Annotated in this window: 56 protein-coding genes and 1 riboswitch (2 of these 57 running past the window's edge); of the genes, 37 read left to right on the forward strand and 19 right to left on the reverse strand. The window is 74.1% G+C overall.

What is annotated here, in order from left to right:
• The 5 genes in view from GFH29_RS03265 to GFH29_RS03285 are tightly spaced (at most 32 nt apart) and all read right to left on the reverse strand, a layout consistent with a single transcriptional unit that may run on beyond the window.
• A protein-coding gene (locus GFH29_RS03265) for a dioxygenase (RefSeq protein WP_228387734.1) crosses the window boundary here: on the reverse strand, positions 1-4 show its 5' portion. Its footprint begins 812 nt before the window's first position; the window shows 4 of its 816 coding nt (coding positions 1-4); it begins with the start codon at positions 2-4; its stop codon lies beyond the left edge, outside the window.
• Positions 5-32: 28 nt separating this feature from the next.
• Positions 33-689, reverse strand: a complete 657-nt coding sequence (locus GFH29_RS03270) for a uracil-DNA glycosylase (RefSeq protein ID WP_153325606.1) — start codon at positions 687-689, stop codon at positions 33-35.
• A gap of 32 nt (positions 690-721) precedes the next feature.
• Entirely contained in the window at positions 722-2,161 is a 1,440-nt protein-coding gene (locus GFH29_RS03275) for a pyridoxal phosphate-dependent decarboxylase family protein (protein WP_153322029.1), read from the reverse strand.
• Positions 2,158-3,486 (reverse strand): MFS transporter, encoded by a 1,329-nt coding sequence (locus GFH29_RS03280; protein ID WP_228387735.1) that lies wholly within the window; start codon positions 3,484-3,486, stop codon positions 2,158-2,160. The genes GFH29_RS03275 and GFH29_RS03280 overlap by 4 nt, the downstream gene beginning before the upstream one ends.
• A 30-nt stretch (positions 3,487-3,516) precedes the next feature.
• Positions 3,517-4,695, reverse strand: coding sequence for an alpha/beta fold hydrolase (locus tag GFH29_RS03285; protein WP_153322030.1), 1,179 nt, complete (start codon positions 4,693-4,695; stop codon positions 3,517-3,519).
• Positions 4,696-4,733: 38 nt separating this feature from the next.
• On the opposite strand from GFH29_RS03285, the gene GFH29_RS03290 reads away from it, so the two are divergent.
• Positions 4,734-6,287 (forward strand): FMN-binding glutamate synthase family protein, encoded by a 1,554-nt coding sequence (locus GFH29_RS03290; protein WP_153322031.1) that lies wholly within the window; start codon positions 4,734-4,736, stop codon positions 6,285-6,287.
• 6 nt (positions 6,288-6,293) lie between these two features.
• Here the strand turns inward: GFH29_RS03290 and GFH29_RS03295 are convergent, their stop codons facing one another.
• Together GFH29_RS03295 and GFH29_RS03300 are read right to left on the reverse strand one after the other, a co-directional pair.
• A complete protein-coding gene (locus GFH29_RS03295; RefSeq protein ID WP_153322032.1) occupies positions 6,294-7,379 on the reverse strand; it encodes an SGNH/GDSL hydrolase family protein in 1,086 nt (361 codons plus the stop codon).
• Between the two features lie 15 nt (positions 7,380-7,394).
• Positions 7,395-8,822, reverse strand: coding sequence for an alpha,alpha-trehalose-phosphate synthase (UDP-forming) (locus GFH29_RS03300; protein ID WP_228387736.1), 1,428 nt, complete (start codon positions 8,820-8,822; stop codon positions 7,395-7,397).
• Between the two features lie 138 nt (positions 8,823-8,960).
• Between GFH29_RS03300 and GFH29_RS03305 the strand changes: the two genes are divergently transcribed.
• Together GFH29_RS03305 and GFH29_RS03310 are read left to right on the forward strand one after the other, a co-directional pair.
• Complete coding sequence (locus GFH29_RS03305) at positions 8,961-10,280, forward strand: sensor histidine kinase (protein ID WP_228387737.1); 1,320 nt, start codon at positions 8,961-8,963, stop codon at positions 10,278-10,280.
• Positions 10,277-10,924, forward strand: coding sequence for a response regulator (locus tag GFH29_RS03310; protein ID WP_153322034.1), 648 nt, complete (start codon positions 10,277-10,279; stop codon positions 10,922-10,924). Before GFH29_RS03305 ends, GFH29_RS03310 begins: the two co-directional genes overlap by 4 nt.
• Here GFH29_RS03310 and GFH29_RS03315 read toward each other — a convergent pair.
• Positions 10,903-11,931, reverse strand: a complete 1,029-nt coding sequence (locus tag GFH29_RS03315) for a Gfo/Idh/MocA family protein (protein WP_153322035.1) — start codon at positions 11,929-11,931, stop codon at positions 10,903-10,905. The genes GFH29_RS03310 and GFH29_RS03315 overlap by 22 nt on opposite strands.
• A gap of 154 nt (positions 11,932-12,085) precedes the next feature.
• Between GFH29_RS03315 and GFH29_RS03320 the strand changes: the two genes are divergently transcribed.
• The 22 genes from GFH29_RS03320 to GFH29_RS03425 all read left to right on the forward strand — a co-directional run bounded on the left by GFH29_RS03320 (position 12,086) and on the right by GFH29_RS03425 (position 33,303).
• Positions 12,086-12,382, forward strand: a complete 297-nt coding sequence (locus GFH29_RS03320) for a DUF3263 domain-containing protein (protein WP_153322036.1) — start codon at positions 12,086-12,088, stop codon at positions 12,380-12,382.
• 3 nt (positions 12,383-12,385) lie between these two features.
• The gene (locus GFH29_RS03325; protein ID WP_228387738.1) at positions 12,386-12,889 is read left to right on the forward strand and encodes a LytR C-terminal domain-containing protein; all 504 of its coding nucleotides are present in this window, start codon (positions 12,386-12,388) and stop codon (positions 12,887-12,889) included.
• Between the two features lie 72 nt (positions 12,890-12,961).
• Positions 12,962-13,819 (forward strand): trehalose-phosphatase, encoded by an 858-nt coding sequence (gene otsB / locus GFH29_RS03330; protein ID WP_153322037.1) that lies wholly within the window; start codon positions 12,962-12,964, stop codon positions 13,817-13,819.
• Positions 13,820-13,937: 118 nt separating this feature from the next.
• On the forward strand, positions 13,938-15,242 hold the full coding sequence (locus tag GFH29_RS03335; protein ID WP_153322038.1) for an HNH endonuclease signature motif containing protein: 1,305 nt from the start codon (positions 13,938-13,940) through the stop codon (positions 15,240-15,242).
• Between the two features lie 194 nt (positions 15,243-15,436).
• Positions 15,437-15,577: riboswitch (SAM riboswitch) on the forward strand.
• An 11-nt stretch (positions 15,578-15,588) separates the two neighbouring features.
• Positions 15,589-16,875: a threonine synthase gene (gene thrC, locus GFH29_RS03340; protein WP_153322039.1), complete on the forward strand. Its 1,287-nt coding sequence runs from the start codon at positions 15,589-15,591 to the stop codon at positions 16,873-16,875.
• 34 nt (positions 16,876-16,909) lie between these two features.
• Positions 16,910-17,188, forward strand: a complete 279-nt coding sequence (locus GFH29_RS03345; RefSeq protein ID WP_153322040.1) for a MoaD/ThiS family protein — start codon at positions 16,910-16,912, stop codon at positions 17,186-17,188.
• A 34-nt stretch (positions 17,189-17,222) separates the two neighbouring features.
• Entirely contained in the window at positions 17,223-17,684 is a 462-nt protein-coding gene (locus tag GFH29_RS03350) for an OsmC family protein (protein ID WP_228387739.1), read from the forward strand.
• Entirely contained in the window at positions 17,681-18,541 is an 861-nt protein-coding gene (locus GFH29_RS03355) for an ATP-grasp domain-containing protein (RefSeq protein WP_153322042.1), read from the forward strand. The genes GFH29_RS03350 and GFH29_RS03355 overlap by 4 nt, the downstream gene beginning before the upstream one ends.
• A gap of 215 nt (positions 18,542-18,756) precedes the next feature.
• Positions 18,757-20,382 carry a chaperonin GroEL gene (gene groL, locus GFH29_RS03360; protein ID WP_153322043.1) on the forward strand — a complete coding sequence of 542 codons (1,626 nt, stop codon included), beginning with the start codon at positions 18,757-18,759 and terminating at the stop codon, positions 20,380-20,382.
• A gap of 185 nt (positions 20,383-20,567) precedes the next feature.
• Positions 20,568-21,113, forward strand: a complete 546-nt coding sequence (locus tag GFH29_RS03365) for an RNA polymerase sigma factor (protein WP_194289575.1) — start codon at positions 20,568-20,570, stop codon at positions 21,111-21,113.
• Complete coding sequence (locus GFH29_RS03370; RefSeq protein WP_153322045.1) at positions 21,110-21,754, forward strand: hypothetical protein; 645 nt, start codon at positions 21,110-21,112, stop codon at positions 21,752-21,754. The genes GFH29_RS03365 and GFH29_RS03370 overlap by 4 nt, the downstream gene beginning before the upstream one ends.
• Positions 21,755-21,764: 10 nt before the next feature.
• Positions 21,765-22,331, forward strand: coding sequence for a nucleotidyltransferase family protein (locus GFH29_RS03375; protein WP_153322046.1), 567 nt, complete (start codon positions 21,765-21,767; stop codon positions 22,329-22,331).
• An 84-nt stretch (positions 22,332-22,415) separates the two neighbouring features.
• A complete protein-coding gene (locus GFH29_RS03380) occupies positions 22,416-23,291 on the forward strand; it encodes an AAA family ATPase (protein WP_153322047.1) in 876 nt (291 codons plus the stop codon).
• Positions 23,288-24,433, forward strand: a complete 1,146-nt coding sequence (locus tag GFH29_RS03385; RefSeq protein WP_228387740.1) for a vWA domain-containing protein — start codon at positions 23,288-23,290, stop codon at positions 24,431-24,433. Before GFH29_RS03380 ends, GFH29_RS03385 begins: the two co-directional genes overlap by 4 nt.
• A complete protein-coding gene (locus tag GFH29_RS03390; RefSeq protein ID WP_153322048.1) occupies positions 24,426-25,562 on the forward strand; it encodes an XdhC family protein in 1,137 nt (378 codons plus the stop codon). The genes GFH29_RS03385 and GFH29_RS03390 overlap by 8 nt, the downstream gene beginning before the upstream one ends.
• Before the next feature lie 32 nt (positions 25,563-25,594).
• A complete protein-coding gene (locus GFH29_RS03395; RefSeq protein WP_153322049.1) occupies positions 25,595-26,011 on the forward strand; it encodes a LuxR family transcriptional regulator in 417 nt (138 codons plus the stop codon).
• A gap of 3 nt (positions 26,012-26,014) precedes the next feature.
• Positions 26,015-27,109 carry an alpha/beta hydrolase family protein gene (locus GFH29_RS03400; RefSeq protein WP_153322050.1) on the forward strand — a complete coding sequence of 365 codons (1,095 nt, stop codon included), beginning with the start codon at positions 26,015-26,017 and terminating at the stop codon, positions 27,107-27,109.
• 66 nt (positions 27,110-27,175) lie between these two features.
• On the forward strand, positions 27,176-28,399 hold the full coding sequence (locus tag GFH29_RS03405; RefSeq protein WP_153322051.1) for a helix-turn-helix domain-containing protein: 1,224 nt from the start codon (positions 27,176-27,178) through the stop codon (positions 28,397-28,399).
• 276 nt (positions 28,400-28,675) lie between these two features.
• Positions 28,676-29,200, forward strand: a complete 525-nt coding sequence (locus GFH29_RS03410; protein ID WP_153322052.1) for a (2Fe-2S)-binding protein — start codon at positions 28,676-28,678, stop codon at positions 29,198-29,200.
• Positions 29,197-31,695, forward strand: coding sequence for a xanthine dehydrogenase family protein molybdopterin-binding subunit (locus GFH29_RS03415; protein ID WP_153322053.1), 2,499 nt, complete (start codon positions 29,197-29,199; stop codon positions 31,693-31,695). The genes GFH29_RS03410 and GFH29_RS03415 overlap by 4 nt, the downstream gene beginning before the upstream one ends.
• Positions 31,692-32,546 (forward strand): FAD binding domain-containing protein, encoded by an 855-nt coding sequence (locus GFH29_RS03420; protein ID WP_153322054.1) that lies wholly within the window; start codon positions 31,692-31,694, stop codon positions 32,544-32,546. Before GFH29_RS03415 ends, GFH29_RS03420 begins: the two co-directional genes overlap by 4 nt.
• A 4-nt stretch (positions 32,547-32,550) precedes the next feature.
• On the forward strand, positions 32,551-33,303 hold the full coding sequence (locus GFH29_RS03425) for an SRPBCC family protein (RefSeq protein WP_153322055.1): 753 nt from the start codon (positions 32,551-32,553) through the stop codon (positions 33,301-33,303).
• A gap of 150 nt (positions 33,304-33,453) precedes the next feature.
• Here the strand turns inward: GFH29_RS03425 and GFH29_RS03430 are convergent, their stop codons facing one another.
• From GFH29_RS03430 to GFH29_RS03440, 3 genes are all read right to left on the reverse strand, one after another.
• On the reverse strand, positions 33,454-33,834 hold the full coding sequence (locus tag GFH29_RS03430) for a LapA family protein (protein ID WP_153322056.1): 381 nt from the start codon (positions 33,832-33,834) through the stop codon (positions 33,454-33,456).
• 48 nt (positions 33,835-33,882) lie between these two features.
• Entirely contained in the window at positions 33,883-34,758 is an 876-nt protein-coding gene (locus tag GFH29_RS03435) for an aldo/keto reductase (protein WP_153322057.1), read from the reverse strand.
• Positions 34,759-34,827: 69 nt separating this feature from the next.
• Positions 34,828-35,445, reverse strand: a complete 618-nt coding sequence (locus tag GFH29_RS03440; protein ID WP_153322058.1) for an alpha-ketoglutarate-dependent dioxygenase AlkB — start codon at positions 35,443-35,445, stop codon at positions 34,828-34,830.
• Positions 35,446-35,556: 111 nt separating this feature from the next.
• Between GFH29_RS03440 and GFH29_RS03445 the strand changes: the two genes are divergently transcribed.
• The 3 genes from GFH29_RS03445 (at position 35,557) to GFH29_RS03455 (ending at position 39,639) form a co-directional block, all read left to right on the forward strand.
• Positions 35,557-36,300, forward strand: coding sequence for an ABC transporter ATP-binding protein (locus tag GFH29_RS03445; RefSeq protein WP_153322059.1), 744 nt, complete (start codon positions 35,557-35,559; stop codon positions 36,298-36,300).
• Positions 36,297-38,852, forward strand: a complete 2,556-nt coding sequence (locus tag GFH29_RS03450) for an ABC transporter permease (protein ID WP_153322060.1) — start codon at positions 36,297-36,299, stop codon at positions 38,850-38,852. Before GFH29_RS03445 ends, GFH29_RS03450 begins: the two co-directional genes overlap by 4 nt.
• 67 nt (positions 38,853-38,919) lie before the next feature.
• Positions 38,920-39,639: a GntR family transcriptional regulator gene (locus GFH29_RS03455; protein WP_153322061.1), complete on the forward strand. Its 720-nt coding sequence runs from the start codon at positions 38,920-38,922 to the stop codon at positions 39,637-39,639.
• Between the two features lie 10 nt (positions 39,640-39,649).
• On the opposite strand, the gene GFH29_RS03460 is transcribed toward GFH29_RS03455, so the two are convergent.
• Positions 39,650-39,997, reverse strand: a complete 348-nt coding sequence (locus GFH29_RS03460; protein ID WP_153322062.1) for a hypothetical protein — start codon at positions 39,995-39,997, stop codon at positions 39,650-39,652.
• Positions 39,998-40,091: 94 nt separating this feature from the next.
• Here GFH29_RS03460 and GFH29_RS03465 point away from each other — a divergent pair, with 94 nt between their 5' ends.
• The 5 genes from GFH29_RS03465 to GFH29_RS03485 are packed head-to-tail and all read left to right on the forward strand — an operon-like array spanning position 40,092 to position 42,493.
• Positions 40,092-40,436, forward strand: coding sequence for a hypothetical protein (locus tag GFH29_RS03465; protein WP_153322063.1), 345 nt, complete (start codon positions 40,092-40,094; stop codon positions 40,434-40,436).
• Between the two features lies 1 nt (position 40,437).
• On the forward strand, positions 40,438-41,181 hold the full coding sequence (locus GFH29_RS03470) for a WXG100 family type VII secretion target (protein ID WP_153322064.1): 744 nt from the start codon (positions 40,438-40,440) through the stop codon (positions 41,179-41,181).
• A complete protein-coding gene (locus GFH29_RS03475; protein ID WP_153322065.1) occupies positions 41,178-41,498 on the forward strand; it encodes a hypothetical protein in 321 nt (106 codons plus the stop codon). Before GFH29_RS03470 ends, GFH29_RS03475 begins: the two co-directional genes overlap by 4 nt.
• Before the next feature lie 9 nt (positions 41,499-41,507).
• Positions 41,508-42,230: a copper homeostasis protein CutC gene (locus GFH29_RS03480; RefSeq protein ID WP_153322066.1), complete on the forward strand. Its 723-nt coding sequence runs from the start codon at positions 41,508-41,510 to the stop codon at positions 42,228-42,230.
• Positions 42,227-42,493, forward strand: coding sequence for a DUF4031 domain-containing protein (locus GFH29_RS03485; protein ID WP_153322067.1), 267 nt, complete (start codon positions 42,227-42,229; stop codon positions 42,491-42,493). The genes GFH29_RS03480 and GFH29_RS03485 overlap by 4 nt, the downstream gene beginning before the upstream one ends.
• A gap of 55 nt (positions 42,494-42,548) precedes the next feature.
• On the opposite strand, the gene GFH29_RS03490 is transcribed toward GFH29_RS03485, so the two are convergent.
• The gene (locus GFH29_RS03490; RefSeq protein WP_153322068.1) at positions 42,549-43,157 is read right to left on the reverse strand and encodes a hypothetical protein; all 609 of its coding nucleotides are present in this window, start codon (positions 43,155-43,157) and stop codon (positions 42,549-42,551) included.
• Between the two features lie 68 nt (positions 43,158-43,225).
• Between GFH29_RS03490 and GFH29_RS03495 the strand changes: the two genes are divergently transcribed.
• The gene (locus GFH29_RS03495; RefSeq protein ID WP_153322069.1) at positions 43,226-43,600 is read left to right on the forward strand and encodes a nuclear transport factor 2 family protein; all 375 of its coding nucleotides are present in this window, start codon (positions 43,226-43,228) and stop codon (positions 43,598-43,600) included.
• Here the strand turns inward: GFH29_RS03495 and GFH29_RS03500 are convergent.
• From GFH29_RS03500 to serA, 3 genes are all read right to left on the reverse strand, one after another.
• Positions 43,593-45,008, reverse strand: a complete 1,416-nt coding sequence (locus tag GFH29_RS03500) for an MSCRAMM family protein (protein WP_153322070.1) — start codon at positions 45,006-45,008, stop codon at positions 43,593-43,595. The genes GFH29_RS03495 and GFH29_RS03500 overlap by 8 nt on opposite strands.
• 36 nt (positions 45,009-45,044) lie before the next feature.
• Positions 45,045-45,926 (reverse strand): oxygenase MpaB family protein, encoded by an 882-nt coding sequence (locus GFH29_RS03505; protein ID WP_153322071.1) that lies wholly within the window; start codon positions 45,924-45,926, stop codon positions 45,045-45,047.
• A 91-nt stretch (positions 45,927-46,017) separates the two neighbouring features.
• Positions 46,018-47,220, reverse strand: coding sequence for a phosphoglycerate dehydrogenase (gene serA, locus GFH29_RS03510; RefSeq protein ID WP_153322072.1), 1,203 nt, complete (start codon positions 47,218-47,220; stop codon positions 46,018-46,020).
• A 232-nt stretch (positions 47,221-47,452) separates the two neighbouring features.
• Between serA and GFH29_RS03515 the strand changes: the two genes are divergently transcribed.
• Entirely contained in the window at positions 47,453-48,202 is a 750-nt protein-coding gene (locus GFH29_RS03515; protein WP_153322073.1) for a hypothetical protein, read from the forward strand.
• Positions 48,203-48,266: 64 nt separating this feature from the next.
• Here the strand turns inward: GFH29_RS03515 and GFH29_RS03520 are convergent, their stop codons facing one another.
• A complete protein-coding gene (locus GFH29_RS03520) occupies positions 48,267-49,907 on the reverse strand; it encodes a DNA repair helicase XPB (RefSeq protein WP_153322074.1) in 1,641 nt (546 codons plus the stop codon).
• 45 nt (positions 49,908-49,952) lie between these two features.
• Entirely contained in the window at positions 49,953-52,226 is a 2,274-nt protein-coding gene (locus GFH29_RS03525; RefSeq protein WP_153322075.1) for a helicase C-terminal domain-containing protein, read from the reverse strand.
• Positions 52,227-52,401: 175 nt separating this feature from the next.
• Here GFH29_RS03525 and GFH29_RS20420 point away from each other — a divergent pair, with 175 nt between their 5' ends.
• Together GFH29_RS20420 and GFH29_RS03535 are read left to right on the forward strand one after the other, a co-directional pair.
• Positions 52,402-53,625 (forward strand): FHA domain-containing protein, encoded by a 1,224-nt coding sequence (locus tag GFH29_RS20420; RefSeq protein WP_194288906.1) that lies wholly within the window; start codon positions 52,402-52,404, stop codon positions 53,623-53,625.
• 11 nt (positions 53,626-53,636) lie between these two features.
• Complete coding sequence (locus tag GFH29_RS03535) at positions 53,637-54,605, forward strand: RDD family protein (RefSeq protein WP_153322076.1); 969 nt, start codon at positions 53,637-53,639, stop codon at positions 54,603-54,605.
• A 119-nt stretch (positions 54,606-54,724) separates the two neighbouring features.
• Here the strand turns inward: GFH29_RS03535 and GFH29_RS03540 are convergent, their stop codons facing one another.
• A protein-coding gene (locus tag GFH29_RS03540) for a S8 family serine peptidase (RefSeq protein WP_194288907.1) crosses the window boundary here: on the reverse strand, positions 54,725-55,789 show its end. 1,125 nt of this gene lie beyond the right edge of the window; the window shows 1,065 of its 2,190 coding nt (coding positions 1,126-2,190); its start codon lies off the right edge, out of view; it ends in the stop codon at positions 54,725-54,727.

The following is a 55,789-nucleotide window of genomic DNA, read 5'->3' on the forward strand; positions in this document are numbered from 1 at the left end:
TCATGATCACTCCAAAGGTTGCAATTTCAACCTTATTCCTTCGGGAGCGTCCAGTCCACCGGGCTCCCGCCCTGCTCGACCAGCAGCGCGTCGACGCGGCTGAAGGGCCGCGAGCCGAAGAACCCGCGGCGAGCCGAGAGCGGGGAGGGGTGCGCCGACGCGACGATCGGCACCCCGCCGAGCAGCGGGGTCAGCGACTGCGCGTCGCGGCCCCACAGCACCGCGACCAGCGGGCCGCCGCGGGCGGCCAGCGCGCGGATCGCGCACTCGGTGACCTGCTCCCAGCCCTGTCGCCGGTGCGAGCCGGGCTCGCCGGGACGCACGGTCAGCACTCGGTTGAGCAGCATCACGCCACGGTCGGCCCAGGCGGTGAGGTCGCCGTGCTCGGGCATCGCGATCCCCAGGTCCGCCTCCGCCTCGCGGTAGATGTTGGCCAGGCTGCGCGGCAGCGGGCGTACGTCGGCGTCGACGGCGAAGCTCAGCCCGATCGGGTGGCCGGGCGTGGGATAGGGGTCCTGGCCCACCACCAGCACCCGCACGTCGGCCAGCGGCCGCTCGAAGGCACGGAAGACCCGCTCCCCGGTCGGGAGGTAGGGCCGTCCGGCGGCCAGCTCCGCGCGCAGGAAGCCGCCGAGCGCCGCGATCGTGTCGTCGACGGGGGCCAGCGCCCGCGCCCAGTCGGGCGCCATCAGGCCGCGGTCGACGAGCTCGGCGAGCGCGCTCACGGGCGCGCCAGCCGATCCAGGAAGGTGACCAGCAGCGCCTCGCGCATGACGGGACTGGCCAGGTCGAGCAGCGCGTTGACGTCGGCCATCCGCGCGGGCAGCACCAGCGCGCCGTCGTCGCCCTCGGCCGCGAGCCCGGAGGCGGCCAGCAGCCCCTCGAAGTCGGCGTCGCTGAGGTGCGCGGGGTCGAGCGCCTCGACGTACGCCGCGACGTCGGGGTCCACGCGCACCGGCCCGGCCGCGACGGCGGCGGCCACCGACTCGCGCAGCGCGACCAGCAGGTCCTCGACCCCCGCGAGGGTGGCGGCGCTGACCGAGAGGTGGATCGTGGCGGGGGCGCCCGCGAAGCGCATCTGCGGCTGGACGTACCAGCCGCGCGCGGCCATCTCGTCGCAGACGGTGAACGGGTCGCAGGTCGCGTCGGTGCCGAGCGCGAGGAGCGTGGAGTCCGGCTCGGCGACGAGGTGCAGCTCCGGCAGCGCGGCGACCCCCGCGACGATCCGGTCCACCGCGGCCAGCACGTCGGCGGTGAGCCGCTCGTAGCCCGCGTCGCCCAGCGTGGTCACGACCGCCCACGCGCCGGCCAGCGGGCCGCCGGACTTGGTGGACTGCATGGTGGCGTTGAGCATCGTGTAGCCCGGCCAGGCCGCGGAGGCGAAGAACTGCGGGCGCCGGTGCGCGGGGCTGCGGTGCAGCAGCAGCGAGCTGCCCTTGGGTGCGTAGGCGTACTTGTGCAGGTCGACCGAGATCGAGGTGACGCCGGGGACCGAGAAGGTCCAGGCCGGGACCGGGCGCCCCAGCCGGGCGGCGTACGGCAGCACCCAGCCGCCGATGCAGGCGTCGACGTGGCAGCGCACGCCGCGCGCCGCGGCCGCGATCGCGGTGACCGGGTCGACGACGCCGTGGGCGTAGGAGGGGGCGCTGGCCACGACGAGCACGGTGGTGTCGTCGATGGCCGCGGCCATGGCGGCGGCGTCGGCGCGGAAGTCCGGACCCACCGGCACCACCCGTGCCTCGACGCCGAAGTAGTGCGCGGCCTTGTGGAAGGCGGCGTGCGCGGTCGAGGGGATCACCATGGTGGGACGGGTGACGTCGGGGCGGCTGTCCCGCGCGCCCTGGACCGCCAGCAGCACCGACTCGGTGCCGCCGCTGGTGAGGGTGCCGACCGCCCCGTCCGGCCCGTCCAGCAGGCGGAGGGCGAACCCGACCAGCTCGTTCTCCATCTGCAGCAGGCTGGGGAATGCGGTCGGGTCCAGGCCGTTGGAGCCGGCGTACGCCGCCACCGCCTCGCGTCCGACCCGGTCGACCTCGGCGAGCCCGGAGTCGTAGACGTAGGCCAGGGTGCGCCCGCCGATCACCGGCAGGTCTCCCGCCTGGAGCTCGCGGAGCCGGTCGAGCACGGTGGCGGGGGTGGAGCCGGGAGCGGGTGGGTTCATGCGGCGTCGACCTCCGAGGCGTCGAGGGAGTAGCGGGCGAGCCACCACAGGCTGAGCAGGACCAGCGCCGCCGGCAGCAGCGAGAATCCCACCACGATCGCGGTGACGGCGGAGTCGGGCTGGACCACACCGCTGCCGGAACGGTAGCCACCGAGCTGCAGCACCAGCGCGAAGACCGCCGGGCCCAGCGCCAGGCCGAAGGTCTCCCCGGCGGTCCACACGCCGGTGTAGACCCCGACCCGGTTGGTGCCGGTGCGCCGGGTGTCGAGCGCGGCGGCGTCGGGCATCATCGCCATCGGGAACACCTGGCAGCCGGCGTACCCGACCCCGCTCACCGCCACCGCCGCGAACAGCACCCCCGTCGGCGCCGAGTCGGCGAGCACCGCGACCAGCGAGCCGGCCGCGAGCAGCAGCGAGGAGGCGACGTAGCCGGCCTTCTTGCCGACCCGCTGGCCCACCGCGGCCCACACCGGCGTCAGCAGCAACGCGGGGGCCACGAAGCAGGCGAACAGCGCCGTCACCGCGCCGGTGCTCTCGAGCACGTCCTCGGCGAGGTAGTCGACCCCGGCCAGCACGCAGCCGACCGCGAGCGCCTGCACCACGAAGGTGCTCAGCAGCAGTCGGAAGTCCCGCGCGCCGGCGACGATGCGCAGCTGGTCGCGCAGCGAGCCGGCCCCCGGCTGGACCGCGCCGACCGGCGCGTGGCGGGTGCCGAGGTACGCCGCGACGGCGCCGGCCAGGATCACCAGCGCCATCACGAGGCCCATCAGCCGGTAGCCGTCGCGCCCGCCCACCTCGTCGCGGATCAACGGCGCGCTCGCGCCGGCGAGCAGGATCGTCAGCGCCAGGATCGCCACCCGCCAGGTCATCAGCCGGGTGCGCTCGTCGTACGACGGGGTCATCTCGGCGGGCATCGAGACGTACGGCACCTGGAAGAACGCGTACGCCGAGGCACAGGCCAAGAACAGCACCAGCACCCAGGCGGTCTCCAGCGCGGTCGGCATCGCCGGGGCGGCGAAGATCAGCGCGAAGGTGACCGCGAGCACGACGCCGGCGCGCAGCAGCCAGGGGCGCCGCGGGCCGCGGGGGTCGGTGGTCCGGTCGCTGATGCGGCCCGCGACCGGGTTGAGCAGCACGTCCCAGGCCTTCGGCACGAACACCACCACGCCCGCCAGCCCGGCGGCGAGGCCGATCTCGTCGGTCAGGTAGGGCAGCAGCATCAGCCCGGGCACGGTGCCGAAGGCGCCGGTCGCGACCGACCCGGAGCCGTAGCCGATGCGGACCCGGCGGGGCAGGGACGTGTCCTGGATCACTGGCGCGCTCACGTGCCGCAGGCTAGCGGCGGGCGGGCCGGGTCAGTGGACCAGCGCGCGGGACCCGCCGGAGCCGTGGCGGCGCTCGGGGTTGGTGCCGATGCCGGTGCCGCCGCGCGGGGTCCGGCGGCGACCGCGGCGCCGGGGCGCGATGTCCGACCACTCGGTGAGCCACTCGTCGAGCGCCACCCAGGTGCTGTCCCGCGCGCCGCGGCCGGTGAGCATGCCGAGGTGGCCACCGGGGACCACCTCGAGGCGCGCGTCGGGGGAGCCGGTCAGGTGCGGCAGCACGGCCTCGACGGCGCGCACCGGGGCGATGGCGTCGTTGGCGCCGGCGACGACCAGCACCGGGACCGTGATGGCGGACAGGTCGATGGTGCGCTCGCCGAGCTCCATGCTGCCGGTGTGGAGCATGTTGGCCTTGAGGAAGCGGTGGTAGAGCTGCCCGAAGCTGCGACCGGGGTAGGCCACCATGTGGGCGGTGAACCGGTCGACCGCCTCGATCTGGGCGAGGAACTCGGTGTCGTCGAGGTTCACCGCGATGGCGAGAGGCTTGGTCACCAGCTTCTGGAAGGAGGAGAGCTGGAAGGCCCAGCGCACCAGCGGCTGCGGCGCCCCGCCCATCGCCCGGTAGGCCCGGGTCACCAGGCCGCGGCCCCCGGTGACGTCGAGCAGCGGGCGCAGCGGCGCGACCAGCGGCACCTGCGAGACGTCGGTGGGCGAGCCCAGCACGGTCAGGGAGGCGATCGGCAGGCCGGGGTCGTCGGCGGCGGTGAGCAGCGCGAAGATGCCGCCCAGGCTCCAGCCGATCACGTGCACCGGACGGCCGCCGGCGTGCGCCGAGACCGCCCGGATCGCCGCGGGGAGCACGTCGTCGACCCAGTGCTCCATGCCGAGGTGGCGCTCGCGGAAGGACACCGCGCCGTACTCCACGAGGTAGGTCGCCCGGCCCTGGCCGACCAGGTGCTCGACCAGGGAGCAGCCGCGGCGCAGGTCGAAGCAGATCGCGGGTGCGGCCAGCGGGGTGACGAGCAGGACCGGGTCGCCGGAGGCGCTCTCCACCTCCGGGTCCGGGTGGTAGTGGTGGACCTGGCGCAGGGTGCCCTCGTCGATCAGGGTGCGCGGCATCGGGCGCACGTCGGCGATCCCGCCGTAGAGCAGCTTGTGGGCGACGTTGCCTGCCGCCGAGACGACCTGCTCGGGCTTGGGGATCAGGTCCATCCGGGCACGCTACCTCCACGACGGGGTACACGGGGAGCATGAAGTGGACCCGAACCGCCGCCGCCGGCACTGCCGCGCTGGGTGCCGTGGCCGTGCACGACCTGGTGCAGCGCAAGCACGCGATCCTGCGCAACTTCCCCGTGATCGGGCATCTGCGCTTCCAGCTGGAGCGTTTCGGGCCCGAGCTGCGCCAGTACATCGTCACCTCCAACGACGAGGAGCGGCCCTTCAGCCGCGACCAGCGCCGCTGGGTCTACGCCTCGGCGAAGGGGGAGAACTCCTACTTCGGGTTCGGCACCGACAACGACATCGAGAACGTCTCGGGCCAGGTGGTCATCAAGCACCGGACCTTCGCCGGCTCCGGCGCCGGCACCGGACGGCACGCCGAGGAGGGCGTGCCGTTGCCGGCCGCCAAGGTGATCGGCGCGGCCCGCGCCCGCGCCCAGTCGTTCCGGCCCGCCTCGGTGGTGAACATCTCCGGGATGAGCTTCGGGTCGCTGTCGCGCCAGGCGATCGAGGCGCTCAACCGCGGCGCCGCCGCCACCGGTGCGCTGCAGAACACCGGCGAGGGCGGCCTCTCGCCGTACCACCGCAACGGCGGTGACCTCGTCTTCCAGATCGGTACGTCGTACTTCGGCTGCCGGGACGACCAGGGCCACTTCGACCTCGCCCGGCTCAAGGACCTGGTCGCCTCGGCGCCGGTGCGGGCCCTGGAGATCAAGCTGTCCCAGGGCGCCAAGCCCGGGCTCGGCGGCATGCTGCCGGGGGCGAAGGTGACCTCCGAGATCGCCGAGATCCGCGGCATCACCGCGGGCCGCGACTGCGCGTCCCCGAGCCGGCACGCGGTCTTCGACGACGTCGACTCGATGCTCGACTTCGTCGAGCTGCTGGCCGCGGAGACCGGGCTGCCGGTCGGGATCAAGTCAGCGGTCGGCGACCTGACCTTCTGGGACCACCTCGTCGAGCAGATGGCCGCCGGCGGACGCGGGGTCGACTTCGTCAACATCGATGGCGGCGAGGGCGGCACCGGCGCGGCGCCGCTGGTGTTCGCCGACTCGGTGGCCTACCCGTTCCGGATCGGGTTCGCCGAGGTCTACCGCCGCTTCGCCGCCGCGGGGCTCAGCGACGACGTCACGTTCATCGGCGCCGGCAAGCTGGGGCTGCCCGAGAACGCCGTGGTGGCCTTCGCCCTCGGCGCGGACATGGTCAACGTGGGGCGCGAGGCGATGCTCTCGATCGGCTGCATCCAGGCCCAGAAGTGCCACACCGACAAGTGCCCGACCGGCGTGGCCACCCAGGACCCGCGCCTGGCACGGGGCCTGGACCCCACCTTGAAGGCGGACCGAGCGGCGCACTACCTGCTCGCGCTGCGCCGCGACCTGCTCAAGGTCGCCGAGGCGGTCGGGGTCCCGCACCCGGCGCTGATCGGTCCCGACGACATCGACCTCGCCGAGGGCGTCCGCTCGGCCACCTCGCTGCGCGAGGTCTACGGCTACCAGCAGGGCTGGGGCGTGCCCGGCCCGCACCTGCGCGCCGAGATCGAGGAGCTGATGCGGGCCACCCCACGCCCTGTGGTCCCGCCGGCCGGGTGAGCCTGCTCAGCCGACCACGACCGGCGTCGCCGGGCCGGGGACGCCGGTCATGGTGCCGCGGCGCGCGACGACGCGCAGGGTGTAGCTCCCCGGCCCCGGCACGCGCACGGACACCCGCGCCGCAGCCGTCCACGCGCTGCTCGCGACGGTGCCGCCGGCCTCGTCGAGGGCCAGGACCTGCAGCTCGCGGGCGGAGACGGTGCGCCACGCGGGCACCGTCGCGGTGACGTCGACGCCGTCGACCGCGACGTCGGCGGGCACCAGCCCGGGGTCCCAGTCGCGGCGGGTGAACACCCGGCCCGCCGCCGGCGCGAGGCCGTGGCGCTGGAGGGCGCGCAGCACCCCGTGGGCGATGCTCGTCTCGCCGGTGGGGGTGGGATGCGTGCCGTCGTAGGTGTGCAGCTCCGGCACCCAGGCCCGGGGGCCGCGCGAGACGATGCGGGCCACCTGCACACGGTCGTCGCCGGCGGCCAGGCGCCGCAGGCCGCGGTCCACCTCGAGGCGCCGGGTGTTGGTGAACGCCTTGGTGACCGAGCTGGTGGTCACCTCGTTGAGCACGAAGCGGATCCGCGGGTCGATGCGCCAGGCCCGCCGCAGGTAGCGGCCGACGTCGGCGAGGATCTCCGCGGCCCCATGGGCCCGGGCGTCGTTGAAGCCGAGCCCGAGCACGATCACGTCCGGGCGGTGGGCGCGCACCCGCTTGCGCAGCAGCGGCAGGTGGTCGGCGTAGCCCGACCCGCCGGCGGCAGCGTGCGCCGTCTGGAAGCCGAGGTCGGTGCGCAGGTAGGTCTCGCCCCCGCGCAGGCCGGTGGTCGGCCCGACGAAGCGGACCGGGACCGACTGCTGGGCCAGCGCGCGCCACACCCAGTAGCGGTACGTCGTGTCGCCGCTGCGGCCCTGGGTGATCGAGTCGCCCACGAACATCACCCGCAGCGGCGTCGCCTGCCGCCCCGACGCGCCGGGCTCACCGCCGGCCGCAGCCGCGGCCGGGGGAGTCGCGAGCAGCGGGAGGAGGCCGGCGAGCAGGGCGAGTGCGGCCAGCACGACGACGGTCGCCGCGGGGGAGGAGCGAGCGGCCCGAGACGAGATCATGACGGGCCGAGTGTGTCAGGAAGCGGCCGGCGGGCGCATCGTCTTCCCGTGATCGATGCGGACGTCGGCGAGCTCGGTCATGAAGCTCTGCGCCCACCGGGCCACGTCGTGCTGGGTGACGGTGCGACGCATCGCCTTCATCCGCCGGGTCAGCTCCTTGGCATCGGCGCGGTAGGCGTCGAGCAGGGCCGCCTTCATCCCGTTGATGTCGTAGGGGTTGACCAGCCAGGCCTGGCGCAGCTCGTCGGCCGCCCCCGCGAACTCCGAGAGCACCAGCGCGCCGGTGGCGTCGGTGCGGCACGCGACGTACTCCTTGGCGACGAGGTTCATGCCGTCGCGGTACGGCGTGACGACCATGATGTCGGCGGCCCGGTAGAGCGCGGCCATCTCCTCGCGCGGGTAGGAGGAGTGCAGGTAGCTGATCGCCGGGCGCCCGATGCGGCCCAGGTCGCCGTTGATGCGCCCGACGAGGCGGTCGATGTCGTCGCGCAGGATCCGGTACTGCTCGACCTGCTCGCGCGAGGGCACCGCGACCTGCACGAACACCGCGTCCTCGACGTCGAAGTGGCCTTCTTGGATCAGCTCGGCGTACGCGCGCAGGCGGGCGTAGATGCCCTTGGTGTAGTCGAGGCGGTCGATGCCCAGGAAGATCTTGCGCGGGTTGCCCAGCGCCTCGCGGATCGCGCTGGCGCGCTCGATGACCGCCGGGGAGGTGGACAGCTCCTCGAAGCCCTGGGAGTCGATGGAGATCGGGAACGCGTGGGCGCGCACCGTGCGTCCGTCGGGCAGGTAGACCAGGTCGCGGTGGGTCTTGTGGCCGACGCGCTGGCGCACCAGGCGCACGAAGTTCTGCGCCGCGCCGGTGCCCTGGAACCCGACCAGGTCGGCACCGAGCAGCCCCTCGAGGATCTGGCGGCGCCACGGCAGCTGCTGGAACAGCTCCGCCGGCGGGAACGGGATGTGCAGGTAGAAGCCGATGCGCAGGTCCGGGCGCAGCTCGCGCAGCATCTGCGGCACCAGCTGGAGCTGGTAGTCGTGGACCCACACCGTGGCGCCCTCGGCGGCCAGCGAGGCGGCCTTGTCGGCGAAGCGGCGGTTGACCGCGACGTAGGAGTCCCACCACTCGCGGTGGAACTGCGGCTTGGCGACGAGGTCGTGGTAGAGCGGCCACAGGGTGGCGTTGCTCATCCCCTCGTAGAACCGCTCGACCTCGAGGCGGCTCATCGACATCGGGACCAGGTTCATGCCGTCGTGCTCGAACGGCTCGAGCTCCTCGTCGGTGCCGCCGGGCCAGCCCAGCCACACGCCGCCGTTGGCCCGCATCACGGGCTCGATGGCGGTCACCAGGCCGCCGGGGGACAGGCGCCAACCGGGGGTGCCGTCGGGTTGCTCGACCCGGTCGACGGGGAGCCGGTTGGCCACGATCACGAGGTTGTTCGGCACGCTCACACCCTAGGGGTCAGGGCCCAGCGCGCGGGCCGCGTGGTTCGACGGTCGGGACCGGTGGTCGGGCTGGCCCCACCACGGAGACGGGTGCTGGCAGGATCGTGCCGGAGTCCTGTGTTTTCTAGCGTCTGTGTCATGACACAGACGGTGTACCCAGCAGAGGCGATGAGCACCCCGACGAGCGTCGAGACCGCACCGGCGAAGCGCCCCTCGGGCGTGCGTCGGGTGCTGGCCGAGTCCGGCTACGCGCTCTCGGCGTTCGTGCTGGCGCTGCCGGCGTTCGTGCTCGTGGTGGTCGACCTGGCCCTCGGGGTCGGGCTCTCGGTCCTCGTCGGCGGGGTGCTGCTGATCGCGGTGGGCACCCAGGTGGCCCGCGGTTTCGCACGTCTGGAGCGCTACCGCCAGCGGGTCATGCTCGCCCGGACGGCCGCGACGCCGGCGTACCTGTGCGCCCCGCAGGGGGCGGGCATCTGGCGCCGGGGGATGACCGCGCTGCGCGACCCGCAGTCCTGGCTCGACGTGGTGTGGTGCGTGGTCGGCCTGGTCACCGCGACGCTGGCGTTCGCCGTGACGCTGCTGTGGTGGGCGGTGGCACTCGGCGGCCTGAGCTACTGGGCCTGGCAGGTCTTCCTGCCCGCGCAGGACAACGGCGGGCTCGCCGAGCTGCTCGGCCTCGGGGACGGGCGGCTCGCGGAGAGCCTGCTCAACCTCGCCATCGGCGCGGTCGCCGCGCTGACCCTGCCGTACGCCGTCCGGCTGGTCACCCTCCTGCACGCCGGCACCGCGCGGGTGCTGCTCTCCTCCCGCGCCGACCTGCAGGCGGAGGTGCGCCGGGCGGCGGACGGCCGGAGCGCCGCACGAGCGGCCGAGGCCGCCTCGCTGCGCCGCCTCGAGCGCGACATCCACGACGGGCCCCAGCAGCGGCTGGTGCGCCTGAGCATGGACCTGGGCCGGGCACGGCGCCAGCTCGAACGCGACCCGGAGGCCGTCGCCGGCACCATCGACGGCGCGCTCGAGCAGGCCCGCGAGACCGTCGAGGAGCTGCGCCGGCTCTCGCGCGGCATCGCCCCGCCGCTGCTGGTCGACCGCGGGCTGCAGGTCGCGCTGGAGGATCTCGCCGCGCGCAGCGCCGTACCGGTCGAGGCCACGGTCCAGGCTCCCGCGCAGCTGTCCCCGCACGTCGAGACGACGGCGTACTTCGTGGCCAGCGAGGCGCTCACGAACGTCGCCAAGCACAGCGCGGCGTCCGGCGCCCGCCTCGAGGTCCGCACGGAGGACGGTGCGCTGCTGGTGCGGGTCGCCGACGACGGCGCCGGTGGCGCCCACCCCGCGAAGGGTCTCGGCCTGGCCGGGCTCGCGCAGCGGGTCGCGGCGGCCGAGGGCCGCCTCGAGGTGGACTCGCCCGTCGGCGGGCCGACAGTGGTCACCGCCCGGATCCCGCTGGCGGCCGGATGAGGATCGTGGTCGCGGACGACTCCTTCCTGCTGCGCGAGGGGCTCCAGCTGCTGCTCGCGGAGGCCGGGCACGAGGTGGTTGCCGCAGTCGCCGATGGTCCGTCGTTCGTCGACGCGGTGCTCGAGCACCGCCCCGACCTCGGGATCGTGGACGTGCGGATGCCGCCCACCCACACCGACGAGGGGCTGCGCGCGGCCGTCGAGGTGCGCCGCGCCTGGCCGGGGGCCCGGGTCCTGGTCCTCTCGCAGTACGTCGAGGTCTCCTACGCCGACGAGCTGCTCGCGGCCGGTGAGGGCGGGGTGGGCTACCTGCTCAAGGACCGGGTGGGCGCCCTGGACTCGTTCCTGGCCGACCTCGACCAGGTGGCCGGTGGCGGCACCGCGCTGGACCCGCAGGTCGTGCGCCAGCTGATGGGCCGCCACCGCGACCCGGTCGCCGCCCTGACGCCACGCGAGCGCGAGGTGCTGGCGCTGATGGCGGAGGGCCGCTCCAACGCCGCGATCGCGGAGGCGATGGTGGTGACCGCGGGGGCGGTCGAGAAGCACACCCAACGGATCTTCGCCAAGCTCGGGCTGCGCCCCGACGACGACACCGCCCACCGCCGGGTGTCGGCCGTGGTGCGCTACCTGCGCTCGTCGGGGTAGACCACCCCGATCTGGGTGCGCAGGTCGTCGAGCTGGCCGAGGACGGCCAGGGTCTGGGCGTGCGGGACCAGCGGGCTCTCGCGCAGGCCCGCGCGCACGCAGCGGCCCACCTCGGCCGCCTCGTTGCCGTAGCCCCGCCCGATCACCGGCTCGGCGCCGGTGAGCTCCACGACCTCGCCGAGGGCGGAGTCGTCGTTGCTGCCCTCGGCGTACGGCACGAAGCGCGCGGCCGTCGGGTGGTGGAAGTCCTCCACGAGGATCCGGCCGCGGTCGGTCGCGAGCGCGGCGGTGCGCGAGGACCACGACGTCATCGAGGCGCTCATCGTGGCCAGCGCGCCGCCGGGGTAGCGGCCGGTGATCGCTACGTCGAGGTCGATGCCGGCGGGGGAGAGGGTCGCGACGCCGTGCAGCTCCTCGGCCTCGCCGAGCACGAGGTGGGCGAAGGTGAGCGGGTAGACGCCCATGTCGAGCAGCGCGCCGCCGCCCAGGTCGGGGTTGACCATCCGGTCCTCGGGCGGCACCTCGACGTGGAAGCCGAGCTCGGCGGTGAGCTGGTGGGGGGTGCCGAAGCGGCCGGCGCGGACGTCGCCGACGAGCTGCCGCACGACCGGGTGGGTAGCTGTCCACATCGCCTCCATGAGGAAGCGGTCGTGGTGGCGGGCCAGGCGCACCATCTCCTCGCCCTCGGCCCGCGAGAGCGTCAGCGGCTTCTCGCACAGCACGTGCTTGCCGGCCTCGAAGGCGAGACGCGCGTGCTCGAGGTGCAGGGCGTGCGGGCTGGCGACGTACACGACCTCGACGGCCGGGTCGGCGACCAGCTCGGCGTAGGAGCCGTACGCCGCCGGGACGTCGTACGCCGCGGCGAAGCGGCGCGCGGACTCCAGGCGCCTCGAGCCGACGGCGACCAGCTCCGCGCCGGGGACCAGGAGCAGGTCGCGAGCGAAGGAGTGGGCGATCTTGCCGGTGGCGAGGATGCCCCAGCGCACGGGTTCGGGGGTGGCCGTCATCCCGCGAACCTAGGCAAGCGACGCCCGCCACACCAGCCGGGGGCGTTGAATGACATCGGTGTGGTTCGCCGTCTACAGTGGGCCGCGGACACGCGCGAGAGACGCTCGCACCGCACCTCAGCCGCACCCCGGCCGCAACTCAGGGAGACATCGCATGGATGCCGCGAACGCACTCCACGACACCGCGGACGACACCCCGTCGGGTCTCAGCGACCGCGACACCCGGATCCTCGCCTTCGAGCGCCAGTGGTGGAAGTACGCCGGCGCCAAGGAGACAGCGGTCCGCGAGGAGTTCGACATGAGCTCCACGCGCTACTACCAGGTCCTCAACGCGCTGATCGACCGTCCCGAGGCCCTCGAGGCCGACCCGCTGCTGGTGCGCCGCCTGCGCCGTCTGCGTGCGGCCCGTCAGCGTCAGCGCTCCGCGCGCCGCCTCGGTTTCGAGGTCTGAGCCGTGGCTCGTCTCCAGCGCAGTGGCGTCTTCCCCTCCCCGGTGGTGCTGCTCAGCATCGTCGCGGTCGTGATGGCGGCGGTCGCCTTCGTCGCGACCCGCTCCGATGAGCCCGTGGAGCGTGACATCACGCCGGTCGCCCAGCCCGAGACCACCGCGACGCCGACCCCCGAGCCGTCCGCGACGGAGCCGGCTCGCGAGCCGCGGAAGAAGAAGCCCAAGCCCGCCGTCGAGCGCGCCAAGGTCTACGTCGAGGTCTACAACAACTCCGGCATCTCCGGTCTCGCCGGCGAGGTCTCCTCGCGCGCCAGCGACGTCGGCTGGCAGGTCGTCGGCGCCGACAACTGGTACGGCACCATCCCCGCGACCACCGTCTACCACCCGGCCCGCCTCGAGCGTGCCGCAGCGGTGCTGGCCAAGGACCTCGGCATCGAGCGGGTCCAGACCGCCGTCGCCCCGATGAAGTTCGACCGGCTGACGGTCATCCTCACCGGTCCGCTGAACTAGCTCCCGGGCCGATGGCCCGGGTGTGAGCATCACCGCACCGCATGACGCGGATGGGCGTGGGAGGCTGGAAGCATGGAGTTCACCTCGCCCGCGGGGGAGCAGAAGTACGCCGAGTTCGTGCGGGCCGCGCATCGTGCGGTCGTCGCCTGCGACTTCGACGGCACCCTGTCTCCCATCGTCGACGACCCGGAGCAGGCACACATCCACCCCGAGGCCGGCCAGGTGCTGGTCGACCTCGCTGCCGAGGTCGCCGCGATCGCCGTCGTCACCGGCCGCCCAGCCCGCCAGGCCCTCGACCTCGGCGGTCTCGAGGAGGTCGGCAACGCGATCGGCGAGACCGGCCGCGAGCTCTTCCTCTTCGGTCAGTACGGCAACGAGCGGTGGAGCTCCACGCGCCGGCGCATCGTCTCCCCGCGTCCGCCGCACGGCCTGGCGACGTTCCTGCGCGACCTGCCGCGCGCGCTGCGCGAGACCGGCACCCAGGACGCCTGGGTCGAGGACAAGGGACTCGCGCACGCCGTGCACACCCGCCGGCTCCCGGACGCCGAGGCGGCGTTCGACCGGCTGCTGCCGGTGCTGCGCGACCTCGCCGCCCGCAACGAGCTCAGCGTCGAGCCCGGCCGCCACGTCATCGAGGTGCGCGCCCCCGGCATGGACAAGGGCAAGGCCGTCGACACCCTCGTCAAGGAGGTCGACGCCGGTGCCTTCCTCTTCGCCGGCGACGACCTCGGCGACCTCGAGGCCTTCGACGCCGTGTGCGCGTTGGCCGACGCCGGGATGCCCACCCTGCTGGTCTGCTCGGCCTCCGAGGAGGAGAGCGCGCTGATGGCGCGCGCCGACATCGTCGTCCACGGCCCCGAGGGAGTCGTCGACCTGCTGCGCCAGCTCACCGCCGACATCCGCGCCACCCACGCGCACGTGGACGCCTGAGGGTCGGTCGAGCTCGTCGAGACCGGCTCCCGGACGGCGCCGCCGCGGCCCGGAAGTCTTTACCTTCGGGTTCCTCCCAAGCACTTTCCCTCGAACGTGCGTTCGAGTAGACTGAGGCATGGCCGACTCCGAGCTCCCCGACTGCGACACCCCAGCCGCCGTGCTGGCGTTCGCGCAGCGCCGTCGGGCTGCGGCCCAGCGGGCCGAGATCGACGTCTTAGAGGCCGCTCTGGTGTGGGCGGCGATGCACCCGGAAGAGTCCGTCGCCGACGCGGCGCCGACGACCGGGCTGGTCTTCGGCGAGCTGGCCGTCCCGCTCGCTGGGGAGGGGGCGCCGCTGGTGGCGGAGTTCGCGCCGATGGAGTTCGGTGCCGCGCTGGGCATGTCCACCGACTCCGCCCGGTCGCTGGTCGGTGATGCGCTGGAGCTGGCGCACCGCCTCAAGCGCACCTGGAAGCTGGTCCGCGTCGGCAAGGTGCCGCTGTGGAAGGCTCGCCGGCTCGCGCAGCTGACGACCACCCTGCCGTTGGACGGGGCGGAGTTCGTGGACCGTCAGCTGGTCGCCTTTGTCGGGAAGATCAGCTGGGCCGGGATCGAGCGACTCGTCGACCAGGCCCGCGTGATGTTCGACCCCGAGGGTGCGGAGAAGCAGCGCCGTGAGGCGGCCGACGGGCGCCGGTTCGACGTGCGCACCGACGGGGCCACCCACGACGGGACCGTGCACGTCGAGGGGGTCCTCGACCTCGCCGACGCGATCGACCTCGACACCGCGATCCGGCAGGGCGCGGAGGAGCTCGGGGCCCTTGGCTCCACCGAATCGTTGGACGTGCGCCGTTCGATGGCCGCCGGTGAGCTTGCCCGCCGGCAGCTGGCCTTCGACCTGCGCGCCGAGGCGGGTGGGGGCTGCGCCTCGGTGGTGAAGCCGCGGCAGGTGGTCATCCACGTGCACCTGTCCGCCGCCGCGATCTCCCGCGACGAGGCCGGGATCGCGAAGGTCGAGGAGACCCGGTCCATCGTGTCGACCGACCAGGTCCGTGACTGGTGCGCCAACCCCGAGACCCAGGTCGTGATCAAGCCGGTGATCGATCTCGAGGCTCATCACCACACCGACGCCTACGCCATCCCGGACCGGATCGTCGAGCAGACCCGTCTGGCCCAGCCGGTCTGTGCCTTCCCGTGGTGCGAACGCCCCGCCCGACGCTGCGACACCGACCACGTCACCGCCCACGGATCAGGCGGCCCGACCTGCGCGTGCAACCTGGCGCCGCTGTGCCGACGACACCATCGGGCCAAGACCCACACCGCGTGGACCTACGACAAGACCGACGCCGCGACCTACCTCTGGCGATCGCCCCACGGGCTCCACCTGGTCAAGGACGACGGCACCACCCGCCTCGTCACCGCGCACCCGCCGGACGAGTAGATCGACCGCCCCGGACCCCGCCAGCAGCCAGTCGGCGGGGCCGCACCGCTGCCTGGTTTCGACGAGCTCGACCAACGGGTCTCCGTTCGACCGGTGGCGCCGGCTCGGCCCCCGTGGCGCCCGCGACCAGCACCCTGGGTCCACATTCCGGGACCGGTGCCCAGGTGCTGAAACGGGGCCCGTAAGGTGAGCCCTGCTCATCAAGAGGGACAGAGGGATACGGCCCGAAGAAGTCCCGGCAACCGCCACGAGCCTCCGCCTCCCGCCAGGGATCGGATCGTGGAAACGGTGCCAATTCCGTCCGGCGCGATGGTCGCAGCCGGAGAAGATGAGAAGGAGGTCCTTCATGAGCGCCGTTGTTTCCGAGTCGACCCAGGTCGCCACCCCGGCCCACGAGCTGCGCGATGGCGCGTTCGGTCACGCCACCGGGCTGAGCTGTCGTGAGTGCGGCCACCAGGTCGCCCTCGGGCCCCACTACGCGTGTCCGGAGTGCTTCGGCCCCCTGGAGATCGCCTACGACTTCCCCGCCGTCACCCGCGAGCAGATCGAGGCCGGTCCGGCCAACATCTGGCGCTACAAGGCGCTCCTCCCGGTGCCGAGCGACATCGAGTCCAGCCCCAACATGGAGCCCGGCTTCACCCGGCTGCTCAAGGCCGACAACCTCGGTCGTGCCCTCGGCATCGACAACCTGTGGGTCAAGGACGACAGCACCAACCCCACCAACTCCTTCAAGGACCGCGTCGTCGCCTGCGCCCTGAGCGCGGCCCGCGAGTTCGGCAGCAAGGTCTTCGCCTGCCCCTCGACCGGCAACCTCGCCAACGCGGTGGCCGCGGCGGGTGCGCGCGCCGGGATCAAGACGGTCGTCTTCATCCCGAGCAACCTCGAGAAGCCCAAGCAGATCAACTCCGCGATCTACACCGACTCCCTCGTCGCCGTGAACGGCAACTACGACGACGTCAACAAGCTCGCCAGCGAGATCGCGGGCGAGGAGGACGGCTGGGCGTTCGTCAACGTCAACGTCCGTCCGTACTACGCCGAGGGCTCCAAGACCCTCGGGTACGAGATCGCCGAGCAGCTCGGCTGGCGCCTGCCCGACCAGATCGTCATCCCGGTGGCGTCCGGCTCGCAGCTGACCAAGGTGCACAAGGCCTTCCAGGAGCTGATCAAGCTCGGCCTGGTCGAGGACAAGCCCTACAAGGTGTACGGCGCCCAGGCCACCGGCTGCTCGCCGGTCTCGGTCGCCTACAAGGCCGGCGTCGACGCGATCCGTCCGGTCAAGCCGGACACCATCGCCAAGAGCCTCGCGATCGGCAACCCCGCCGACGGCATCTACGTCCTCGACGTGTGCCGCCAGACCGGGGGAGCGGTCGAGGACATCACCGACGACGAGGTGCGCGACGCGATCGTGCTGCTCGCCCGCACCGAGGGCGTCTTCACCGAGACCGCCGGCGGCACCACGGTCGGTGTGCTCAAGAAGCTCGTCGAGACCGGCCAGCTCGACACCAGCCTGGAGACGGTCGTCATCAACACCGGCCACGGCCTGAAGACCCTCGACGCGGTGGCCGACGTGGTCGGCGCGCGCGCGACGATCGAGCCGAACTACGCCGCGTTCCGCGACTCCGGCATCGTCTGAGCCACCCCCAGCACCCGCACTCCAGGAGCCTCCCGTGAGCATTTCCGTCCGGATCCCGACCATCCTGCGCACCTACACCGGCGGCGAGTCCGAGGTGAGCGCCACCGGCGCGACCCTGGCCGAGGTCCTCGACGACCTCGAGGCCAACTTCGCCGGCATCAAGGGCCGCATCCTCGACGACAACGGCGCGCTGCGCCGCTTCGTCAACGTCTACGTCGGCAACGAGGACGTCCGCTTCCTCGACGACCTGGCCACCCCGACGCCGGACGGCGCCCAGGTCTCGGTGATCCCGGCCGTCGCCGGCGGCTGCTGAGCCACCGGCGCCGCCCGGCCCTAGGCTGGGCGACGTGGAGCACCACTACCGCCTCGACCTGACCTGGCAGGGCAACCGCGGCTCCGGGACGAGCGGCTATCGCGACTACGGCCGCGACGTCCTGGTCCGCGCCGACGGCAAGCCGGACCTGGCCGGCTCCGCCGATGTCCCGTTCCGCGGCGACGGCTCGCGCTGGAACCCCGAGGAGCTGCTGCTCGCGGCGCTGAGCCAGTGCCACCTGCTGTCCTACCTGCACTCCGCGGTGCAGCACGGCATCGTGGTCACCGGCTACGCCGACGCGCCCGTCGGCACCATGGAGCAGGTCGGCCAGGGCGGCCGGTTCACCTCCGTGGTGCTGCGCCCCCAGGTCACGATCACCGATCCCGACCAGGTCGCGCTCGCCCGGGAGATCCACCGCGAGGCGTCGGCGAACTGCTTCATCGCCGCGTCGGTGAGCTTCCCCGTCACCCACGAGCCGGTGGTCCTCGCGAGATGACCGACGTGCTGCTCGCGACCTTCGCCCTGATGCCCGACGGCGAGCCCGGCGGCGACCTGCTGGTGAGCGCCCTCGCCGAGCGTGGCGTCGACGCGGCCTGGGCGTGCTGGGACGACCCGGACGTCGACTGGGCGGGCGCGCGGTTGGTGGCGGTGCGCTCCACCTGGGACTACCACCGGCGTGCCGAGGAGTTCCTGGCCTGGGCGCGGCGCACCTCGGTCTCGACGCCGCTTCTCAACGGCCCCGAGGCCTTCGCCTGGAACGCCGACAAGGCCTACCTGACCGAGCTCGCCGACCTGGTGCCCACGGTCCCGACCGGGCTGCTCGACGACGCCACGCTCGTCGCCGGGCTGGAGGCTGCCCTCGCGCGCTGGGGGAGCGTGGTGATCAAGCCGCGGACCGGGGCCGGCGGGGTCGGGGTGGTGGTCGCGGAGTCGCTGGCCGACGCGCGGCTCGAGGGCCTGACCTCGGCGCCCTGGGTGGTCCAGCCGCTCGTGGAGTCGGTACGCACCACCGGGGAGGTCTCGGTGTTCGTCCTCGGCGGCGGGGCCGTCAGCCAGGTGGACAAGTCGGTCGCCGGCGCCGACGGCGCCGAGATCCGCGTGCACGAGCTGTACGGCGGCACCTCGCGCGCCGTCGCGCTGGGCGAGGAGCAGGCGGTCCTCGCCGAGGACGCCGTCCGGGCCGCGGCCGGGCTGACCGGGGCGGACCTCACCTACGCCCGCGTCGACCTGATGCGGTGGGAGGGGCGCTGGGTGGTGAGCGAGCTGGAGCTGATCGAGCCCGGTCTCTACCTCGACGTCGAGCCCGCCACCGCCGGCCGGTTCGCCGACCTGGTGGCCCGGCACCTCGTCTGAGCGCGACGTACGGGAGCCCCGAACTTCTTGCACTCGCATGGGGCGAGTGCTAAACATGGGGCTGGCACTCTTATGATGAGAGTGACAACACCGGTTCGATGCCAGCTGAGGTCGACGCGCCGGCGAGAAGGGTTCGCCGAGCCGCGCAGGCCGTCCGTCGCGGGCAGCCCATCGACCGGCCCCCAGAACTCCAATCGTTAAGGATCCCAGGAGTTATGCCGAAGCTTATTGCCTTCAACGAGGAGGCCCGACGCGGCCTCGAGCGTGGCATGAACACGCTCGCTGACGCCGTCAAGGTCACCCTCGGTCCCAAGGGTCGCAACGTCGTTCTCGAGAAGAAGTGGGGCGCGCCCACCATCACCAACGATGGTGTGAGCATCGCCAAGGAGATCGAGCTCGAGGACCCCTACGAGAAGATCGGTGCCGAGCTCGTCAAGGAGGTCGCCAAGAAGACCGACGACGTCGCGGGCGACGGCACCACCACCGCGACCGTCCTCGCTCAGGCGATGGTCCGCGAGGGTCTGCGCAACGTGGCCGCGGGTGCGAACCCGATGGGCCTCAAGCGCGGCATCGAGGCGGCCGTCGAGGCTGTCTCCACCCAGCTGCTCGCGATGGCCAAGGACATCGAGACCAAGGAGGAGATCGCCTCCACCGCCTCGATCTCCGCTGCTGACACCACCGTCGGCGGCATCATCGCCGAGGCGATGGACAAGGTCGGCAAGGAAGGTGTCATCACCGTCGAGGAGTCGAACACCTTCGGCCTCGACCTCGAGCTGACCGAGGGCATGCGGTTCGACAAGGGCTACATCTCGGCCTACTTCGTCACCGACACCGAGCGCATGGAGACGGTCCTCGAGGACCCCTACATCCTCATCGCCAACTCGAAGATCTCCAGCGTCAAGGACCTTCTGCCGCTGCTCGAGAAGGTCATGCAGTCCGGCAAGCCGCTGGTCATCATCGCCGAGGACGTCGACGGCGAGGCGCTGTCGACCCTGGTCGTGAACAAGATCAAGGGCACCTTCCGCTCCGTCGCGGTCAAGGCTCCCGGCTTCGGCGACCGCCGCAAGGCCATGCTGCAGGACATCGCGATCCTCACCGGCGGCCAGGTCATCTCCGAGGAGGTCGGCCTCAAGCTCGAGACCACCGACGTCACCCTGCTCGGCCAGGCCCGCAAGGTCGTCATCACCAAGGACGAGACCACCATCGTCGAGGGTGCCGGAGACCAGGCCCAGATCGAGGGCCGGGTCAACCAGATCCGCGCCGAGATCGAGAAGTCGGACTCCGACTACGACCGCGAGAAGCTCCAGGAGCGCCTCGCCAAGCTGGCCGGCGGCGTGGCCGTCATCAAGGTCGGCGCGGCCACCGAGGTCGAGCTCAAGGAGCGCAAGCACCGCATCGAGGACGCCGTTCGCAACGCGAAGGCTGCCGTCGAGGAGGGCATCGTCGCCGGCGGTGGCGTCGCCCTGGTGCAGGCCGCTGCGACCGCGTTCGACAAGCTCGAGCTCACCGGCGACGAGGCCACCGGCGCGAACATCGTCCGCGTCGCGACCGAGGCCCCGCTGAAGCAGATCGCCATCAACGCCGGCCTCGAGGGCGGCGTCGTGGCGGAGAAGGTCCGCAACCTGGAGCCCGGTCACGGCCTCAACGCGGCCACCGGCGAGTACGTCGACATGCTGGCTGCCGGCATCATCGACCCCGCCAAGGTGACCCGCTCGGCGCTGCAGAACGCCGCGTCGATCGCCGCGCTGTTCCTCACCACCGAGGCCGTCGTGGCCGACAAGCCGGAGAAGGCCGGGGCCATGCCCGACCCGTCCGGTGGCATGGGCGGCATGGACTTCTGAGTCCAGCCCCACCCCGCACCAACGACGAGGCCCCCGCTGCGGCGGGGGCCTCGTTGCATTTCCTCGCCGAGTCGGCGCCAATGGTGCGCCGAGTCGTCGCTTGTGGCGCTAGCCCGGCGCCGGTCGGGTACCACGAGATGGACGGGCGGACCGGGACGCCTGCGGGGCTGTGTGAGGGTGAAGACGTGAACGACGCGGCGCGACGCAGGCGGTTCGAGCAGCTGGTGCCGCCGATGATCGACCCGTTGCGGCGCTTCCTGATCCGGCGTACCGACCCGGCCACGGCGGACGACGTCCTGGCCGACACATTGCTGGTCTGCTGGCGCCGCCTCGAGCAGCTGCCGCAGGACCCGCTGCCGTGGGCGTACGGCGTGGCGAAGCACTGCCTGGCCAACGCCGAGCGCGCCGGCCGCCGGCAACGCCGGGTGGCGGCGAAGGTGGCCGTCCTCGACCCGCCGGCCTCCATCAGCCCCGGCCCCGGTGACAGCGCCGATGACCCGGTCACTCGCGCGCTCGCGCGGCTGCGTCCCGACGACGCCGAGCTGCTGCGGCTGTGGGCGTGGGAGCAGCTGGGCGCGGCGGAGATCGCGCAGGTGCTCGGGATCAGCGCCAACGCCGCCTCGATCCGCCTGCACCGGGCGAGGCAGCGACTGCGCGAAGAATTGGGAGAGCTGGGAAAGAGCGAGGGGCTTGCCGGACATGAGGAGTCGAGAGAGGGGAGGAAGCGATGAACGATCGGCCCGATGACGAGCGCCTGCGTGACCTGCTTCGCGGCGCCGACCCCGCTGCCTCCCTCCCGCCGGCCGACCCCTCCCGGGTGGCCCGTCTGATGGAGATCACGATGAGCGACGACCCCCTGACCGAGACCCGCCAGGACGGCACCCGCAACCGCAGCACCCTGACCTGGCTGGTGGCCGCCGCCGCGCTCGTCGTGATCGGCGGCGCCGGCGCGTTCGTGCTGATCAACGACGAGGACGAGGCGGGCGTGCCGGTCGCGCAGGAGAGCATCGAGCCCACCGACGAGACCGCCCCGGTGACCACGCTGGCCGCGTCGGCCCCCGACGCGCGCTGCGGCGTGCCCACCGCGGCGATGCTCGCCCAGCAGCAGGTCGCCTTCGAGGGCACCGTGCAGGAGGTCGCCGACGACGTCGTGGTGCTCGTGCCGAGCTTGTTCTACGCCGGGAAGCCCTCCGAGCTCGTGGAGGTGCAGGGGCCGCCGCAGGAGCTGAGCGGACTGCTCCAGGCGGTCCCGTTCGAGGAGGGCGAGCGCTACCTGGTCTCCGCGAGCGACGGGCGGGTGAGCCTGTGCGGGCTGAGCGGCCCGGTGAGCCAGAACCTGCAGGAGCTGTACGTCGCCGCGTTCGGCTCCTGAGGCCGCCGCGGTGAGGGTGCACGGGCTGCTGCTCGCCGCCGGGGCCGGGCGCCGGATGGGGATGCCGAAGGCGCTCGTGCGCCACCCCGACGGCGAGCCCTGGGTGGTGCGGGCGGTGGATCTGCTGCGCGCCGGCGGCTGCGCGGAGGTCACGGTCGTGCTGGGCGCGGGCGCCGCCGAGGCACGCGAGCTGCTCGCCGGCACGGCCGCCGAGGTCGTCGTGGCGCCGGACTGGGCCGACGGGATGGCCGCCTCGCTGCGCGCCGGTCTGCGGGCCCTCGAGCCGGGGCCGGCCGAGGCGGCGCTGGTGAGCCTCGTCGACCTGCCCGACCTCACCGCCGACGTCGTGCGCCGGGTCGCCGCCGGGGCACAGGACGCCGGCGAGGCCGCGCTCGTGCGCGCGACGTACGACAGCAGGCCGGGGCACCCGGTGCTGATCGGGCGCGGCCACTGGGTCGGGGTGCTCGCGGAGGCGACCGGGGACGCCGGGGCGCGCGGCTACCTCGCTGAGCACGGCGCGCGCGGGGTCGAGTGCGGTGACCTGGCTACCGGCCGCGACGTGGACCGCCCGCAGTAGGTGCCCGGCCCGCCCAACCGGCGCCGCCGAGGTTGTGAAGTGCTGCCAACCACCGACCAACGCCGACGTCAGTAGCCTGGGCCCATGGAGCCGACCTCTGCCGCTGAGATCGCCGCCCGCCTCGAGGAGACGGGCTACCTCAGCGACGAGGGCCTCGCCACGGTGACGTTCCTGGCGCTGCGCATGCAGCGCCCGCTGCTGCTCGAGGGCGAGCCCGGCACCGGCAAGACCGCGCTCGCGGAGGCGATCGCGGCGGGCCTGGGGCTGCCGCTGGTGCGGCTGCAGTGCTACGAGGGCATCGACGCCACCCAGGCGCTCTACGACTGGGACTTCCCCCGCCAGATCCTGCACCTGCGCGCCCTGGAGGCCGCGGGCGGCACGAACGACGTGACCGAGGCCGAGAAGAGCCTGTACGACGAGCGGTTCCTGCTCGCGCGCCCGGTGCTCGCGGCGCTCCAGCAGGCGCCCGCGGTGCTGCTGGTCGATGAGGTGGACCGCGCCGACGACGAGTTCGAGGCGTTCCTGCTCGAAGTGCTCTCGACCTACCAGGTCACGATCCCCGAGCTCGGGACGGTGCGCGCCAGCACCCCGCCGGTGGTCGTGCTGACCTCCAACCGCACCCGCGAGCTGCACGACGCGCTGAAGCGGCGCTGCCTCTACCACTGGATCGACCACCCGGCGCCGGCGCGCGAGATGGCGATCGTGCGCTCCCGCGCCCCCGAGATCTCCGCCGCGCTCACCGAGCAGGTGGTCGCGGTCACCCAGGGGCTGCGCGCCGAGGGCGGGCTGCAGAAGCCGCCGGGCGTCGCGGAGACCCTCGACTGGGCCCGCGCCCTGCACCACCTCGGCACCACCGAGCTCGACCTCGCGACCGCGAGCGCGACGCTGGGCGCGCTGGTGAAGTACCGCGAGGACGGCGAGCGGGTCCGCCAGGCGCTCGACCGGATGCTGCGGCCGTGAGCGCCACGCTGGCCGCTTCCGGACCCCCGGGCGCCGCGGGACCGGTCCGCGGCGGCGACGAGGTGCTGCTCGGGTTCACCTGGGCACTGCGTGCCGCGGGCGTCGCGGTCAGCCAGGACCGGGCCCAGGGCTACCTCGCCGCGGTCGCCCTGGTCGGTGCCGGCGACCGGCGCGCGACGTACGCCGCGGGCCGGGCGACGCTGTGCGCCTCGCCCGACGACCTGTTGCGCCACGACCAGGTCTTCGAGGCGTGGTTCGGCTCGCCGCACGAGCTGCCCCGGGCGCAGCCGACGCCGACGACCACCACGACGTACTCCGCGCTGCCCGCGACCGACGCCGACGGCTCCGGCGGGGGCGAGGAGCAGGACGTGGTGCGCGCCGCCGCCAGCGACACCGAGGTGCTGCGCCACCGCGACGTGGCCACCATGAGCGCCGCCGAGCGGCAGCGGCTCGCCGCGATGTTCGCCGACCTGCCCGTCCGCGCGCCGCTGCGGCGTACGCCGCGCCGCGTCGCCGGCCCACGCGGCCGCGTCGACGCCTCCGCGACGCTGCGCGCCAGCCTGCGGCGGATGGGGGAGCCGGCGGAGATCCGCTGGCGGCGCCGGGGCGTGCGCCCGCGCCGGGTGGTGCTGCTCCTCGACGTCTCCGGCTCGATGAGCGGGTACGCCGACCCGCTGCTGCGCCTGGCGCACCGGATGACCTGCGTGCTGCCCGGCGTGGAGACCTTCACCCTCGGCACCCGGCTGACCCACCTGACCCGGGCCCTCGGCGCCCGCGACCCCGAGCGGGCGCTGGTCGCGGCGGGCGCGTCGGTGCCGGACTGGTCCGGCGGCACCCGGCTGGGGGAGACCCTCCAGGCGTTCTCCGACCGTTGGGGCCAGCGCGGGATGGCGCGCGGCGCGGTCGTGGTGATCTTCAGCGACGGCTGGGAACGCGGGGACACCTCGCTGCTGGCCGAGCAGGTGGCCCGCCTCCAGCGCATCGCGCACCGGCTCGTGTGGGTGAACCCGCACCGGGGCAAGGAGGGCTACGAGCCCGTGCAGCGGGGGGTGCTGGCCGTGCTCCCGCACGTCGACGACTTCGTCGCCGGGCACTCCCTGGCGACCTACGCCCGACTGATGGAGGTGATCGCGCGTGCGTGAGGTCCTGCCCCAGCTGCTCGAGTGGTGGCGCGCCGGCGAGAGCGTCGGGGTCGGCACCGTGGTGGCGACCTTCCGCTCCGCGCCGCGCCCGCCCGGCGCCTCGATGCTGGTCGGCCCGGACGGCTCGGCGGTCGGCTCGGTGTCCGGCGGCTGCGTGGAGGGTGCGGTCTACGAGCTCGCCGAGTCGGTGGTCGCCTCCGGCGATCCGCTGCTGGAGCGCTACGGCGTCTCCGACGACGACGCGTTCGCGGTCGGGCTGACCTGCGGCGGCATCCTCGACGTCTACGTCGAGAAGGTGAGCCGCGAGACCTTCCCGGAGCTGGAGGAGGTGGCCGCCGACATCGACGCCGGCCGGCCGGTCGCGCTGGCCACGGTGATCGAGCACCCGGACCCCGCGTGGCTCGGGCGGCGCATGGTGGTGCGCCCGGACGTCGCGCCTGCCTCCGGCCTGGGCTCGCCGCGCGCCGACGACGCGGTCCACGACGACGCGCTCGGGCTGCTGGCGGCCGGGCACAGTGCGACGCTCAGCTACGGTCCCGACGGGGAGCGCCGGGGCGAGGGCATGCGGGTCTTCGTGTGGGCCTTCGCCCCCAAGCCGCGGATGCTGGTCTTCGGCGCGATCGACTTCGCCGCCGCCGTGGCCCGAGTGGGCAGCTTCCTGGGCTACCACGTCACCGTCTGCGACGCCCGGCCCGTCTTCGCCACCGCGAGCCGGTTCCCCGAGGCCGACGAGGTGGTCGTGGACTGGCCGCACCGCTACCTCACCGCCGAGGTCGAGGCCGGCCGGGTGGACCGGCGCACGGTGCTCACCGTGCTCACCCACGACCCGAAGTTCGACGTACCCCTCCTGGAGGTGGCGCTGCGCCTGCCCGACGTGGCGTACGTCGGGGCGATGGGCTCGCGGCGCACCCACGAGGACCGGCTGGCGCGGCTGCGCGAGGCCGGGCTGGGCGAGCACGAGCTGGCCCGGTTGCGCAGCCCGATCGGGCTCGACCTGGGCGCCCGGACGCCGGAGGAGACCGCGATCAGCATCGCCGCGGAGATCATCGCCGGGCGCTGGGGCGGCACGGGCGAGCCGCTGGGTACCACCCAGGGGCGCATCCACGCGCACGAGCCCGAGATCGTCTGACCCGCCCACGGGTGGGAGGAGCGAGGAACGCCATGCACGCGACGTCCCTGACCGACCTGGCCGAGAGCCAGCTCGCCACCGCCCGGGAGGCCTCCAGCGGCCGCAGCGCGGCCACCGTCTTCGGCGGCCAGGAGCACGACCTGCGCCAGACCTTGATCGCGTTGGCCGAGGGCCACGCGCTGGGCGAGCACGAGGCGCCCGGCGAGGCCACCCTGCTGGTGCTGCGCGGCCGGGTGCGCCTGCACACCGTCGACGCCGTCGACGCCGCCGACGCCGCCGAGGAGTCCTGGGAGGCCGCGGCCGGCGAGCTGGTGGTGATCCCGCAGGCCCGCCACGACCTGACCGCCCTCGAGGACGCCGCGGTGCTGCTCACGGTGGCCACCGACGCGACCCGGGCCACCGGCCCGGTGGCGGCGACCGGCGCGACCGGAGCGACCGGGGCGGTCTGAGCCATGGTGCGCCGGGCAGCGATCGCAGCCGCGGCGCTGCTGCTCGTCGTACCGCTGGCCGGGTGCAGCGATGAGCCGCCGAGCGACACCGGCGCGCGGCCGACGCCGAGCGGGTCCGCCTCGGCCAGGTCCCCGGAGGCGGGACCCTCCGACGGGGGCGCCGGGGCGTCGGCCGGCGCGCCGTCCGGTGTCGCTCCGGGTGAGGAGTCGCTGCCCCGGGTCCGCGACGCGATGTCGCTGCCGGCGCTGATGCGTGAGGACGTCGAGGCGGGCCGGATCCGGCGTACCGGCTCCCTCGGCGGCACCGGGGCGTGGAACAGCTGGTCGGTGACCTACACCGTGGACGGCGCCGCCGTCTCCGGGGAGCTGCTGGTGCCGACCGGGCGTGGGCCGTTCCCCGCGGTCGTGCTCAACCACGGCTACATCGACCCCGCGATCTACACCCTGGGGCGCGGAATGTCGCGCGAGCAGGAGTGGCTGGCGGCCAACGGGTTCGTCGTGCTGCACACCGACTACCGCGGGCACGCCGGCTCCGACCCGGTCAGCGACCTGGGCCGGGAGTCGCGGCTGGTCTACACCCGCGACGCGATCGGGGCGGTCGGGGCGCTGCGCCGGGAGGCCTACGTCGACGACGACCGGCTGGCGATGATCGGACGCTCGATGGGCGGGGCGGTCACCTACAACGCGCTCGTCGCCGACCCCGACCTGGTGGACGCGGCGGTGGTCTTCGCGCCGGTGAGCTCGGCCTTCACCGACAACCTGCGCCGCTGGACGATCCCCGAGCGTCCGGACAACGCCCAGGTGCTCTTCGAGCGCCTCGGCGGCCCGCCGGAGCGCAACCCCCGGCCCTATCGAGAGCTGTCCGCGCGCACCTACTTCGACCGCATCGAGGCGCCGGTGCTGATCCACCACGGCACCCTCGACGACAGCTGCCCGATCGCCTGGTCGCGGGAGACCCAGCGGCTGCTGCGCGAGGCCGGCGTCGACAGTCGACTGTTGGTCTACGAGGGCGAGGGGCACGCCTTCGGCCCGCGCTTCGAGGACTCCATGCGCGCGACCGTGGACTTCCTGCGCCGGGAGCTCGGGGGTGCGCGGTGAGCGCGCCCCGCGGCTTGTCACACGAACCCCTGTGACGCCGCTCACCACGGTGCTAGCGTCCCCGCCATGGTGGGGTCCGACCTGGCGGCGCGCAGGCAGGACGCGGTGCGCGCCTGGGTGCGCTTCGTCGAGCGCGGTGACGAGGCGGCGCCGCTGGTGCGCCCGGAGATCCTGTCCAGCTGGACCCGCTCGCGCGCCGCGCTGGCCCCCGACCTGGCCGAGGCGCCGCTGGCTGACGAGTCCGAGACCGCCGCGTCCTGGCGCGACTCGCCACTGCAGGTGGCGGTGGAGCGGGTGGAGGAGGAGCTGCGGCGTACCGCTGCCGACGGCGACCTCGTGGTCGCGGTGACCGACCCCGAGACCCGGATCCTGTGGACCTACGGCGGGCGGGTGATGCGGCGCAAGGCCGAGTCGGTGAACTTCGTGCCGGGCGGGCGCTGGGACGACCGCTCGGTCGGCACCAACGCCCTCGACCTCGCCAACCGCACCGCGGCGCCGGCGATGGTCTTCAGTGCCGAGCACTACGCGCCGATCGTGCACAACTGGGTGTGCTGGGCCGCGCCGCTGCACGACCCGGTGACCGGCGCCCACCTCGGCGTCCTGGACCTGTCGACGACCTGGGACCGCAGCCACCCGATCGGGCTCGCGACCGCGCGGGTGATGGCCCGCCTGATCGAGACCGCGCTGCCGCGCTCGGGCTCCGGCGGCCCCGAGCAGACCCATGACCCCGGCCTGGTGATGACGCTGCTCGGCACCGCCGAGTCCCGTCTCGACGGGCAGCGGCTGCTGCTCAACCGCCGCCAGACCGAGATCCTCGCGCTGCTCGCGATCCACCCCGAGGGGCTGACGCTGGAGCAGCTGCACGCGCTGGTCTACGGCGACCAGGCGGTGACGTTCTCGACGCTCAAGGCCGAGGTCTCCCACCTGCGCGCCGCGCTCGGCGGCCAGCTCTCCTCCCGGCCCTACCGGCTGCTGATGCCGGTGGCCACCGACGTCGACCACGTGCTCGCCCTGCTGCGCCGCGGCCGGGTCGCCGACGCCGTCGAGGCGTACGGCGGCGACCTGCTGCCCGGCACGAACTCCCCGGCGCTGTGCGAGCTGGGGGAGTACGTCGCGGTCGCGCTGCGCGAGGCGCTGCTCGCCGACCCGGACCCCGACGCGGTGGTGCGCTACGGCGAGCACGCGCCGTACGACGCGGAGGTGCTGGAGGTGTGCCTGCGCTCGCTCGCCGGCCGCGCGCACCCCGCCGTACCCCTGCTGAAGGGGCGGCTCGCGGTGGCACGCGGCTGACCGAGGTGACCGGAGGGCGTCGTTGCCATCCCTGCGTCGGGCGAGGGGTTTTTTCCGCGCAATTGCGCGGAAAAGCACCGGCGCGGGCCGCAGGCGGGTGTTTTTCCCAGCAATTGCGCAGTTACGTGCACCCACAGCCGGCCCGCAAGCCCCGGCCGATGGACCCGCCAACTCGCGCAACCACACGCGCCGACTCGGCGGTCCAACCTTCAGCCAACCGCGGCGGTCGTAACGTGAGCGGCGTCACACGTCCGCTGCCCCTGCCCAGGAGAGCCCATGACCCGGATCAGCCTCACCGTCGACGGCGCGAAGGTGGCCGACGACGTCGAACCCCGGATGCTGCTCGTGCAGTACCTCCGCGAACGCCTCGGGAAGACCGGCACCGTCATCGGGTGCGACACCAGCAACTGCGGCGCCTGCACCGTGCACCTCGACGGCACCAGCGTGAAGTCGTGCAACGTGCTCGCGGTGCAGGCCGACGGGGCCGAGGTCACCACGATCGAGGGCCTGGCGCGCGACGGTGAGCTGCACCCCGTGCAGGAGTCGTTCCGCGAGTGCCACGGCCTCCAGTGCGGGTTCTGCACCCCGGGCATGATCATGCAGAGCGTCGCCCTGCTGGAGGAGAACCCGCGCCCCAGCGAGGAGGAGATCCGCCTCGGGCTCGAGGGCAACCTGTGCCGCTGCACCGGCTACCACAACATCGTCCGCGCCGTGCAGCACGCCGCGGACTCCATGGCGGCGCCGGCCGCCGCCACGAACGCCACGACCGCCCCGATGGCCCCGACCGGAGGTGTGTCGTGACCGCCACCGAGACCCGCCCCGAGCAGGGCGAGCGCGAGATCGGCAAGGAGCGCCGGCGCAAGGAGGACCAGCGCCTGATCACCGGGCGCACCCGCTGGACCGACAACATCGTGCTGCCCGGGATGCTCCACCTCGCGATGGTGCGCAGCCCGTTCGCGCACGCCCGGATCCTCAGCGTCGACACCGAGGCGGCGCGCGGCGCGACCAACGTCGTCGATGTGCTCAGCGGCGCCGACCTGGCCGAGACCCAGGGCGTGCTGATCAACGCCTGGCCGATCACCCCTGACCAGAAGACCCCCACCCACCTGCCGATCGCGATCGACCGGGTCGCCTTCGCCGGCGAGATCGTCGCGGTGGTGGTGGCGCGCAGCGCCGCGGAGGCGCGCGACGCCGCCGAGCTCGTCGACGTGGAGTACGACGAGCTTCCGGCCGCCCTCGACCTCAAGGAGGCGGCCGCGGCCGACGCGAGCAACGGCGGCGCCCTCGCGCACCCCGAGCTCGGCACCAACAAGTCGGCGTACTGGGTCTTCGACTCCGCCGAGGCCGGCACCGGCGGCGACGTCGAGGAGGCGATCCGCCAGGCGCGTGCCGACGGCATCGTGCTGGAGCGCGAGTACCGCCAGCAGCGCCTGATCCCTGCGTTCATGGAGCCGCGCTCGACGGTCGTCGACCCGACCGGGGAGCAGCTGACCGTCTGGTCGGCGACCCAGATCCCGCACATCCTGCGCTTCGCGCTGGCCGCGACCACGGGCATCCCGGAGTCCAAGCTGCGGGTGATCGCCCCCGACGTGGGCGGCGGGTTCGGCGGCAAGCTGCAGACCACCCCGGAGGAGTGGATCACCGTCGCGGTGGCCCGCCGGCTCTCGCGGCCGGTGAAGTACACCGAGACCCGCAGCGAGTCCCTGATCGCCGGGCACCACGGCCGCGACCAGTGGCAGAAGCTCACCCTGGCCGCCACCCAGGACGGCACCGTCACCGGCCTCAAGGTCGAGCTGCTGGCCGACCTCGGCGCCTACGTCTCGCTCGTCGGCGGCGGCGTACCGGTGCTCGGTGCGTTCATGTTCAACGCGATCTACAAGTTCCCGGCCTACCACTTCGGCGTCCAGACGGTGCTCACCAACAAGACCTGGACCGACGCCTACCGCGGGGCGGGGCGCCCGGAGGCGACGTTCGCGATCGAGCGGCTGATGGACGAGCTCGCCGCCGAGGTGGGCGTCGACCCGCTGGCGATCCGCGAGCAGAACTGGATCAAGCACGAGGAGTTCCCGTTCACCACGGTCGCCGGGCTGGAGTACGACTCCGGCAACTACGAGGCGGCCACGGCGCGGGCCAAGGAGCTCTTCGGCTACGACGAGCTGCGCGCCGAGCAGCAGCGCCGCCGCGAGTCCGGCGACCCGGTGCAGCTCGGCATCGGCGTCTCGACGTTCACCGAGATGTGCGGCCTGGCGCCCTCGCGGGTGCTCGGCTCGCTCGACTACGGCGCCGGCGGCTGGGAGCACGCGAGCGTGCGGATGCTGGCCACCGGCACGGTCGAGGTGGTCACCGGTGCCAGCGCCCACGGGCAGGGCCACGAGACGGCGTTCAGCCAGATCGTCGCCGACCGGCTCGGGGTGCCGTTCGAGGACGTCGAGGTGCTGCACGGCGACACCGCGATCGCCCACAAGGGGCTGGACACCTACGGCTCGCGCTCCCTCGTCGTCGGCGGCGAGGCGCTGGTCAAGGCGGTGGACAAGGTCATCGACAAGGCCCGCCCGATCGCCGCCCATCTGCTGGAGGCCTCGGCCGACGACCTGGAGTACGGCGGCGGGCGCTTCACCGTGCGCGGCACCGACCAGGGGCTGGGGATCACCGAGATCGCGAGCGCGGTCTTCGCCGCGCACAACCTGCCCGACGGGGTGGAGGCGAGCCTCGACTCCGACGCGACGTTCGACCCGGTGAACTTCAACTACCCGCACGGCACCCACCTGTGCGCGATGGAGATCGACACCGAGACCGGCGCGCTGCAGATGCGCAAGTACGTCTGCGTCGACGACATCGGCAACGTCATCAACCCGCTCATCGTCGCCGGCCAGGTGCACGGCGGCCTGGTCCAGGGCATCGCCCAGGCGCTGTGGGAGGAGGCGGTGTACGACGAGTCCGGGACGCTTGTCTCCGGTTCGTTCGTGGACTACCTGCTGCCGACGGCCGCCGACACGATCAGCTTCGAGGTCGACCACACCACCACCCCGTCGCTGACCAACACCCTCGGCACCAAGGGCGTGGGCGAGGCCGGCACCATCGCCTCGACCCCCGCCGTGGTCAACGCCGTCGTCGACGCGCTGCGCCCCTTCGGCGTCCACGACGTCGCGATGCCGTGCACCCCCGAGCGCGTGTGGCGCGCGATCCAGGGGACCGACAAGGGCGGGAGCACCACCGGTGCCGCCGCTCCGCACTTCGACGCCTCGACCGGCATGGAGGGCACCGTGGACCGCACGACCGGAGGGACCGACGCATGATCCCCGCACAGTTCGACTACCTCGCCCCGACCACCGTCGAGGAGGCCGTCGCCGCGCTCGCCGAGCACGGCGACGACGCCAAGGTGCTGGCCGGCGGCCAGTCGCTGCTGCCGGTGCTGCGGATGCGGCTGAACGCCCCGGAGATGGTGATCGACCTGGGCCGGATCGACGCGCTGCGCGGGGTCCGCGAGGACGGCGACGACCTCGTCGTCGGCGCGATGACGCCGCACTCGGTGGTCGCCGCCGACCCGCTGATGGCGCGCCACGCCGCCCTGGTGCCGGCCGCGATCGAGCACCTCGCCGACGCGCAGGTGCGCCACCGCGGCACCTTCGGCGGGGCGCTGGCCCACGCCGATCCGGCCGGTGACCTGGGCGCCCCGGTGCTGGCACTCGGAGCCACCTTCGTCGCGGTCGGACCGGGCGGGCAGCGAACCATCGCCGCCGACGACTTCTTCGTCGGCCTCTTCGAGACCGCGCTGGCCGAGGACGAGATCCTCACCGAGATCCGGATCCCGCGTCGTACCGGCTGGGGCGCGCACTACGAGAAGTTCGTGCGCGTGGCCCACCAGTGGCCGATCGTCGCGGTCGCCGCGACCGTGCGCGCCGAGGGCGGCACGATCGCCGAGGCACGGGTGGGGCTGACCAACATGGGCAGCACCCCGCTGCGCGCCCGGGCTGTCGAGGACGCGCTGGTCGGCCAGCCCGCCACCGAGGAGGCGGTACGCCGCGCCGCGGCGCTGGCCGCCGACGGGGCGAACCCGCCCTCGGACCTCAACGGCGACGCCGACTACCGGCGCCACCTCGCCACGGTGCTGACCCGGCGGGCCGTGCTGAGCGCGGCGGGGGCCTGAGCCCGTGGACCTCACCCACCGCTTCACCGTGCCCACCTCGGTCGAGGAGACCTGGGGCCACTTCAACGACATCGCCTCGGTGGCCGAGTGCTTCCCGGGCGCCACGGTCTCCTCGGCCGAGGGCGACACCTTCGTCGGCTCGGTGAAGGTCAAGCTCGGCCCGATCGCGCTGGTCTACAACGGCTCCGGCACGTTCGTGGAGAAGGACGAGGCCGCGCACCGCTTCGTCGTCGAGGCCAAGGGCAAGGACAAGCGGGGCAACGGCACCGCCGGCGCCACGGTCACCGTCACCATGTCCGACGCGGGCGGGTCCACCGACGTGGAGGTCCTCACCGACCTCGCGGTCACGGGCAAGCCGGCGCAGTTCGGTCGCGGGGTGATGCAGGACGTCTCCGACAAGCTGTTGGGCCAGTTCGTGGCGTGCCTGGAGCAGCGGCTCGCCGGTCCCGCGGAGACCTCGCCGGAGCCGGAGGCTGCGGCGGAGGCTGGGGCGCCGGAGCCTGTGGCGACCGCGGTCCCGCCTGCTACGCCACGGGAGACGGCCCCGGACCGGGCGGTCGCCCCGGTGCCGCCGACCGAGCCGGCGCCGACCCGGCAGGCGACCCCGGAGCCCGCCAAGGGGCCGATCGACGACGGGGCGCTCGACCTGGGCGCCGCGGTCGTGCCCGCGCTGGTGAAGGCGTACGGCAAGCAGGTCGCCGCGGCCCTCGGCGTACTGCTCGTGCTCCGCTGGCTGCTGGGCCGCCGCCGGGGCTGAACGCCGGGGCTGAACGCCGGGGCTGAACGCCGAGTCGGGGCCAATGGCGCGGCGAGTCGGCGTCAATGGCGGAGTTCTCCCCAGGCGACTGTGGACAGCTCCGCCATTGGCGCCGACTCGGGCAACCATTGGCGCCGACTCGGCGAGGGGTCAGCGGCGTTCGCGCTTGATCCGGCGGCGCACCTGGAGCATGCGCAGGGAGGCGCTGACGATCGCGATCACCATGCCGGTGACGGCGGCGGCGAGCAGGGAGACCGCGAGCGGGGCCCGGCCCTCCCAGCCGAGGAACGTCACCTGGACGTCCTGGGTGTTCTGCACGATGAAGATCAGCAGCAGGATCAACAGCACCGCGATCCCGACCAGTGCTGCCCACACCCCGCTGGTCTTGGAGCCGCGCAACGGGTCCGCGGCGGTTCCTGGGGACTTCGAGGACCGCTTGCCGGGCGTCGCGTCCGGGGACGGAACCGGCTGCTGGCTCGTCGGGGGCGCCGGCTGCTGCTCGGGAGCCGGGATGTCGCTGGACTCGGTCATGTCCTGCAGGTGCCCAGCAAGCGGGTCGAGGAATCCCGTGCGGAGTGCTCAGGCCAGCGCGGCCAGCTGCTCCTGCTCCTCGGCGCTCAGCTCGATGGCGGCCGCGGCCACGTTGGACTCCAGGTGCGCGACCCGCGAGGTGCCCGGGATCGGCAGCATCACCGGCGAGCGGTGCAGCAGCCAGGCCAGTGCCAGCTGGGCCGGCGTCGCGCCCCGCTCGCGCGCCGCCGCGGCGAGCGGGCTGTCCGCGGCGGAGAGCCGTCCGGTCGCCAGCGGGAACCACGGGATGAAGGCGATGCCCTGCTCGGTGCAGTGCTCCAGCAGGGCCTCGGCGTCGCGGTGGGCGAGGTTGTAGAGGTTCTGCACCGACACGATCGGCGCCACCCGGCGCGCGGCCTCGAGCTCCTCGATGCCGACCTCGGAGAGGCCGAGGTGGCGCACCTTGCCCTCCTCCTGCAGCGCCCGGAGCTCGCCGACCTGGTCCTCGAGCGGGACGCTCGGGTCGATGCGGTGCAGCTGGAACAGGTCGATGCGGTCGGTGCCGAGGCGGCGCAGGCTGGTCTCGCACTGCTGGCGCAGGTACTCCGGGCGCCCGCACGGCACCCACACGTCGGGGCCGGTGCGCAGCAGCCCCGCCTTGGTCGCCACCACGACGTCGTCGCGGTACGGCGCCAGCGCCTCGCGGATGATCTCCTCGGAGTAGAACGGCCCGTAGGAGTCGGCGGTGTCGATGAAGGTGACGCCGAGCTCGACGGCCCGGCGTACGACGCGGACCGCCTCGTCGTGGTCGCGCGGCGGCCCCCAGACCCCGGGGCCGGTCAGCTGCATCGCGCCGTACCCGAGACGGACGACCGGCAGGTCGCCGCCGAGGGCGAAGGTGCCGGACGCGGCGGCGGGCAGGGACGAGGAGGTCGTGGTGCTCATGGCCCCAGCCAAGCGGACCGGGGCAAGCCCGGCCCGGTCTGGACCCCTCGGCGGGCACCGGGAGGGGCGCTAGAAGACGTTGAGCGGGCGGTACTGCACCGAGATCCGCGGGCCGGCGTGGGCGACCTTGGGGACGGCGTGCTCCCAGGTGCGCTGGCAGCTGCCGCCCATCACCAGCAGGTCGCCGTGCCCCAGCTCCACCGACAGCGAGCCGCCGCCCCCGCCGCGCGGCCGCAGCGCGAGACGCCGCGGGTCGCCCAGCGAGACGATCGCGACCATCGTGTCGGCGGTGCGTCCGCGCCCGATGTTGTCGCCGTGCCACGCCACGCTGTCGCGACCGTCGCGGTAGTAGCAGCAGCCGGCGGTGCGGAACCGCTCGCCGAGCTCGGGGAGGTAGTGCGCGCTGAGGGCTTCGCGCGCCTCGACGAGCACCGGGTGGGGGAGCGGGTCGTCGGCGAGGTAGGTGTGCAGCAGCCGTGGCACGGCCACCACCCGGTCATACATCTGACGCTCCTCGGCACGCCAGGGCACGTCGCGCACGAGGGTCTCGAAGACCTCGTCGGCGGCCGGCACCCACGAGCGGAGCACGTCGATCCAGGCGCCGCGGCCCAGCACCCGACGCTCGATGCCGTCGAAGGAGCCCACCCCGGCCGGAGGTGCCCCGAAGAGCGATCCCTGGAAGTCCATGTCACCCAGCGTACGCCGGACCGAACGTCTGTTCGAGGTGTGGCGGTACGGCGTGGCGGCGGGCGGCAGAAGGGGGTGGCGCGGCGGTCCCGGACGCGGAATGGTTCCTGCATGAGCCACACCGCGTCCTCGGAGCTTCCCGCCGCGGCGCGGGTGCGTCACCTGACCAAGACCTACGGCGAGGGCCAGGCGCTGGTGCGTGCCCTCGACGACGTCAGCCTCGACATCGAGGCCGGTCGGTTCACCGCGGTGATGGGGCCCAGCGGGTCCGGGAAGTCCACGCTCATGCACTGCTGCGCGGCGCTGGACCGTCCCGACTCGGGCAGCGTGCTGATCGGCGAGGAGGACCTGACCCGGTTGCCCGACAAGGCGCTCACCCGGCTGCGCCGCGACTCGATCGGCTTCGTCTTCCAGTCCTTCAACCTGGTGCCGACCCTCGACGCGCGGGAGAACATCGTGCTCCCGCTGTCGATCGCGGGGCGGCGCCCGGACCCCGCGTGGTTCGACCACGTCATCGACACCGTCGGGCTGCGCGACCGGCTCAGCCACCGGCCCAACGAGCTGTCCGGCGGCCAGCAGCAGCGCGTCGCGGTCGCGCGGGCGCTGGTGAGCCGCCCGACGATCGTGTTCGCCGACGAGCCCACCGGCAACCTCGACTCCCGCTCGGGCGCGGAGATCCTGCAGCTGCTGCGCAGCAGCGCCGACGACGGCCAGACGATCGTGATGGTGACCCACGACCCGATCGCCGCGGCGTACACCGACCGGGTGGTGTTCCTCGCCGATGGCCGGGTGGTCGAGGAGCTGCGGCAGCCGACCCGTGAGTCGGTCCTCGAGGCGCTGGCCGGGTCGGCGTGATCCGCGCGGCGCTGCGCAGCCTGCTGGCGCGCAAGGTGCGCCTCTTGATGAGCACGTTCGCGATCGTGCTGGGCGTGGCGTTCGTCGCCGGGACCCTGATGTTCTCCGACATGCTCAACCGCAGCTTCACCGCGCTCTTCGACGCGACCGTCGGCGACGTGGTCGTCGAGCCCGAGGGCGCCCAGACCGCCGACGGCTTCTTGTCCACCAACACGGTGCCCGCCGCGGTGGTCGACCGGCTGGCCGGGCTGCCCGGCGCGGCCCGGGCCGACGGCCAGGTCGAGGCGGACGGCGTGTACGTCGTGGGCACCGACGGCAAGCTCGTGGGCGGCTTCGGCCCGCCCGGGCTCGGCGGCAGCTGGAACGACGCGCCTGCGGCCGGCGGGCTCACGGGGCTGGAGATCCTCGAGGGTGAGGAGCCCCGGGGCCAAGACGAGGTGGTGCTCGACGAGCAGACGGCCGAGAAGGCCGGCTACGACCTCGGTGACCGGGTGGAGATCACCACCGGCGGGGAGACCAGCACCATGGACCCGGTGCTGGTCGGCATCGCCGGGTTCCCCGAGGGCGGCTCGCTCAGCGGCGCCACGCTCGCGCTGTTCGACACCCGCACCGCCCAGCAGCTCTTCCTCGACGGCCAGGACGCCTACACCGAGGTGTGGGTGACCGCCCGAGACGGGGTCTCCCAGCAGGAGCTCGCCGAGCAGGCGGACGAGGTGCTGCCCTCCGGGATCGACGCCGTCACCGGCGAGGACGCCGCCGACGCGGCGGCCAGCGACCTGCTGGAGGCGGTCTCGTTCCTGACCACCTTCCTGCTCATCTTCGCCGGCATCGCGCTGGTGGTCGGCTCGTTCCTGATCGTCAACACCTTCTCGATCCTGGTCGCCCAGCGCAGCCGCGAGCTGGCGCTGCTGCGTGCGCTGGGGGCCAGCCGGGGGCAGGTGGTGCGCTCGGTGCTGCTCGAGGCTCTGATCCTCGGTGCCGTCGGCGCCACCCTCGGCCTGGGGCTCGGGGTGCTCCTGGCGCGCGGGATCGCCGCGGTCGTGGGCCGCTTCGGGCTCGACCTCAGCGGTCAGGAGCTGGTGCTGGCCCCGCGCACCGTGCTGGCGGCGTACGCCGTCGGCGTCGTGGTCACCGTGGTCGCGGCGTACTTCCCGGCCCGGCGCACCGGCCGGATCGCGCCGGTGCAGGCGCTGCGCGACGACGTGGCGCTGCCCGAGACCTCGCTGCGGCGCCGCTTCGCCCTCGGCCTGGCCCTGGTCGCGCTGGGGGCGCTGGCGATGGTGGCCGGGCTCGGCGCGCTCGACGGCGTGCTGGACGTGCCGCGCCGGGGATGGGTGCTGGGTGCCGGCGTGCTGGCGGTGCTGCTCGGGGTGAGCGCCGCCAGCCCGGTGCTGGGACGCCCGCTGCTGGACCTGGCCCGGGCGGTCCTGGCCCGGGTCTTCGGGTTCGTCGGGCTGTTGGCGGGCCAGAACGCGCTGCGCAATCCGCGGCGTACGACCGCGACCGCCTCGGCGCTGATGATCGGGCTGACCCTGGCCTGCACGATGGCGATCATCGGGAACTCGGCGAAGGCGAGCGTCGACCGTGCCATCGAGGAGAGCTTCGTCGGCGACTTCGTGGTCAGCAGGCTGTTCGGGGCGCCGTTCTCACCCGACGTCGCCGAGGAGATGAGCGAGGTGCCCGGGGTGCGGCGGGTGGTCCGTGAGCGCTTCGGGGCCGGGCTGCGGGACGGCTCCCAGGTCGCGCTGGCGGCGACCGACCCCGGGGAGATCGACTCCCTGGAGCTGGCGGTGACCCACGGGGAGCCCACGCTGCGGGCCGGCTCGGTGCTGGTGCAGGAGTCCTGGGCCGACGACGAGGGCGTCGCCGTCGGCGACGAGCTGGACCTGCAGGTGCCCACCGGGACGGTCACCTGGCGGGTGGCGGGGACCTTCGAGGACAACCCGGTCGTCTTCGCCCCCGTCCTGACGAGCGTCGAGGACCTGGTCGCGGCCGGCTTCCAGGACCGCGACAACGCGCTGATCGTCTTCGGCGCCCCCGGCACCGACGTCGCCGCGCTGCAGGCCCGGCTGGACGACGTGGTCGCCGACCAGCCCGCGGTGACCGTCAAGGACCAGGCCGAGTTCGCCGCGGAGCAGCGCGAGCCGATCGACAACCTGGTGCTGACGATCTTCGCGCTGCTGGGGCTGGCCCTGGTGATCGCGGTGCTGGGCATCGTCAACACCCTCGCCTTGTCGGTCATCGAGCGCACCCGCGAGATCGGGCTGCTGCGTGCGATCGGGCTCTCCCGTGCCCAGCTGCGCCGGATGATCACCTTGGAGTCGGTGGTGATCTCGCTGCTGGGCGCCGTGCTCGGGGTGGTGCTGGGGGTGATCTTCGGGGTGGCGCTGATGCGCGCGCTGCGCGACCAGGGCCTGGAGGTCATCAGCGTGCCGACCGGGCAGCTCGCGGTGTTCCTGGCGCTGGCGATCGTGGTCGGGGTGCTCGCCGCCGTGTTTCCCGCGCGCCGCGCGGCGCGGCTCGACGTACTGACAGCGATCGCGACCGACTGAGCCATTTCGTATATGAAATCGTCCATTCAGGTGACGGCCCGCGTGAGCGGACCCTAGTGTCGGACCCGTGGAGCTCACCGTGCAGACCGATGGACGCAGCCTCAAGCACGTGCAGGTGCGTGAGTACGTCAGGTCCCTCGTCGCCGGGGCCGAACCCGGCACCCCGGCCCCCTCGGAGCGCGAGCTGGTGCACCTCTTCGGGGTCGCGCGGATGACCGTGCGCCAGGCGATGGACGCCCTGGTGGTCGAGGGGCTCCTGGAGCGCGTGCCCGGGCGCGGCACGTTCGTGGCCCGGCCGCGACGCGCGGCCAGCCAGATCCTCGGCTACACCGAGGAGATGACCCGCCGGGGCCTGCAGCCGGAGTCCCAGACCCTGCTCGCCCGCCGTGAGCAGGCCGGCCCCGGGGTCGCCCGCGCGCTCGCCCTCACCGAGGGCGACGCCGTCCTGCACTGGCGTCGGCTGCGGCGCGCCGACGGCGCGCCGATGTGCATCGAGGACGCCTACCTCAACGAGGTGCTGCTGCCCGGGTTCCTGCAGTCCGGCATGCCCACCAGCCTGTACGACGCCCTCGGCGCCCGCGGACTGCGCCCGACCTGGGCCGAGGACTCGGTGACCGCCGACCTCGCCAAGGCCGAGGAGGCCACGCTGCTCGAGATCGACCGCGGCGCCCCGGTGCTGCGGCACGCGCGTCGCGCGCTCGTCGGGGAGACGGTCGTGGAGGTCTCGCGCACCGTGCACCGCGCCGACCGCTACACCCTCTACGTGCAGCTGGGCCAGGACGACTGAGGCTCGCTCCTCAGGTGAGCTGACCGAGCGCGGCGACCGGCTCGCCGGTCTCCTCGCAGACCCACAGCGGGTCCGGTCCGCCGAGATCGGGCTGGATGTAGAGCGAGTGCTGCGGGGCGTCGTCGCCGCACGCCAGGCACACCGGCCAGCGGCCCTCGGTCTCGAGCAGCGCGTCCTGGACGTCCTGGGCGACCAGCCCGGCGACGTACACCTGACCCTCGGGCCACTGCTCGGCCCACCAGGTGCGGGCGGAGACGGCGTCCTCCAGGGCGCTGACCGCCCCGGGGGTCGCGCGCTGCCGGGCTTCGAGGTCGGCGAGCACCCGGGCCCTGGCATCGAAGAGCAGTGCGTTGTCCACACCCCCATTGTGCGGTCGTTTCAAGGGCGACGGTGCCCGGGCAGCCCTTGAGGGTCGGTCGCACGCGGCGGCCGCGGGGTGGAGGAGGCGCGACATGGCGGCTGGGGACGTGTTCGTGGAGCGGTGGCTGGACCTGCGGCGAGTGCCGGAGGTGATGGACGACGCCGCGGGGCAGGCCGCGACGATCGTCGAGCACGCGGTGACCTGGGTGGCGCGCCGCGACGGCTTCGAGCCGAGCCCGGTGTGCCTGCTGCGGCCGCTGGCCGAGGCAATGGACCAGGTGGCCGCCGCGTTCGAGGAGCTCGGTCGTCGTTTCGCCGGGCAGTGGCAGGAGGTCCGCGACGCGGTCGTGGCGAGCACCGCCGAGCTCGAGCGCGCCGACCGGGTCGCGGCGCAGGACGCCGCGCGGGTGCACGCCCAGCTGCCTGGGGCGGCCTGAGATGGCCGTTCCCACGCTGGTCGACATCACCCTGGCCCCGCCGGCGCCCGGCACCCGCGAGATCGCGCACGACCCCACCTTCATGGCCTGGGACGCGACCTTCTCGGAGCTGCGCGACGTGGCGAACCTCGGCATCGACGCGCTCAACAAGGCCGGCGCCGGCCTGCCCCGGCTGCCCGAGGAGAGCCTCGAGGAGCTGATCGTCCGGCCGCTGTCCGGCGACTACGCCGCGATCCGGCAGAACGCCAACGCCTGCGGCGACGTCCGCTCCGCGCTGCACGTGTGGGCCGACAACCTGCTGCGGCTCTCGGTCGGCGTCGACCCGGCCTGGGGCGGGCAGGCGGCGACGGCGTACGTCGTGCAGGTCAACCTGCTCGGGCTGGCCGGGCGGGCCGTGGCGGAGCTGGTCGGCGCGGGTGCCGAGGTGCTGGAGGTGGTCGCCGGCTTCGTCGAGCGGCTGGCGGTGGAGGTCGAGCGGCTCCTCGTGGACCTCGGCCAGGCCCTGTTCCGGCTGGTCGCCAAGCTCAGCTCCAAGGTGGCCGGCCCGGTGGGCTGGGCCGCGTTCGCCGCCGAGCTGGTGACCCGCGGTCTCGACGCGGTCACCGACATCATCGACGATGTCCGGCTCGTGGTGGACCTGGTGCGCACCCTGCTGGACCTGCGCGACACGGTCACCGCGTGGGTGAGCGAGCAACGCGAGCGCCTCGCGCTCTTCGCCGAGCTGCCGGGGCTGATGTCGCGGTGAGCGGCTCGGCGCAGGAGGCGGTGGAACGGGTCCTGGCCCGCGGCGCGCTGCTGCACGACCGGGCGCGCGCCCTCGAACGTGCGGGCCACGGCGACCCGGTGGTCCGCGCCGCGCTGCGCAGCGCCCTGCACGAGGCGACCGGGCCCGAGGCCCCGCTGGTCCCACGCACGGTGGGGGACCGGGTGCGCCGCGGCACCCTCACCTGGGACCGGGTGTGGCAGGACCCGCAGGAGGTCGGGCCCGAGGCGGTGCTGGTGGTGCGACGGGCGCTCGCCGCGCTGGCGCGCTCTGCGCGCGAGCAGGGCCTGGGGTCCTAGCATCGAGCCATGACCACCGCGCCGCCGCTGCTCGAGGTGACGGTGCTGCACGAGCGCGACGTGCCCGGCGCCGTGAACGGCGGCGCCGACCGGCTGCACCTGGTGAGCCACGCGGGCGGCCCGGAGGACGGGCCGACCTCCCCGGAGCCCGCGACCGTGTCGGCGGTCTGCCGGGCGAGCGAGGTCCCGGTCTTCGTGCTGCTGCGGCTCAACGGGTCCTGGACCACCACCGGCGGTGAGCTGACCCGGCTCGCCGGCCTCGCCCACGACTACCTCGGCGCCGGCGCGGCCGGGGTCTCCTTCGGGTTCCTCGACGTCGACCTGGGCATCGACACCGGCGTGTGCGTCGAGCTCGCCCGGACGCTGCGCGGGGTCCCGTGGACCTTCCACCGCGGCTTCGACGCGGCGCTGGAGCCGCAGCGTGCCTGGCGCGACGTCGCCGGTCTGCCCGGGCTGGTCGGGGTGCGCTCGGCCGGCTCGCTGCGCGGCATGCAGTCCGGCATCGACGAGCTGCTCGCGACGGTCGCCGACGACCCGGTCGCGGCGCGGCTGCTGGTGGCCGGGGGCGGGCTGCTCGCCGAGCACGTCCCGTGGCTGCTGCGCGCGGGGGTGGGCCAGTTCCACCTCGGGCGCCAGACCCGGCCCGGCGCGACGTACCGCTCCTACGTCGACGCGGGGCACGTGCGCTCGTGGCGCCTGCTGCTCGACGACGCCGCCGAGCGGATCCGATGATCCTGCTCGACCCGCCGCACGTCCCGGGGCACGGCCGGTTCTGGTCGCACCTGGCCAGTGACGCCTCCTTCGAGGAGCTGCACCGCTTCGCCCGCGGCGTCGGCATCCCCGAGCGCGGCTTCGACCGCGACCACTACGACGTGCCGTCGGAGTGGTACGACGACCTGCTCGCTGCCGGCGCCACCCCGGTCTCCTCGCGCGAGCTGGTCGCCCGCCTCAACGCCGCCGGCCTGCGCCGCCGCAAGACCCCGCGCCCCCGCTGATCCTTCGCCGAGTCGGCGCCAATGGTGCGCCGAGTCGGCGCCAATGGCGGCGGGGTCAGTCGATCAGCGCGAGGAGGCCGGTCAGCTCGTTCTCGAGGTTCGCCCGGGCAGGCACCTCCCAGCGCTCCAGGGCGTACGGCGTGCGGAACAGGCGCTCCTTGGCTGCCAGGCCCTGCAGCACCTGGGCCCGCCCAACCCGGAAGGTCGCGTCGTCGAGGTGGTCGTACTCCACGCGGACGGCGGCGGCGTAGGCGGCGTACCGCTCGGGAGGGGCGGCGAGGATCGCGAGGTCGGCGTCGGACAGCGCGCACCCGTTGGCGTCGTCGGGCGCCGGGTCGTGGGTCTCGGTCAGCCGCACCAGGCGAGCCACCTCGGCGACCTCCACGTCGTCGAGCAGCCCCACCAGCGCGTCCTCCGCCCAGGCAGCGGAGCGTTCTTCGGCGTCGCGCTCCCCGTCGTACACCGCGTCGTGGAACCACGCCGCCAGCAGCACCGGCACCGGGTCGTAGACGAAGCCGGCACGAGCCAGCTCGCTGAGACGCCGCAGCACCTCAGCCAGGTGCTGCACGTCGTGGTAGCCCCGGCTCGGGTCGGCGTACGCCGCGTGCAGTGCGTCGCGCAGCTCGGGGGCGTCGGGCAGGGGCCAATGATCCGCAGGGTCCACGGCTCCATCTAAGCAAGCCGCTACGGTGTCGCCAACCAGCACGCCGGACAGATCCCAGGAGACGACAGATGGCAGTGACCCCCGAGCGGATCCGCGCGGTCGTGGAGCAGTACGTCGAGCTCGTCGGCCGCGGGGCCGCCGACGAGATCGCCGGGCTGTACGCCGACGACGCGAGCGTCGAGGACCCGGTTGGCAGCGAGCCGCTGACCACCCGGGAGCAGATCCGGGAGTTCTACGGCAACCTCAGCGGGGCCGACATCAGCACCCGGTTGATCGACGTGCGCATCTGCGGCAATGAGGCGGTCTTCCACTTCGAGGTGGCCACCCGGGCCGGCGAGGCGTCCTACACGGTCGCGCCCTTCGATGTGATGACCTTCGACGAGCAGGGCCGGATCACCTCGATGCGCGCCTTCTGGAGCCAGACGGACATGAAGGTCAGCTGACCGGGTCCACCGTCGGCGTCGGCGTCGGCGTCGGCGTTACGGTCACCGTGACGGTTGGCGTCGGGGTCGGCGTCGGGCTCGGGGTCGGAGTCGGGGTCGGCTCCGCGGTGGGCGTGGGCGTGGGCGTCGGCGTGGGTGTCGGCGCGGCCGGCCGGCACTGGGTCGGCTGGCCCGAGGCGGTGGAGCGGGGCAGGAGCAGGATGCCCACGGAGGTGCCGCGCCCGGTCGTGACCGACACGTTGGCACGCCGGTAGGACGTGAACATGCAGTAGCTGGTGCGGGTGGTCATCCACCCGCCGCGGTCGGCCTGCGGGTTGGCGACCACTGTCAGGCCGGTCTGGGTCGTCAGCTGACCGCTGAACTGGAACCGGCCACGGGAGTCGGCGGTCGTGGTGGCGAGCTTGGTCCCGGCCCGGTCGAAGAGCATGACCTCCGCGCTGGCCAACGCGAAGGACGGGTCGGCGCCGTCCGCCACCGTTCCGCTCACCCAGGCTCCTCGCCTGGTCCACACGAACGTGCTCGCCAGGTCGGCGCGCCCGGCGCGGACCCGGGCGCCGCGGACCCGGCCGTTCTGGGGGAGATAGCTGCCGACGCCGGGCGCCACCATCGTGTAGCCGCCAGGGTGCAGGCCGCGGAAGGTGACGGTGCCGTCCCGGCGGCTGCGCGCGCTCCACCACTGTCCGCTCGCCTTGCTCACCACGGTGACGGTGACGCGCTGACGGACCTTGGAGCCGGCGACCCGGTCGTAGCGCAGGTCGACGAGGAGGGTGCCGCCGCGGGTGCGCAGGTGCGGGTTCACGTTGCGGACCTGGCCGAGCTTGAGCCCGCCGGCCCAGGCGCTCTTGTCGACCCAGGTTCCGGTGCGGTCCCAGGTGAACAGCGAGTACCGCCCCGGCGGCAGGCCGCCGACGGCGAACTCGCCCCGCGCGTTGGCCTTGGTCTCGAAGGACTGCTCCCCGGCGTTGGCGGCGATCACCTTCGCGCCGGGCAGCACCTTGCCGCCGCCGCGGGCGACGCCGGTGATGCCGGCTCCGCGGACGAGTCGCACGTTGCGCTGCACCTTGTGACCGGCACGCACCGTGACGGTGAGGTCACCGGGGGCGTACTTGGTCAGGTCGTACGCCGGGCGCTGGTCGACGAACTGCAGGCGGTAGGTGCCCGGGGCGATGCTGAGGGTGTAGATGCCGTTGCGCACGGTCTTCTGGCCGAGGTAGCGCCAGTCCTTGCTGAACCACAGCATCTTCAGCCGCGGCGCGGTCCGCTGGGGGCCGGTGATCTCGCCGACCACCGTGCCGGTGCTCGGGACACCCGTCGCGGGCGGCGGTGTCGCGACCGCGAGCAGCAGGCCCGCGACGAGCGCGACGAGCGCGAGCAGGACGGGCACGCGACGGATCCGCAGGTTCTCCACAGGGTGGAGCCTAGGGAAGCCCGCTGATGCGCACTCTCAAGTTCTGCGAAGGCTCTCCTCAAGATCCTCCGGGCCGTCCACCGGCGCCGGCTGCATCGCCCAGCGGATGGTGCCGGTGGCCAGCGACCCCAGCGCCCGGACGACGGTGCGCTCGGTCACCGGCAGCCAGGGCAGCCGCAGCGGCCGGCGGGTCCACGCGGGCATCAGCGCGACCGCGGCCGCGCCCAGCACGGCGTACGGCGGGCGGGCCGCGAGCGGCAGCGGCGGGTGCAGCAACACGTGGGCGACCGCCTCGCGGGCCTCGGGGGTGGCGCGCAGCTCGGGGCGGTAGGAGGCCAGCGTGGCGGCCAGCTCCTCGGTGGTCGTCGGCGGGTCGACCACGCCCAGGCGGCGGCCGACCTCGGCGAGCTTGGCGAGGTAGGTGTCGCGGCCCGCGGCGTCGAGGCGCGTGTGGCCGTAGACGTCGTGGGCGCGCAGGAAGCTGTCCGCCTCCGCGGCATGCACCCAGCCCAGCAGGTGCGGGTCGGAGGCGGCGTACGGCGTCCCGTCGGGCATCGTGCCGCGCACCCGCTCGTGGATGCGGCGGACCCGGGCGATCGCGGCCTCCGCGTCCTCGACGTGGCCGAAGGTCGTGGTGGCCAGGAACGTGCTGGTGCGCGCCAGCCGGCCCCAGGTGTCGACGCGGTAGTCGGAGTGCTCGGCGACGCCGCGCATGGCGGCCGGGTGGAGGGTCTGGAGCAGCAGGGCGCGCAGGCCGCCGACGAACATCGAGGCGTCGCCGTGCACCGTGGTGATCGGCGAGCCCGCCTCGAACAGACGTGGTCCGGGGCGACCGTGGATGCGCTGCCTGTTCACGTCGCCGTCCGAGCCGGCGACGCGCTGGAAGATGGCCTGTCCGAGCTGGTCCCGCACGCCCATGTCGGCCAGCGTACGGATCACGGCCTGAGAACGGCGTCGGCCGCCGCGAGCGGGGCTCGCGGCGGCCGGAAGCGAGGGCCGAGGAGGTGGCTCAGGCCGACCAGGCACGCACCCAGATCGCGTTCGCGGAGCTGCCCAGGCGCTCGAGGGAGCCCTCCGAGGGCGCGGCGGCGACGTCGGTGACGACGTACCCGAGCTCCCCGGAGGTGGCCAGGGTCTGGCCGGTGACGTTGTCGCCCTGCTCGGCGAGCAGGTCGTTGAGCTTGGCGAGCACGCCCGGCACGTTGCGGTGCAGGAAGCCGAGCCGGTGCTGGCCCGAGGCCAGCGGCGGCGTGGCGACGGCAGGCATGTTGACCGACAGGGCGGTGCTGCCCTCGAGAGCGAAGGAGACGAGCTTGCCGGACACGAAGCGCCCGATCTCCTCCTGCGCCTCCTGGGTGGAGCCGCCGACGTGCGGGGTGAGGATCACGTTGTCCAGGCCGCGCAGCACGGACTCGAACTCGTCGCCCTGGGCCTTCGGCTCGACCGGGAAGACGTCGAGCGCGGCGCCGGCGAGGTGCCCGGACTGCAGGTGGTCGCGCAGCGCGTGGTCGTCGACGACCATGCCGCGCGAGGCGTTGATGAACAGCGCCCGCGGCTTCATCTGGGAGAACTGGGTGGCGCCGAAGAGACCGGCGTTGCCGGGGCGGCCGTCGATGTGCAGGCTCACGACGTCGGAGATCGCGAGCAGCTCCTCGAGGCTGTTCATCCGGCGGGCGTTGCCGTGGGCCGGGCGATCGGCGGTGTCGTAGAAGACGACCTGCATGCCGAGCGCCTCGGCGACTGTGGAGAGCTGGGTGCCGATGTTGCCGTACCCGACGATGCCCAGGATCCGGCCGCGCACCTCGTGGCTGCCCTTCGCGGACTTGTCCCACACGCCGGCGTGCATCCGCTCGATCTTCTCGGGCAGGCGGCGCGCGAGCGCGATGATCTCGCCGATCACGAGCTCGACCACGCTGCGGGTGTTGGAGTACGGCGCGTTGAAGACCGCGACACCGCGCGCGGAGGCGGCGGCCAGGTCGACCTGGTTGGTGCCGATGCAGAAGCAGCCGATCGCGAGCAGGTCCGGCGCGGCGGCCAGCACCTTCTCCGTCACCGTGGTGTTGGAGCGGATGCCCAGCATCGACACTCCGGGCAGGGCGGCGATGAGCTCGTCCTCGGAGAGCGAGCGGCTCAGCAGCTCGACCTCGAAGCCACGGGCCTCGAGCTGCTCGACGGCGACGGGATGGATGTTCTCCAGCAGCAGGACCTTCACGGTTACTCACTGTAGGACTGCGCCGCGCTCCGGGCCTGATCGGGCCGGTCCTCGGACGGGGTGCGTGACGTACGGCGCACCGGTGCCCCCCTCCCCATGTAACGCGGGGTTATCGACGCTGCACACGTGGTGTACGCCGTGGGAAGCGTCCACAGCACGATGTCAGTCGTCCGCCGCGGCACCCCGGGAAACCGGTGGCCCGGGGAGACCCCGGGTGTCTAACGTCGCGGCCATGACCCCGGACCCCGACTCCTTCCTCGCCCTGGCGCGCAGCTCGCCGTGGCGCTGGACCACGCTGCACCTGGCGCACCGGTCCGGGTTCGCGGGGGCGTGCGAGGCCTGGATACGTCGTCCGGGCGCGCTGCTGGTGCGCGACAGCGAGGGCCGGTGGCACCGGGAGAGCGGGCTGCCCTACACCCGCGGCACGCTCATGGTCTTCACCGCCGAGGGGACCCCGCCCCCGGACCCGGTGCCGGAGCACACCTCGGTGCTCCCGCACCAGATCGCCCCGCCGTTGCGCGCCGACGGGCTGGTCGAGTGGCGCCCCGAGCGCCTCGACCTCGACTACGACGACCCGATGTACACCAACTACAGCTGGGTCGCGATGCTCGACCCGGTCGAGCTGAGCCACCACGTGGCGGTGGACCGGCTGCGTACCGACGTCGTCGCGGACCGTCCGGCGTGGCGGGCCGACCTGCGGGCGTTGCCCGGCTACGACCCGCGGTGCGGCGGCAACTGCTGCGAGCTGCTCTACAGCGAGGCGGGGATGCGCGCGGACCTCGACGAGGACGAGGAGGTGCCGCCGAGCTGGCGGGGCCGGTCCTACCCCGACCACTACGACGTCGCCCTGGACGTGCAGACCGGCGTGGTCGTGCGCTGCCTCCCGGTCGGCGGCCCCGACGACGCGCCCTGGCTGGAGAACGACATCCTCGAGGTCGACGCCGACCTCGACGATCTGTTCGACGGCCCCGGGACGAGCTGACGGCGTCGCTGGCCGCCACACCCGCCGACTCGCGCAACCAGTGGCGCCGACTCGCGGAAAGGGGTCAGGCCGGCAGGTCCTCGGCGTCCAGGATCCGGTAGGCGTAGCCCTGCTCGGCGAGGAAGCGCTGGCGGTTCTGGGCGAACTCCGCATCGACGGTGTCGCGGGAGACGATCGTGTAGAAGTGCGCGGACTTGCCCTCCGACTTCGGGCGCAGCAGCCGGCCGAGGCGCTGGGCCTCCTCCTGGCGCGAGCCGAACGAGCCGGACACCTGGATCGCCACCTCGGCGGAGGGCAGGTCGATGGAGAAGTTCGCGACCTTGCTGACCACCAGCAGCCCGATCTCCCCGGAGCGGAAGGCGTCGAAGAGGCGCTGGCGCTCCTTCACGGTCGTCTCGCCCTTGATCACCGGGGCGTCGAGCTCGGCGGCGAGCTCGTCGAGCTGGTCGATGTACTGCCCGATCACCAGCGTCGGCTGACCGGGGTGGGCGGCCACGATGTCGCGCACCACCCGGGTCTTCTCCGCGGTGCAGGAGGCGAGGCGGTAGCGCTCCTCGGGCTCCGCGGTCGCATAGACCAGCCGCTCCGCGCTCGGCAGCGTCACCCGCACCTCCACGCAGTCGGCGGGCGCGATCCAGCCCTGCGACTCGATGTCCTTCCACGGCGCGTCGTACCGCTTGGGCCCGATGAGGGAGAACACGTCGCCCTCGCGGCCGTCCTCGCGCACCAGCGTCGCGGTCAGCCCGATCCGGCGGCGGGCCTGGAGGTCGGCGGTCATCCGGAAGATCGGCGCGGGCAGCAGGTGCACCTCGTCGTACACGATCAGGCCCCAGTCGCGGGCGTCGAGCAGGTCCAGGTGCGGGTAGGCGCCCTTGCGACGCAGCGTCAGCACCTGGTACGTCGCGATCGTGACCGGCCGGATCTCCTTGACGGCGCCGGAGTACTCGCCGATCTCGTCCTCGGTCAGCGAGGTGCGCTTGACCAGCTCGTCCTTCCACTGCCGGGCGCTCACGGTGTTGGTGACCAGGATCAGGGTGGTCGCCTGGGCGTGCGCCATCGCCGCGGCCCCGACGATCGTCTTGCCGGCGCCGCAGGGCAGCACGACCACACCGGACCCGCCGTGCCAGAACGACTCGGCGGCGTCGCGCTGGTAGTCGCGCAGCTCCCAGCCGTCCTCGACCAGCGAGATCGCGTGCGCCTCGCCGTCGACGTACCCGGCGAAGTCCTCGGCCGGCCAGCCGAGCTTGAGCAGCGCCTGCTTGAGGTTGCCGCGCTCGGAGGGGTGCACGACGACGGTGTCGTCGTCGAGGCGGTCGCCGAGCATCCCCTTGATCTTCTTGGCGCGCAGCACCTCCTCGAGCACCGGCCGGTCGGTGCTGGAGAGCACCAGACCGTGTGTGGGGTGCTTCTCCAGGCGCAGCCGGCCGTAGCGGGCCATCGTCTCGGCGACGTCGACCAGCAGCGCGTGCGGTACGGCGTAGCGGCTGTAGGCCAGCAGCGTGTCGACGACCTGCTCGGCGTCGTGGCCGGCGGCGCGGGCGTTCCACAGCCCGAGCGGGGTGAGGCGGTAGGTGTGGATGTGCTCGGGACTGCGCTCGAGCTCGGCGAACGGCGCGATCGCCTTGCGGCAGTCCGCGGCACGCTCGTGGTCGATCTCGAGCAGCAGGGTCTTGTCCGACTGGACGATGAGGGGGCCGTCGTTCACCCGGCGAGTGTACGGAGCGGGCCGATGCGCGTCCCGGTCGTCGGCTCAGTCCGGGACGGGGCGGACCACGGAGATGCGGTGCACCGCGAAGGTGCGCACGTCGTCGGAGCGGTGGTCGTGGGCCGTGAGCTGCCCGCCCTCCACCGAGATCGGGTCGACCACGCGCTCGGTGGAGGTGCCGTGGTTGTCGACGTAGCCGATCAGCACGCTGGTGCGGGTCTCGACGGCCTCGCGCAGCGCGGCCAGCGAGCCGCTCGGGGTCAGCGGGGCGGCGGCACCGGTCGGGCGGGCATCGGCGGCCCGGTCCCCGGAGCGGATCGCGGTGACCACCGCGGCGACGGTGGCGGTGGCCCGCGCCGCGCTGGCGCCGGCGCTGCGGCGGTGCTCCTTGGGGGTGCGGGCCCGCAGCAGGTCCGGGCGCGAGACGCGCACCGTGCCGTCCGGGGCCTCGACCACCGGCGCGGCGCCGAGGTCGCGCAGCCGGGGCAGCAGCACGTCGATCGGGGTGTCGCTGATCAGCACCGTGGGCGCGATGCGGCGCAGGCCGAGCGAGGCGGCGCGCGGGTGGTGCAGCAGCTCGGCGAGCGCGGTCTCGTCGTCGGCGCGCAGGAACGCCTCCGCGTGCCCGACCCGGATCGTGCCGAAGGTCCGGGCGGTGTCGTCGACGAGGTAGGTCAGCGGCTGCGGCACCGGGGTGCGCGAGACCGAGGCGAGGAACTCGTGCAGCTCGGCCGCGCCCCAGCCGGTGTCCAGGGCGCGGCGTACCGACCCCGGCGTGAAGCGGTACGTCGTCGCGCCGCCGCGCGACTCCACGTCGGCGACGAGCGCCAGGCGGCGCGCGAGGGTGGACTCCAGCGGTCCGGGGGCGACGGCGGTCAGGTCGGCCTGGAGCAGCACGTGGTCGACCGGCTCGGGCATCAGCCGGGTCAGGGCGGGCACCGGGTCCGCGCCGTCGAGCAGCTGCCGGGCGGGGCCGGACAGGCCGCCGAGCGCGGTGACGCCGAGCGCCGCGGCCTCGTCGAGGGACCAGGCGACCAGCTCGGCGCGGGTGCGCGGCCGGCGCGGGCGCAGCCAGGCCAGCCGGGCCACCAGTGACGGCGTGCCGGTGCCGGTGGCCAGGACCCGGTCGCGCGGCAGCGCGGCCAGCTCGCCGAGCGTCATCCGCCGGGTCTCCACCACGTGGGTGCCGGCGAGGTCGGGGGCCAGCGCGTTCCAGGTCTTGCCGGCGTTGTCGCGGGTGCCGACCAGGCCGGGCAGGCGGGGGGAGGCCAGCCAGGCGCGGACCAGGGCGGTCCAGCGCTCGGCCGGGGTGGTGGCGATCCACAGGTCGAAGGCGTCGGTCGGGACCCAGGCCGGGTTGCCGTTCGGGTCCGCGGCGGTGGCGAGCAGCCCCGCGGCGGAGGCCACCTCGACGACCAGCGCCGCCGTCGGCTCGTCGACGTGCAGCAGCAGGGCCGTCGCCCGCAGGTCGCGCACCCCGAGGCCGCCGCTGCGCAGTGCGGTGGGCGGGTGCGTGCTCCAGTGGTCGAGCAGCAGCTCCACGCGGCGTACCGCCTCGAAGGCGGTGCCGGCCGCGGCCCGGTCGACGAGGTCGCCGGCGCGCTCGCTGGTCACCAGCGCAGGCGGGGAGCCGACGCTCTCGCGGGTGGTGTGCCCGCCCCGCAGCGCGAGGCCGACCTCGCCGGGCAGCACGACGACACCGCCGCCGCGAGGCACCAGCAGCCGGCGGGCCAGCAGCTCCTCGGCGGGGGTCCGTGCGTCGTCGACGCTGACCACGTGGCGGGAGGTGCCGGTGGTGGCCTCGCCGCCGTGCTCGGCCACGTGCTCGAGCAGGGTGCGGGCGGGCTCGGACAGCTCGCCCAGGCGCTTCTCGATCTCCGCGGGGGAGCGGGGCTCGGCGCTGCACGGCTGCAGACCGCTGGTCCCCGGCCCGGAGCCCAGCGCGTCGGCGACTCCGGTCAGCGGGCGCAGCCCCGCGGGGCTCTCCCAGACCAGGGCCAGGTCACCGAGCCGGGCCAGGGCGCCGGCGACGTCGGCGGGCTCGGCGTCGACCACCGCGGTCAGCTGCTCGGCGCGGGTGTGGCCGAGCACGACCAGGGCGTCGAGCACGGTCAGCTCGAGCAGGTCGAGCTGGTCGAGGGCGCGCAGCAGCGAGGACCGCACCGCGGCGCGCGAGGCGAGCTGGCTGGAGTCGTGGGGGACCGGGCTGGCCAGGTCGGGGCGGGCCTCGAGCAGGCGGGAGAGCCGCTCGTCGGACCAGCTGCGCAGCTGGTCGGCGAGGGAGCGGAAGCCGCTGGGTGTCGCAGGTCGTCCGGGCATCGTTTCCCACGCTATCGGCCCGCCGGCAGCGGGCGCGGGGAGGTCCGGCGAGCGGATCGCCAGGTGTCCTCCTCCACAGCGCGGCCCCGCCGCTGTGCGACGGGAAGCGCCGTCGCGCGGGGATGTGATGGGATCGAGTGAGCACCAGCCGTCAGCCCAGAAGGAGTGGGACGCCATGACCGACCCGACGCCGGAGACCGCCCGGCCGCCGCACAGCGGACCGCGGTCCTACCGCCCCGGGGAGTGGTACGCCGTCCTCGGCCCGCGCACGGTGCTGCTGCTGCCCCCCGACCAGCGCGCCCGCGCGGCCCGGCTGTGGGAGCTGGCCGACGAGGGCGCCGACCTCGAGGACCTCCTCGACGCGCTGCTCGCCGGCGGGCTGCGCTCGCTGTCCGGGTTCGCCCTGGCCGGGGTGGTCGAGGGCGGGGACACCCGGGTGCTGCTGCGCGGCCCGGTGCACGCCGAGCTCCGCGGCGCCGACGGGGTGGTCTCGCTGGACGGCACCGAGGCCTCGAGCTTCCTGGACCGGTGCGTCACGGGGGTCCAGCAGGTGACGCTGAGCGCCGGCGAGGCGAACGGCCCCGACCTGGTCCTCACCGACGGGCTGGTGCGGGCCGCCCGCGTCGACCATCCGCCGTACGTCGCGCCGGCGCCGGACCCGCCGCCGGCGCCTGCTGCCGCGGTGCAGACGCCGCCGGCCGCGCCGTCGCCCCCGCCTCCGCCCCCGAGCACCCCGCCGCCTCCGCCTCCGCCGGCGCCTGCTCCGCCGGCGCCCGGCGCCGTACCGTTCGGCGGTCCGGACACCGGGCCGATCGGGGCGGTGGACCCGGAGGCCGAGGCGCCCACGGCGCTCGACCTGCCCGCGGTCCCCGACTTCCCGCCGGTGCCGCCGCCGCCGATGGGCGGGCCCTCCCCGGTCCCGGCCACCCCGCCGCCCGGCGCACCGGTCGGATGGGGAGCCGGTCACCGCGAGGTCTCCTACCACCGCGGCGACGACGACCCCGGGCACCCGGCCGAGTCCGAGCCGTTCGCCCGGGAGGTGGAGGCGCCCGTGGCGCGACTGATCGTCTCCGACGGCACGGTCGTCGACGTGGACCGTCCGGTGCTCATCGGCCGGGCGCCCTCCGCGGGTCGCGCGATGTCGGGGGAGGACGCGCGGCTGGTGACCGTGCCGAGCCCGCACCAGGAGATCTCCGCGACCCACCTCGAGGTGAGCCCCGGGATCGGGGCCGACACCGGTTCGGCGGTGGTCACCGACCTCGGCTCGACCAACGGCAGCGTGCTGGCGCGTCCGGGCCTGCCGCCCGAGGCGCTCCAGCCGGGCATCGCGGCGCTGCTCGTCCCGGGCTCGCTGATCGACCTCGGTGACGGGGTCACCATCCAGGTCACCACGCCCTGACGGCCGAGCCGGTGCGCGAGCTGACCCGTTGTCCGCCGGCCGCGCTGGAGCGCCGCTTCCACGCCGCGGTCCTCGACCTGCTGGTCCTCGCGCTGGGTGCCCTCGCCCCGGCGTACGCCGTGCACCGGCTGGGCGCCGACCTGCCCACCGTCCTCGGGGTCGGGGTGGGGGCGCTGCTGGTGGCGGCGGTCCTGGAGGCGGTGGCGCTCGGGCTGACCGGCTCCTCACCGGGCCGGACGGCGCTCGGGATCCGGACGGTCGGCATCGATGGCGTCCCGGTCGGAGCAGGACCGGCGCTGCTGCGCGCGGCCGTGCTCGCCGTCGCCGGGGTCGCGACCCTCGGGGCCGGCCTCGCGGTGTTCGCCTGGACGGCGCTGGTCGACCCGAGCGGGTGGCGGCGGGGGTGGCACGACCGGCTTCTCGGCACGGTGGTCCTCGACCTGCGCCGCGCCCCCGCCGGGCCCGAGGACCAGGCACCCGCGCACCCGGCGCCGATCAACCTGACCGCGATGCGCCTCCTGCCCGCGCCGGCGCCGCTCGCGGCGACGTCCGCGGCGACCTCTGGGGCGACGTCCCGGGCGGCCTCCCGGAAAGCCTCCCGGACGGCCGCCCGGACCCTCCCTGCCCCGGTCGCGGCGTCCCCGGCCGCCGCGCGGTGGCGGGTCCGCTTCGACACCGGGGAGAGCTTCGTGGTCGAGGGGCTCACGCTGATCGGGGGCGACCCCGAGGCCGGCGTCGAGCCGGTACGGCGCCGGGTCGTGCTGGGCCCGGGGGACGCGTCGGTGTCGCGGACCGACGCCCGGCTGCAGGTGGTCGCCGGCGGGACCCTCGTGATCATGGACCGCGGGTCCACCCCCGGCACCGTCCTGCTGCGCGGCGGCGCCCCGCGCGAGCTCGCCCCCGGCCGACCCACCACCTTGCTCGCCCACGACCGGGTGCGCTTCGGGGCACACCTGATGGAGGTGCTCCGCGAGGGGTGAGCGCCGGGCCGCTGCCCGGGCGGTGGCCGGCTTGCTGAGTTAGGTGCGCAACCCCGGCACCCCCGCCCCCCGGCACCCCCGCCCCCCCGGCACCCCCGGGGCCAGGCACCACCCCGACGTCAGCGGGCGATCAGCACCGGCACCCGGGTGCGGGTGCCGGTCGCGCCGCGCCAGGTGACCACACCGTCGTCGAGGGGCCGCGCGCCGGAGGCGGGGCCGCTGACGCGCACGGTGTAGGTCGCGGACTCACCGGGGGCGAGGCGCACCGCGGCCGGGGTGACCCGGACGTCGTAGCGCCCGAAGCCGGAGGCGGCGGAGGAGAAGTAGAGCGGCTGGTCGCCGACGTTGGTGATGGTGCGGCGCGCGACCTCGCGGCCCTCGCGCAGCACGATCGAGGGGGTGTTGAGGTGCCGGCCGAGGGTGCCTTCCAGCCAGCGGCGGTAGTCGCCCGGGTCGAGGTCGTGCACCAGCCCCGGGCGCGGGGCGAGGTCGGGCTGCAGGCGCCCGGCTCCGGTGCGCAGCACCGGCCCCGGCACCGCGGCGCTCGTGGTGGCGAGCGCCGAGCGCACGGCGGCGGCCGACCAGTCGCGGCGGGCACGGAGCCGCGCGGCGACGCCGCTGGTGTACGCCGCGGCCGCCGAGGTGCCGCTCGTGAAGTCCCAGCGTTCCGCGCGTGCACCGGGCGGTACGGCGCTGAGCAGCCCGGTGGCGGGGGCGAGCAGGTCGGGCTTGAGGACGGCCGCGGCCGGGTCGCCGGCGGGGGAGAACCCGGCGACCTTCGAGCCTGCCCGGCGCTCGCCGTCGGGGCGCAGGGTCACCAGACCGCCGGGGTGCGCACGCGCCCAGGCGCGCAGCCGGGCGCCCTGGTCCCGGCCGAGGTGCACGCTCGGCACGCTGTGCAGGTCGGCATCCACCGAGCCGCGCCGGGTGTTGATCAGCACCATGCCCGCTCCATCGGCCAGCTCGACGGCGGCGGACTTGTCGACGCGGCCGACCAGGCCGCGCTCGCACACCACGACCGCGCCGCGCACCTGCGCTGTGTCGAGGCTCGCGGGAGCGCACTGGCGGGCCCGGTCTCGGTCGACCCCGGGCGCGGGGGCGGCCGCGCCGAGCACCAGCGGCGCCGGACCGACCCGGTGGGAGGAGGCCATCGCGCCGGGGAGCTCGGTGCCGTCGCCCAGGAC

This window comes from Nocardioides sp. dk884 (assembly GCF_009557055.1).
Lineage (GTDB): Bacteria > Actinomycetota > Actinomycetes > Propionibacteriales > Nocardioidaceae > Nocardioides.

Excerpts from the sequence above, each read along its gene's own strand:
- GFH29_RS03270 (WP_153325606.1), bottom strand. The coding sequence starts at position 689 with ATGGCGCCCGACTGGGCGCGGGCGCTGGCCCCCGTCGACGACACGATC.
- GFH29_RS03275 (WP_153322029.1), bottom strand. The coding sequence starts at position 2,161 with ATGAACCCACCCGCTCCCGGCTCCACCCCCGCCACCGTGCTCGACCGG.
- GFH29_RS03285 (WP_153322030.1), bottom strand. The coding sequence starts at position 4,695 with ATGGACCTGATCCCCAAGCCCGAGCAGGTCGTCTCGGCGGCAGGCAAC.
- GFH29_RS03290 (WP_153322031.1), top strand. The coding sequence starts at position 4,734 with ATGAAGTGGACCCGAACCGCCGCCGCCGGCACTGCCGCGCTGGGTGCC.
- GFH29_RS03295 (WP_153322032.1), bottom strand. The coding sequence starts at position 7,379 with ATGATCTCGTCTCGGGCCGCTCGCTCCTCCCCCGCGGCGACCGTCGTC.
- GFH29_RS03305 (WP_228387737.1), top strand. The coding sequence starts at position 8,961 with ATGACACAGACGGTGTACCCAGCAGAGGCGATGAGCACCCCGACGAGC.
- GFH29_RS03310 (WP_153322034.1), top strand. The coding sequence starts at position 10,277 with ATGAGGATCGTGGTCGCGGACGACTCCTTCCTGCTGCGCGAGGGGCTC.
- GFH29_RS03315 (WP_153322035.1), bottom strand. The coding sequence starts at position 11,931 with ATGACGGCCACCCCCGAACCCGTGCGCTGGGGCATCCTCGCCACCGGC.
- GFH29_RS03320 (WP_153322036.1), top strand. The coding sequence starts at position 12,086 with ATGGATGCCGCGAACGCACTCCACGACACCGCGGACGACACCCCGTCG.
- otsB (WP_153322037.1), top strand. The coding sequence starts at position 12,962 with ATGGAGTTCACCTCGCCCGCGGGGGAGCAGAAGTACGCCGAGTTCGTG.
- GFH29_RS03335 (WP_153322038.1), top strand. The coding sequence starts at position 13,938 with ATGGCCGACTCCGAGCTCCCCGACTGCGACACCCCAGCCGCCGTGCTG.
- thrC (WP_153322039.1), top strand. The coding sequence starts at position 15,589 with ATGAGCGCCGTTGTTTCCGAGTCGACCCAGGTCGCCACCCCGGCCCAC.
- GFH29_RS03355 (WP_153322042.1), top strand. The coding sequence starts at position 17,681 with ATGACCGACGTGCTGCTCGCGACCTTCGCCCTGATGCCCGACGGCGAG.
- groL (WP_153322043.1), top strand. The coding sequence starts at position 18,757 with ATGCCGAAGCTTATTGCCTTCAACGAGGAGGCCCGACGCGGCCTCGAG.
- GFH29_RS03370 (WP_153322045.1), top strand. The coding sequence starts at position 21,110 with ATGAACGATCGGCCCGATGACGAGCGCCTGCGTGACCTGCTTCGCGGC.
- GFH29_RS03380 (WP_153322047.1), top strand. The coding sequence starts at position 22,416 with ATGGAGCCGACCTCTGCCGCTGAGATCGCCGCCCGCCTCGAGGAGACG.
- GFH29_RS03395 (WP_153322049.1), top strand. The coding sequence starts at position 25,595 with ATGCACGCGACGTCCCTGACCGACCTGGCCGAGAGCCAGCTCGCCACC.
- GFH29_RS03400 (WP_153322050.1), top strand. The coding sequence starts at position 26,015 with ATGGTGCGCCGGGCAGCGATCGCAGCCGCGGCGCTGCTGCTCGTCGTA.
- GFH29_RS03405 (WP_153322051.1), top strand. The coding sequence starts at position 27,176 with ATGGTGGGGTCCGACCTGGCGGCGCGCAGGCAGGACGCGGTGCGCGCC.
- GFH29_RS03410 (WP_153322052.1), top strand. The coding sequence starts at position 28,676 with ATGACCCGGATCAGCCTCACCGTCGACGGCGCGAAGGTGGCCGACGAC.
- GFH29_RS03420 (WP_153322054.1), top strand. The coding sequence starts at position 31,692 with ATGATCCCCGCACAGTTCGACTACCTCGCCCCGACCACCGTCGAGGAG.
- GFH29_RS03430 (WP_153322056.1), bottom strand. The coding sequence starts at position 33,834 with ATGACCGAGTCCAGCGACATCCCGGCTCCCGAGCAGCAGCCGGCGCCC.
- GFH29_RS03435 (WP_153322057.1), bottom strand. The coding sequence starts at position 34,758 with ATGAGCACCACGACCTCCTCGTCCCTGCCCGCCGCCGCGTCCGGCACC.
- GFH29_RS03440 (WP_153322058.1), bottom strand. The coding sequence starts at position 35,445 with ATGGACTTCCAGGGATCGCTCTTCGGGGCACCTCCGGCCGGGGTGGGC.
- GFH29_RS03445 (WP_153322059.1), top strand. The coding sequence starts at position 35,557 with ATGAGCCACACCGCGTCCTCGGAGCTTCCCGCCGCGGCGCGGGTGCGT.
- GFH29_RS03465 (WP_153322063.1), top strand. The coding sequence starts at position 40,092 with ATGGCGGCTGGGGACGTGTTCGTGGAGCGGTGGCTGGACCTGCGGCGA.
- GFH29_RS03470 (WP_153322064.1), top strand. The coding sequence starts at position 40,438 with ATGGCCGTTCCCACGCTGGTCGACATCACCCTGGCCCCGCCGGCGCCC.
- GFH29_RS03480 (WP_153322066.1), top strand. The coding sequence starts at position 41,508 with ATGACCACCGCGCCGCCGCTGCTCGAGGTGACGGTGCTGCACGAGCGC.
- GFH29_RS03485 (WP_153322067.1), top strand. The coding sequence starts at position 42,227 with ATGATCCTGCTCGACCCGCCGCACGTCCCGGGGCACGGCCGGTTCTGG.
- GFH29_RS03495 (WP_153322069.1), top strand. The coding sequence starts at position 43,226 with ATGGCAGTGACCCCCGAGCGGATCCGCGCGGTCGTGGAGCAGTACGTC.
- GFH29_RS03505 (WP_153322071.1), bottom strand. The coding sequence starts at position 45,926 with ATGGGCGTGCGGGACCAGCTCGGACAGGCCATCTTCCAGCGCGTCGCC.
- GFH29_RS03515 (WP_153322073.1), top strand. The coding sequence starts at position 47,453 with ATGACCCCGGACCCCGACTCCTTCCTCGCCCTGGCGCGCAGCTCGCCG.
- GFH29_RS03525 (WP_153322075.1), bottom strand. The coding sequence starts at position 52,226 with ATGCCCGGACGACCTGCGACACCCAGCGGCTTCCGCTCCCTCGCCGAC.
- GFH29_RS20420 (WP_194288906.1), top strand. The coding sequence starts at position 52,402 with ATGACCGACCCGACGCCGGAGACCGCCCGGCCGCCGCACAGCGGACCG.